General features: G+C 47.2%; 55 protein-coding genes and 2 pseudogenes (2 of these 57 cut by a window edge). 14 read left to right on the top strand and 43 right to left on the bottom strand.

All coding sequences use genetic code 11. The features are described 5' to 3' along the window. Nucleotides 1–483: the beginning of a thiourocanate hydratase gene (gene ertB / locus J2S00_RS03150; protein WP_307335301.1), read on the bottom strand. 1,158 nt of this gene lie to the left of the window's left edge; 483 of the gene's 1,641 nt are visible here — the first part of the coding sequence; its start codon is at nt 481–483; the stop codon falls past the left edge of the window. A 351-nt stretch (nt 484–834) separates the two neighbouring features. Between ertB and J2S00_RS03155 the strand changes: the two genes are divergently transcribed. Beyond that, on the top strand, nt 835–1,584 hold the full coding sequence (locus J2S00_RS03155; protein ID WP_307335303.1) for an IclR family transcriptional regulator: 750 nt from the start codon (nt 835–837) through the stop codon (nt 1,582–1,584). Nucleotides 1,585–1,734: 150 nt separating this feature from the next. Here the strand turns inward: J2S00_RS03155 and J2S00_RS03160 are convergent, their stop codons facing one another. The 9 genes from J2S00_RS03160 to J2S00_RS03200 form a co-directional block, all read right to left on the bottom strand. Further along, complete coding sequence (locus J2S00_RS03160) at nt 1,735–2,127, bottom strand: FxsA family protein (protein ID WP_307335305.1); 393 nt, start codon at nt 2,125–2,127, stop codon at nt 1,735–1,737. A gap of 49 nt (nt 2,128–2,176) precedes the next feature. Next, complete coding sequence (locus tag J2S00_RS03165; protein ID WP_307335307.1) at nt 2,177–2,590, bottom strand: acyl-CoA thioesterase; 414 nt, start codon at nt 2,588–2,590, stop codon at nt 2,177–2,179. Nucleotides 2,591–2,603: 13 nt separating this feature from the next. Then, the gene (gene pyk / locus J2S00_RS03170; protein WP_307335309.1) at nt 2,604–4,358 is read right to left on the bottom strand and encodes a pyruvate kinase; all 1,755 of its coding nucleotides are present in this window, start codon (nt 4,356–4,358) and stop codon (nt 2,604–2,606) included. A gap of 58 nt (nt 4,359–4,416) precedes the next feature. Next, nucleotides 4,417–5,376, bottom strand: coding sequence for a 6-phosphofructokinase (pfkA, locus tag J2S00_RS03175; protein ID WP_307335311.1), 960 nt, complete (start codon nt 5,374–5,376; stop codon nt 4,417–4,419). 100 nt (nt 5,377–5,476) lie between these two features. Next, complete coding sequence (gene accA / locus J2S00_RS03180) at nt 5,477–6,448, bottom strand: acetyl-CoA carboxylase carboxyl transferase subunit alpha (RefSeq protein WP_307335313.1); 972 nt, start codon at nt 6,446–6,448, stop codon at nt 5,477–5,479. Next, nucleotides 6,448–7,317, bottom strand: coding sequence for an acetyl-CoA carboxylase, carboxyltransferase subunit beta (gene accD / locus J2S00_RS03185; protein WP_307335315.1), 870 nt, complete (start codon nt 7,315–7,317; stop codon nt 6,448–6,450). The genes accA and accD overlap by 1 nt, the downstream gene beginning before the upstream one ends. 25 nt (nt 7,318–7,342) lie before the next feature. Beyond that, a complete protein-coding gene (locus J2S00_RS03190; RefSeq protein WP_307335317.1) occupies nt 7,343–7,528 on the bottom strand; it encodes a glutamate decarboxylase in 186 nt (61 codons plus the stop codon). Between the two features lie 39 nt (nt 7,529–7,567). Further along, a complete protein-coding gene (gene ystJ / locus J2S00_RS03195; RefSeq protein WP_307335319.1) occupies nt 7,568–8,803 on the bottom strand; it encodes an NADP-dependent malic enzyme in 1,236 nt (411 codons plus the stop codon). A gap of 84 nt (nt 8,804–8,887) precedes the next feature. Continuing rightward, nucleotides 8,888–12,361 carry a DNA polymerase III subunit alpha gene (locus J2S00_RS03200; RefSeq protein WP_307335322.1) on the bottom strand — a complete coding sequence of 1,158 codons (3,474 nt, stop codon included), beginning with the start codon at nt 12,359–12,361 and terminating at the stop codon, nt 8,888–8,890. 154 nt (nt 12,362–12,515) lie between these two features. Between J2S00_RS03200 and J2S00_RS03205 the strand changes: the two genes are divergently transcribed. The 4 genes from J2S00_RS03205 to J2S00_RS03220 all read left to right on the top strand — a co-directional run bounded on the left by J2S00_RS03205 (nt 12,516) and on the right by J2S00_RS03220 (nt 14,630). After that, complete coding sequence (locus J2S00_RS03205; protein ID WP_307335324.1) at nt 12,516–13,322, top strand: Cof-type HAD-IIB family hydrolase; 807 nt, start codon at nt 12,516–12,518, stop codon at nt 13,320–13,322. A 145-nt stretch (nt 13,323–13,467) separates the two neighbouring features. Beyond that, on the top strand, nt 13,468–13,794 hold the full coding sequence (locus J2S00_RS03210; RefSeq protein WP_307335326.1) for a YtrH family sporulation protein: 327 nt from the start codon (nt 13,468–13,470) through the stop codon (nt 13,792–13,794). Further along, on the top strand, nt 13,791–14,297 hold the full coding sequence (locus tag J2S00_RS03215; protein ID WP_307335328.1) for a sporulation membrane protein YtrI: 507 nt from the start codon (nt 13,791–13,793) through the stop codon (nt 14,295–14,297). The genes J2S00_RS03210 and J2S00_RS03215 overlap by 4 nt, the downstream gene beginning before the upstream one ends. Nucleotides 14,298–14,438: 141 nt before the next feature. Beyond that, nucleotides 14,439–14,630: a YtzJ family protein gene (locus tag J2S00_RS03220; RefSeq protein ID WP_307335329.1), complete on the top strand. Its 192-nt coding sequence runs from the start codon at nt 14,439–14,441 to the stop codon at nt 14,628–14,630. A gap of 161 nt (nt 14,631–14,791) precedes the next feature. On the opposite strand, the gene J2S00_RS03225 is transcribed toward J2S00_RS03220, so the two are convergent. The 16 genes from J2S00_RS03225 to J2S00_RS03300 form a co-directional block, all read right to left on the bottom strand. Beyond that, nucleotides 14,792–15,724 carry a DUF6612 family protein gene (locus J2S00_RS03225; protein WP_307335331.1) on the bottom strand — a complete coding sequence of 311 codons (933 nt, stop codon included), beginning with the start codon at nt 15,722–15,724 and terminating at the stop codon, nt 14,792–14,794. A 100-nt stretch (nt 15,725–15,824) separates the two neighbouring features. After that, on the bottom strand, nt 15,825–17,210 hold the full coding sequence (locus tag J2S00_RS03230) for a VWA domain-containing protein (RefSeq protein WP_307335333.1): 1,386 nt from the start codon (nt 17,208–17,210) through the stop codon (nt 15,825–15,827). Between the two features lie 524 nt (nt 17,211–17,734). Further along, on the bottom strand, nt 17,735–18,073 hold the full coding sequence (locus J2S00_RS03235; RefSeq protein WP_307335335.1) for a hypothetical protein: 339 nt from the start codon (nt 18,071–18,073) through the stop codon (nt 17,735–17,737). 93 nt (nt 18,074–18,166) lie between these two features. Beyond that, the gene (locus J2S00_RS03240) at nt 18,167–18,469 is read right to left on the bottom strand and encodes a hypothetical protein (RefSeq protein WP_307335337.1); all 303 of its coding nucleotides are present in this window, start codon (nt 18,467–18,469) and stop codon (nt 18,167–18,169) included. A 50-nt stretch (nt 18,470–18,519) separates the two neighbouring features. Further along, a complete protein-coding gene (locus J2S00_RS03245) occupies nt 18,520–20,130 on the bottom strand; it encodes a hypothetical protein (RefSeq protein WP_307335338.1) in 1,611 nt (536 codons plus the stop codon). A gap of 72 nt (nt 20,131–20,202) precedes the next feature. Continuing rightward, on the bottom strand, nt 20,203–20,922 hold the full coding sequence (locus J2S00_RS03250) for a hypothetical protein (protein ID WP_307335339.1): 720 nt from the start codon (nt 20,920–20,922) through the stop codon (nt 20,203–20,205). Between the two features lie 15 nt (nt 20,923–20,937). Next, nucleotides 20,938–21,336, bottom strand: coding sequence for a TadE/TadG family type IV pilus assembly protein (locus J2S00_RS03255; protein WP_307335340.1), 399 nt, complete (start codon nt 21,334–21,336; stop codon nt 20,938–20,940). Nucleotides 21,337–21,364: 28 nt separating this feature from the next. Then, complete coding sequence (locus J2S00_RS03260) at nt 21,365–21,577, bottom strand: hypothetical protein (RefSeq protein WP_307335341.1); 213 nt, start codon at nt 21,575–21,577, stop codon at nt 21,365–21,367. A gap of 47 nt (nt 21,578–21,624) precedes the next feature. Continuing rightward, nucleotides 21,625–22,569 carry a type II secretion system F family protein gene (locus J2S00_RS03265; protein WP_307335343.1) on the bottom strand — a complete coding sequence of 315 codons (945 nt, stop codon included), beginning with the start codon at nt 22,567–22,569 and terminating at the stop codon, nt 21,625–21,627. A 3-nt stretch (nt 22,570–22,572) separates the two neighbouring features. Continuing rightward, complete coding sequence (locus J2S00_RS03270) at nt 22,573–23,502, bottom strand: type II secretion system F family protein (RefSeq protein ID WP_307335344.1); 930 nt, start codon at nt 23,500–23,502, stop codon at nt 22,573–22,575. Next, a complete protein-coding gene (locus tag J2S00_RS03275; protein WP_307335346.1) occupies nt 23,493–24,833 on the bottom strand; it encodes a TadA family conjugal transfer-associated ATPase in 1,341 nt (446 codons plus the stop codon). The genes J2S00_RS03270 and J2S00_RS03275 overlap by 10 nt, the downstream gene beginning before the upstream one ends. Next, nucleotides 24,793–25,962 (bottom strand): CpaE/TadZ family protein, encoded by a 1,170-nt coding sequence (locus J2S00_RS03280; RefSeq protein WP_307335348.1) that lies wholly within the window; start codon nt 25,960–25,962, stop codon nt 24,793–24,795. Before J2S00_RS03280 ends, J2S00_RS03275 begins: the two co-directional genes overlap by 41 nt. 21 nt (nt 25,963–25,983) lie before the next feature. Then, nucleotides 25,984–26,844, bottom strand: coding sequence for a CpaB family protein (locus J2S00_RS03285; protein ID WP_307335350.1), 861 nt, complete (start codon nt 26,842–26,844; stop codon nt 25,984–25,986). Between the two features lie 27 nt (nt 26,845–26,871). Then, on the bottom strand, nt 26,872–27,702 hold the full coding sequence (locus tag J2S00_RS03290; RefSeq protein ID WP_307335353.1) for a hypothetical protein: 831 nt from the start codon (nt 27,700–27,702) through the stop codon (nt 26,872–26,874). Nucleotides 27,703–27,888: 186 nt separating this feature from the next. Beyond that, nucleotides 27,889–29,082 (bottom strand): ABC transporter permease subunit, encoded by a 1,194-nt coding sequence (locus tag J2S00_RS03295; protein ID WP_307335356.1) that lies wholly within the window; start codon nt 29,080–29,082, stop codon nt 27,889–27,891. Then, complete coding sequence (locus tag J2S00_RS03300) at nt 29,075–29,806, bottom strand: ABC transporter ATP-binding protein (RefSeq protein ID WP_307335359.1); 732 nt, start codon at nt 29,804–29,806, stop codon at nt 29,075–29,077. Before J2S00_RS03300 ends, J2S00_RS03295 begins: the two co-directional genes overlap by 8 nt. A 140-nt stretch (nt 29,807–29,946) precedes the next feature. Here J2S00_RS03300 and J2S00_RS03305 point away from each other — a divergent pair, with 140 nt between their 5' ends. Next, complete coding sequence (locus tag J2S00_RS03305; RefSeq protein ID WP_307336022.1) at nt 29,947–30,321, top strand: YtpI family protein; 375 nt, start codon at nt 29,947–29,949, stop codon at nt 30,319–30,321. Here J2S00_RS03305 and J2S00_RS03310 read toward each other — a convergent pair. Next, nucleotides 30,318–31,043 carry an FAD binding domain-containing protein gene (locus J2S00_RS03310; RefSeq protein WP_307335361.1) on the bottom strand — a complete coding sequence of 242 codons (726 nt, stop codon included), beginning with the start codon at nt 31,041–31,043 and terminating at the stop codon, nt 30,318–30,320. The genes J2S00_RS03305 and J2S00_RS03310 overlap by 4 nt on opposite strands. Further along, nucleotides 31,040–33,357 (bottom strand): annotated as a pseudogene (locus J2S00_RS03315) (xanthine dehydrogenase family protein molybdopterin-binding subunit). The gene J2S00_RS03310 and the pseudogene J2S00_RS03315 overlap by 4 nt, the downstream one beginning before the upstream one ends. Before the next feature lie 269 nt (nt 33,358–33,626). Here J2S00_RS03315 and J2S00_RS03320 point away from each other — a divergent pair. Both J2S00_RS03320 and J2S00_RS03325 read left to right on the top strand, forming a co-directional pair. Then, on the top strand, nt 33,627–34,541 hold the full coding sequence (locus tag J2S00_RS03320; RefSeq protein WP_307335365.1) for a YIEGIA domain-containing protein: 915 nt from the start codon (nt 33,627–33,629) through the stop codon (nt 34,539–34,541). Then, nucleotides 34,542–34,742: a capping complex subunit for YIEGIA gene (locus tag J2S00_RS03325; RefSeq protein WP_307335368.1), complete on the top strand. Its 201-nt coding sequence runs from the start codon at nt 34,542–34,544 to the stop codon at nt 34,740–34,742. Nucleotides 34,743–34,903: 161 nt separating this feature from the next. Here the strand turns inward: J2S00_RS03325 and J2S00_RS03330 are convergent, their stop codons facing one another. The 9 genes from J2S00_RS03330 to J2S00_RS03370 form a co-directional block, all read right to left on the bottom strand. Further along, nucleotides 34,904–35,677, bottom strand: a complete 774-nt coding sequence (locus J2S00_RS03330; RefSeq protein ID WP_307335370.1) for an SDR family NAD(P)-dependent oxidoreductase — start codon at nt 35,675–35,677, stop codon at nt 34,904–34,906. Between the two features lie 117 nt (nt 35,678–35,794). After that, nucleotides 35,795–36,850, bottom strand: a complete 1,056-nt coding sequence (locus tag J2S00_RS03335) for a sodium:calcium antiporter (RefSeq protein WP_307335372.1) — start codon at nt 36,848–36,850, stop codon at nt 35,795–35,797. A gap of 332 nt (nt 36,851–37,182) precedes the next feature. After that, on the bottom strand, nt 37,183–38,496 hold the full coding sequence (locus J2S00_RS03340) for a DRTGG domain-containing protein (RefSeq protein WP_307335375.1): 1,314 nt from the start codon (nt 38,494–38,496) through the stop codon (nt 37,183–37,185). Between the two features lie 84 nt (nt 38,497–38,580). Next, complete coding sequence (locus J2S00_RS03345) at nt 38,581–38,862, bottom strand: hypothetical protein (RefSeq protein WP_307335378.1); 282 nt, start codon at nt 38,860–38,862, stop codon at nt 38,581–38,583. Nucleotides 38,863–39,125: 263 nt separating this feature from the next. Then, nucleotides 39,126–39,815 carry a metal-dependent hydrolase gene (locus J2S00_RS03350; RefSeq protein ID WP_307335380.1) on the bottom strand — a complete coding sequence of 230 codons (690 nt, stop codon included), beginning with the start codon at nt 39,813–39,815 and terminating at the stop codon, nt 39,126–39,128. A gap of 123 nt (nt 39,816–39,938) precedes the next feature. Further along, nucleotides 39,939–41,282, bottom strand: coding sequence for a glucose-6-phosphate isomerase (locus J2S00_RS03355; RefSeq protein ID WP_307335383.1), 1,344 nt, complete (start codon nt 41,280–41,282; stop codon nt 39,939–39,941). 100 nt (nt 41,283–41,382) lie between these two features. Beyond that, complete coding sequence (locus J2S00_RS03360; protein WP_307335386.1) at nt 41,383–42,417, bottom strand: PQQ-dependent sugar dehydrogenase; 1,035 nt, start codon at nt 42,415–42,417, stop codon at nt 41,383–41,385. A 32-nt stretch (nt 42,418–42,449) separates the two neighbouring features. Continuing rightward, nucleotides 42,450–45,029 (bottom strand): ATP-binding protein, encoded by a 2,580-nt coding sequence (locus J2S00_RS03365; RefSeq protein ID WP_307335390.1) that lies wholly within the window; start codon nt 45,027–45,029, stop codon nt 42,450–42,452. Continuing rightward, nucleotides 45,026–46,291, bottom strand: coding sequence for a metallophosphoesterase family protein (locus tag J2S00_RS03370; RefSeq protein WP_307335394.1), 1,266 nt, complete (start codon nt 46,289–46,291; stop codon nt 45,026–45,028). The genes J2S00_RS03365 and J2S00_RS03370 overlap by 4 nt, the downstream gene beginning before the upstream one ends. 118 nt (nt 46,292–46,409) lie before the next feature. Here J2S00_RS03370 and J2S00_RS03375 point away from each other — a divergent pair, with 118 nt between their 5' ends. From J2S00_RS03375 to J2S00_RS03395, 5 genes are all read left to right on the top strand, one after another. After that, nucleotides 46,410–46,613, top strand: a complete 204-nt coding sequence (locus tag J2S00_RS03375; RefSeq protein WP_307335397.1) for a hypothetical protein — start codon at nt 46,410–46,412, stop codon at nt 46,611–46,613. Between the two features lie 86 nt (nt 46,614–46,699). After that, nucleotides 46,700–47,803: a GerAB/ArcD/ProY family transporter gene (locus J2S00_RS03380; protein ID WP_307335400.1), complete on the top strand. Its 1,104-nt coding sequence runs from the start codon at nt 46,700–46,702 to the stop codon at nt 47,801–47,803. A 17-nt stretch (nt 47,804–47,820) separates the two neighbouring features. Continuing rightward, entirely contained in the window at nt 47,821–49,029 is a 1,209-nt protein-coding gene (locus J2S00_RS03385) for a Ger(x)C family spore germination protein (RefSeq protein ID WP_307335401.1), read from the top strand. 30 nt (nt 49,030–49,059) lie between these two features. Next, nucleotides 49,060–50,589 (top strand): spore germination protein, encoded by a 1,530-nt coding sequence (locus J2S00_RS03390; protein WP_307335403.1) that lies wholly within the window; start codon nt 49,060–49,062, stop codon nt 50,587–50,589. 20 nt (nt 50,590–50,609) lie between these two features. Continuing rightward, complete coding sequence (locus tag J2S00_RS03395; protein ID WP_307335406.1) at nt 50,610–51,158, top strand: CBO0543 family protein; 549 nt, start codon at nt 50,610–50,612, stop codon at nt 51,156–51,158. A 72-nt stretch (nt 51,159–51,230) separates the two neighbouring features. Here the strand turns inward: J2S00_RS03395 and J2S00_RS03400 are convergent, their stop codons facing one another. The 3 genes from J2S00_RS03400 to J2S00_RS03410 all read right to left on the bottom strand — a co-directional run bounded on the left by J2S00_RS03400 (nt 51,231) and on the right by J2S00_RS03410 (nt 52,891). Continuing rightward, nucleotides 51,231–51,818 (bottom strand): YhcN/YlaJ family sporulation lipoprotein, encoded by a 588-nt coding sequence (locus J2S00_RS03400; protein WP_307335408.1) that lies wholly within the window; start codon nt 51,816–51,818, stop codon nt 51,231–51,233. Nucleotides 51,819–51,869: 51 nt separating this feature from the next. Continuing rightward, nucleotides 51,870–52,067, bottom strand: coding sequence for a hypothetical protein (locus tag J2S00_RS03405; protein ID WP_307335410.1), 198 nt, complete (start codon nt 52,065–52,067; stop codon nt 51,870–51,872). Nucleotides 52,068–52,153: 86 nt separating this feature from the next. Further along, nucleotides 52,154–52,891 carry an IclR family transcriptional regulator gene (locus tag J2S00_RS03410; RefSeq protein ID WP_307335412.1) on the bottom strand — a complete coding sequence of 246 codons (738 nt, stop codon included), beginning with the start codon at nt 52,889–52,891 and terminating at the stop codon, nt 52,154–52,156. 287 nt (nt 52,892–53,178) lie between these two features. On the opposite strand from J2S00_RS03410, the gene acnA reads away from it, so the two are divergent. Next, nucleotides 53,179–55,890, top strand: coding sequence for an aconitate hydratase AcnA (acnA, locus tag J2S00_RS03415; protein ID WP_307335415.1), 2,712 nt, complete (start codon nt 53,179–53,181; stop codon nt 55,888–55,890). 243 nt (nt 55,891–56,133) lie between these two features. On the opposite strand, the gene J2S00_RS19870 is transcribed toward acnA, so the two are convergent. From J2S00_RS19870 to J2S00_RS03425, 3 genes and pseudogenes are all read right to left on the bottom strand, one after another. Then, a complete protein-coding gene (locus tag J2S00_RS19870; RefSeq protein WP_370875819.1) occupies nt 56,134–56,226 on the bottom strand; it encodes a YjcZ family sporulation protein in 93 nt (30 codons plus the stop codon). A 143-nt stretch (nt 56,227–56,369) separates the two neighbouring features. Then, nucleotides 56,370–57,281 (bottom strand): phosphatase PAP2 family protein, encoded by a 912-nt coding sequence (locus tag J2S00_RS03420; RefSeq protein ID WP_307335418.1) that lies wholly within the window; start codon nt 57,279–57,281, stop codon nt 56,370–56,372. A 105-nt stretch (nt 57,282–57,386) separates the two neighbouring features. Further along, a pseudogene (locus J2S00_RS03425) lies at nt 57,387–57,671 on the bottom strand (iron-containing alcohol dehydrogenase); it runs 902 nt beyond the window's last position.

Below are 57,671 nucleotides of genomic sequence, written 5' to 3' on the forward strand. Positions count from 1 at the left end.
CAGAATAAAACGACCCGTCAAATCACCATCAAAATATTTACGGGCAATAGCAGAAAAAATTTCATAGGTACCCTGAATGACACCCTGTGAGCCAATATATTGCCAAGCTCCTGCCGTCAGACCTCCCCACATAATGAGGCCTTTCTGCTCCAACTCATAAAAATTGTCGCTAGTGGCCCACTTTCCGACCAGATTACAATTGGCCATAATGACAATGGGGGCAAAACGATGAGTTTTAAAGACACCGATCGGCTTACCCGATTGGATGACCAAGGTCTCATCTTCATCTAGTGTTTTCAAAGCATCCACGATGGCCCGGTAAGATGGCCAGTTGCGAGCGGCTTTTCCTAAAGCGGCATAGACAACAAGCTCTTTTTGATTCTCTCCGTTTTCCAGTACGTTTTCCAACATGCGCAGCAATGCTTCCTGCCTCCATCCCTTACAACGCAGGGTTGAACCTCGTGCCGCTTTTATTTGTTCCATGGAAGCCTGATCCTCCTTTTATTATCAATATATGATAATATATTATCATTATTTAATGTCTATTTAACAAAATCTTAAATAAAAAGTCAATATTATTAGACTAAAAAAAATATCTTAATCCGCAAGCATTGATTAAATTCTAAAGATTTGCTGCTCTCGTTAGATATACCCGGGTGATAAAATATGTGTACTAAAACAGATATAGAAAAAACACAGGACAAATGATTAAAGCATTTGCTGGTTGATAGTAAGGAATAATAACTTCCCCTGGCCAATCTGTCATATTGATTTGTCGTTAAAGCTTTAATATACTGTGGAAATGGAGATGACAATAAAATGAGGTGTCGGCCGATGAACGGATCACAGACCCTAATACGGGCGTTAGATATTTTATTTGTGCTTGCTGAAGCTGATTCGACTCTCTCAGTCAGTGAGATTGCAGAAAAAGTATCTATACCCGAAAGCACAGCTTACCGCTTGTTGCATACACTAGAACAAAATGGGATTGTTGAGCGGAAAGGGAAAGGGAAAATAGGACTTGGATTGCGCATATTAGATCTGGCCCGGGGACTTCAACAGCAAATTGACCGGGAACTGTATGTGATTGCCCGTCCTTTTATGGAACAACTAACGAAAGTGATCAATGAAACTTCGATTTTAGCCGTCCGTACCGGTTTCCGGGCGATTTGTATTCAAAACGTTGAAAGTCAACGTTTAATCCGTTTGGCCATAGAGAACGGAAGAACGCTTCCCTTACATCAAGGTGCCTCAGGAAAAGCGATTCTGGCCTTTGAAAGCAAAAAAGTATTACATAATGTGCTGTCCATGCTTCCTACAAATCAAGAACAAGAAAAATTATTAAAAGATTTAGATGATATCAGGGCCAAGGGGTATTGTATCACTCTAGGTGAGGTTGACAAAGATGTATTCGGCATTGCAGCCCCGATATTTGATTATTATAAACGTGTGATAGCCAGTTTAACCATCGCCGGACCAGCCAATAGACTGGCTAAAGAGGAGATGGGCACTTTAATTAATCAGGTGACAACTACCGCCCAACAGATATCAGAAAAAATCAGCCGGTTACATCTGGAACAGTGACAGCACGGACATGAGAATATCTCAACCGGCCTTTCGGTTCGAAACAGGTTTTTGCCTAGTTGAAATGGCCTGCTCCTACAGAGCAGGCCATTACTGCCATAATCAAAAGTGCTGGTAAAATAGGAAGCGCTAATTCTAGGATGTAAATGGTTATTTTTTAATAATGATCAACTTTCCGCTCTTGATCCACCTTTCAAATAAACGGCGCAACCAGGCTTTAAAGATGTTGCGGGTGTTGGGCACAAGCAGCAAAAATCCGACGGTGTCTGTAATAAAACCCGGGGTGAGCAGAGTGGCCCCGCCCACCAGGATACAGGCTCCGTCAATAAGAGCGGAACCCGGCATTTGGCCTTGCGATAGTTGGATGCGGATCAGTTGCAGGGTATGGAGGCCCTCCCGCTTAGCCAGCCACGCCCCTATCACGCCGGTTAAAATGACCAGCCCAACCGTATACCAGGCTCCTATCCATTTCCCTACAGATAGGAGCACCCACAGCTCAATAACAGGGACAACGATCATCAGTAAAGCTAAGATACGAAACATAGAGTCAACTCCTTTTATGGGGAACTCCTTTGCTGTGACCGGTATTAGTTTAACCGATGCAGCTGGCAATCAGCTGATGCAACTCCGGCCACGCTTTTTTCAAGTTAACCGGTTTTAACTGGGGGGTTGTCCAACAATGGGCAGTCGTCCCTGTTACTAGCAATTCCTCTCCTCGATACACCTCGTAAGCAAATGTCAGTTTAACTCCCGTATAGTCACTTACAGTAGTGATGATATGAATCTCATCATCATAGAGAGCAGGTTTTTTATATTGACAAGTGACTTCTATGACTGGCAACAACAACCCCTGTTCTTCCACCCTCCGGTAGTCTGTGCCTAATTGACGTAACAATTCGGTTCGTCCGATTTCAAACCATTTGATGTAATTGGCATGATGAACAACACCCATCTGGTCAGTTTCTTGGTACCTGACACGTAAGCAGGCTTTTGAGCGTTTACCCATCATTGACGCCCCTTTATAAAATCTTGGCATGTCCAGTGTAAATATGTCCCCGGACAGCGTCAACCGTGATTTCCATGCCGTCTTTAAAATGTTTTGTTGCCTCTTCCACTCCAACGATGACAGGGATGCCCAGACTGAGTCCCACCACCGCAGCATGGGAGGTGAGTCCACCTTCTTCTGTGACGACGGCGGCCGCTTTCTCAAAAGCAGAGATCATATCCTTATCTGTGGCTGTGGTAACCAGGATGGCACCCTCTTCCATTTTTTGAACGGCTTCCTCTCCGTTTTGGGCCACAATCACTTGGGCTGTAACCACTTTTTTGCCAATACCTTGACCCTTGGCCACAACATCCCCAACCACATGGATCTTCATCAGGTTGGTTGTGCCGGTTTCACGTACAGGAACGCCAGCCGTAATCACCACCAGATCGCCATAATGAATGAGCCCCGCTTTTAAGGCAGCAGCAACAGAGGTCTCCAGCATTTCATCTGTTGTGTGAGCTTCACGGGCCAAAATGGGGTACACCCCCCAGGACAAGGCTAATTTGCGCACCACCTGTTCATGGGGTGTGACGGCGATAATGGGGGCTTTGGGACGGTATTTAGAAATCAGCCGGGCCGTATAGCCACTTTCCGTTGCAGTTAGGATGGCAGAAGCATTCAGGTCCAAAGCCGCATTGGAAACAGCCTGACTGATGGCACCAGCGATGGTTTTTTGCTGGTCAGTGCGGCGGTGATACAGCCATTCCCGGTACTCAATGGCTTCTTCTGTTCGTTTTGCAATGCGGGCCATTGTTTTGACAGACTCCACCGGATATTTCCCTGCTGCTGTTTCCCCGGAAAGCATGATGGCATCGGTTCCGTCAAAAATAGCATTGGCTACATCGGTCACCTCAGCCCGTGTGGGACGAGGATTGCGCTGCATGGAATCGAGCATCTGTGTGGCTGTTATCACCACTTTGCCCATTTGGTTACATTTGGAGATCATCATTTTTTGAATCAGCGGGACCTCTTCAGCAGGTACTTCCACCCCCAAATCACCACGGGCCACCATAATTCCGTCAGCCACCTCTAATATTTCATCCAAATTGTCAATACCTTCCTGATTTTCAATCTTAGCAATGATCTGCACGTCACTGTGTCCGGTAGCCTCCAAAATCTCCCTTATCTCCAGCACATCGCTGGCTTTACGAACGAAAGATGCGGCAATAAAGTCAACCCCTTGTTCCAGTCCGAAACGAATATCATTGGCATCTTTCTCTGTAATACCGGGAAGGTTGATCGAGACTCCCGGCACATTAACTCCTTTGCGGCTTTTTAATTCGCCCCCATTTAAAATGCGGGTTATAATCTCGTGCCCTTCTATCCTTTCCACTTCCACTTCGATCAGGCCGTCATCAATCAAAATTTTACTGCCCGGATGCACATCGTGGGGAAGACCGGCATAGGTGACTGAGATTTTTTGGGCATCTCCTGCAATGTCCTCTGTCGTCAGAACCAAGGTTTCTCCTTCTCTTAATTCGACCGGCTCTTCCTTCAACACGCCAGTGCGGATTTCCGGTCCTTTGGTATCCAGCAGAATAGCCACCGTTTTTCCTGTTTCCTGCATGGCTTGGCGCACATTCTTGATGCGTTGGCCGTGTTCTTCAAAGTTCCCGTGTGAAAAATTAAGACGCACCACATCCAGGCCAGCATTCAAGAGTTGCTTCAGCGTGTCCACAGATTCACTGGCCGGGCCAATGGTAGCCACAATTTTGGTTTTTCTCATCCCCAACACTCCTCTATCTGATTTTTATCCGCTCCATGATTGCAGTACAGATCTATGTTTAGATGGACAATTCTTTGGCCAGTTGATACAAGGACAAGTCAACCGTATGCCTTTGATCCAGAGCCTCACTAATAGGGGTGGCAACCATTTGGTTATGACGAATGCCCACCATTTTACCTTTTTCCCCTTTAAGCAGACATTCCACGGCAAAAGCACCCAGCCGGCTGGCCAGCATACGGTCAAATGCAGTCGGAGATCCGCCACGCTGAATATGCCCCAGTACGGTAACCCGGCATTCCATGCCTGTTTTGACTTCGATTTCTTTGCCGATCTCCACCGCACTGCCTGCCCCTTCAGCCACAACAATAATACTGTGCTTCTTGCCCCGCTCTTGTCCCCGTTTCAAACGGTCGACCACTTCATCGATGGTAAACTCGGCTTCCGGTATCAGGATGGTTTCCGCCCCGTCAGCCAGTCCGGCCCACAAGGCAATATCTCCTGCGTTGCGCCCCATTACTTCGATTAAAAAAGTACGTTCGTGACTGGTGGCGGTATCCCGGATCTTGTCAATGGCTTCGATCACCGTATTTAGGGCGGTGTCAAAGCCGATGGTGAAATCCGTGCCAGGAATATCGTTGTCGATCGTTCCCGGCACACCAATCGCCGCAATGCCCTTCTGACTTAGCTTTTCTGCCCCGCGGAAAGATCCGTCACCACCAATAACAACCAGTCCTTCAACGCCATGCTGGCGCAGTACCTCTACAGCCTTGTATTGTCCTTCTTCCGTTTTAAACTCTTCACTGCGGGCCGTTCCCAAAATGGTGCCGCCGCGGTGAATAATATCGCCCACAGAGCCTAGATCCAATTTCTTGATGGTGCCGTTCATTAAGCCGTGATAACCTTGATAAATCCCGTATACCTCCACATTGTGATAAATCGCCTTACGCACAACAGCACGCACCGCAGCATTCATACCCGGAGAGTCTCCTCCGCTTGTCAGCACTCCGATTCGTTTCATCTCTTTCACCTTCCTCTTCCTTTTGCTGTTTCATATAGCTTTTTTTTGGTCAAGCATCCATATAAAAAGTGCTTCTGCGCAAAAACAGAAGCACACACAACTAGCTGTTGGAACCGGTTACAAAGCCATATTCCCCGATAGCTTTGTACTTTTCATAACGCTGCTCAACCAGTGCGGCTCCATCCAAGCTGTTCAGCTCTTCTAATCCTTTCAACAGAAACGCTTTAATTCTCTTGGCTTGCTCATGCATATTGTGATGAGCGCCTCCCCGCGGCTCAGGAATAATCTGATCGATAATCTTCAACTGGTATAAATCCTGGGCCGTAATTTTCATGGTTTCTGCAGCCCGCTTGGCCAGCCCGGCATCCTTCCATAACAGTGCCGCTGCCCCTTCGGGAGATATCACAGAGTAGATGGCATTCTCCAGCATGTAGATATGATTACCCACACCCAGGGCCAGTGCCCCGCCGCTGCCCCCTTCTCCTGTGACCACACAGATGATGGGCACTTCAAAGCGGGCCATTTCTCTTAAATTGCGGGCGATCGCTTCACTTTGCCCCCGCTCTTCAGCCGCTTTGCCCGGATAGGCTCCGGGAGTGTCAATAAAACAGATAATCGGCCGGGAAAATTTGTGCGCTTGCTCCATGGCCCGCAAAGCCTTCCGATAACCTTCAGGATGGGGCATGCCAAAATTGCGGGCGATGTTTTCTTTCGTATCTTTTCCCTTTTGATGGCCGACAATAGTCACCGGTTGACCGTCCAGCTTGGCGATCCCGGCCACGATAGCCGGGTCATCTCCATACAGGCGGTCACCGTGAATTTCCACAAAGGTGTCAAAGATCAGATTTATGTAATCCAAAGTGGTTGGCCGGTCAGGATGGCGGGCAATTTGGACCCGCTGCCAAGGTGTTAAATTGCTGTAGATCTCCTCTTCCAGGCGTCTTGCTTTTTCCTCCAGACGATTGATTTCCTCTGAGAAATCAATCCCCTTTTCTTTGGTAAAGTGCTTCAACTCATCAATTTTGTGACGCAATTCAGTAAGAGGGCGCTCAAAAGGCAACTGTCCTGCCATTATTTCCCCCTCCGTTCTGAATGGATGTGGGCATGAATAGCCAAAATATCAGCCAGACGGTCTCTCATGTCCTGGCGATGGACAACCATATCCAGCTGTCCGTGGGAGAGCAGAAATTCAGCCGTTTGAAAGTCTTCCGGCAATTCCTGACGGATCGTCTGCTCGATAATCCGCCGCCCGGCAAAACCAATCAGGGCTTTGGGCTCAGCAATGTTGTAATCCCCCAAAGAGGCAAAGCTGGCTGATACACCACCGGTGGTCGGATTGGTCAACACGGAAATAAACAGAATCCCAGCTTTATCCAATTGTGTTAACGCAGCGCTGGTTTTAGCCATTTGCATCAGGCTGAGCACTCCTTCTTGCATGCGCGCTCCGCCGGATGCAGAAAACAAGATAAACGGGAAACGTTTTTGGATAGCCCGTTCGATCGCCCGGGTGATTTTTTCTCCTACAACGGAACCCATACTGGCCATGCGAAAACGGGCATCCATAACGCCAATGACAACCGGGTACCCGCAAATTGTGCCCTCACCCGTGATCACCGCTTCGTTAAGGCCTGTTTTCTCCATGTCTTTTTTCAATTTCTGCGGATAATCCGGGAAACCAAGCGGATCTTTGGAGACCATATCGCTATCATATTCGAAAAACTGGCCTTCATCAAGTGTCATCTCAATCCGCTCACGGGCGGAAACAGGAAAGTGATAGCCGCAGCCCGCGCAAACCATAAGCTGCTTCTTCAGTTCTTTGGTGTAGGTGATCGTTCCACACTGTTTACACTTGGTCATTAACCCTTCCGGAATCTCTTTTTTGGCTTGTTCAGATGGAATTGTAGCGTACTTGCGGCGTTTGGAAAACAGATCCTTTAACACATGAACACCTCACATGTTATCCATGTTATGATTGTAAGATGTAGCTCAATGCTTCACGCACATCATCCAGTTCACTTTCGGGAACCAGAACTTCATATTGTTTACCGTGCTGGCTTGCTCTCACTTTCACCAAAAATCCTTCTTTGGTCAGACGATCTTGAATTTTTTCGGCAATCTTTGCACTAGGTGCAATATAGATGACCGTCCACATTGTCCCGATTGTCCTCCTTATTTTCATCAACCTAGATCATTAGTCTTTAATCGAAGCCAGCTCCCGGGTCTTTTTGGCCACCTCGGAGGGATCCACCCGGCGTCTGGCCACGCCTGTTTCCATGGCGGCTTTAGCCACTGCCGCCGCAACGGCGGGAGCTACCCGTGGGTCAAAAGGAGCTGGAATCACATAATCGGCTGACAATTCGTTGTCACTGATTAAGTCAGCAATGGCATAGACCGCTGCTTCCTTCATCTCCTCGTTAATATGTGTGGCGTAGACATCAAGCGCTCCCCGGAAAATGCCGGGAAAGGCCAAGACGTTATTAACCTGATTGGGGTAATCTGAACGGCCGGTACCCATCACTTTGGCCCCAGCCTCAAAGGCTTCCTCCGGCATAATCTCAGGCACCGGGTTGGCCATGGCAAATATAATCGGATCATCATTCATGCTTTGAATCATGTCCTTTGTCAAAGCACCGGCTACGGAAACCCCGATAAACACATCCGCTTCCCGGATGGCATCGTCCAAGTCTCCCTGGACAAAGTGGCGGTTGGTCAGTTTGGCCACTTCTTCCTTAATCGGATTCATGCCATAGGGGCGTCCTTCATAAATAGCGCCTTTAGAATCACATAATATCATATCCCGTACACCCATGCGGTATAACAGTTTGATAATGGCAATTCCAGCCGCACCGGCCCCATTGATGACAACCTTGATGCGGGACAGCTCCTTGCCAACGACTTTCAGGGCATTGACCAGCCCAGCCAGGGTGACGATCGCTGTACCATGCTGATCATCATGGAAGATGGGAATATTAGTTTCCCGTTTTAACCGTTCTTCAATTTCAAAACAGTTCGGAGCAGCAATATCTTCCAGATTAACCCCTCCAAAGGTGGGTTCCAGCAATTTCACCGTCTCTACAATTTTATCCACTTCAGTCGTATCTAAACAAATGGGGAAGGCATCAACCCCCGCAAATGCCTTGAACAACACCGCTTTTCCTTCCATGACAGGCAACGCCGCCTCTGGACCAATATTTCCCAACCCCAGCACAGCTGTTCCATCGGACACAACGGCAACCATATTCCCTTTCATGGTGTATTCAAAAACCGTTTCCGGATTGTCGAAAATCTCTTTACATGGTTCAGCAACTCCCGGGGAATAAGCTAAGCTTAAATCTTTGGCGTTACGCACAGGCACCTTTGATTTTACTGCCAGTTTCCCCCTGTTTTGACGATGCAAATGCAAAGACTCTTCCCTTGTGGTGGCCATTTCTTCACTCTCCTTCGTGACTTATAACTTGCTTTTCATTATATCAAATGGAGTACGGGTGTAAACAGCTAACAAAAGCTATTTTTAACACCTGCTCCTAAATGACGCAGCGTCAGATCTTTTTGTGACTTTCACTGCATGTGGGTCATTTAAAAGCGTTTTTAAGCGTTTGAGCAGTGTATCGTTAATCTGGACCTGGTAACTGTCCCCCAAGCGAATCGTTTTGCGCCGGCTTTCGTAGTAGAGATAAACCGGTGTCTCGCCCCTGTACTGACGGAGCACAACTTCCATTTCTTTCAATTTGCCACTCTGCTCCGCAACCGGGGTAATCTTGATAAAAAGCTGGCAGTCATCACTCTGCTGTGGAGCAGCTTGTACCCCCTCTTGCGCCTTGAGCTGGGTTAAATCCAAGGCCCGGTTAATGACCAACTGTTTCCGGTCTTCTCGCTCCTCCAGCTTGCCCTCCACCAAAAGCAGGTTGTCTTCCCTGTACAGACCTGGATGCCCGCCAAACACCTGGGGAAAAACAACGGTATCCAATTCTACCCCCTGATCTTCTAATTGGACAAAAGCCATTGCATCTCCTTTTTTTGTTGTAATCCGTTTCACCCGGTGCACATAGCCCATAGTACGCACCTGCTCACCTGCCTTTGTCTGAAGAAGCTGGGGAATGGGGATTATCCCGTAACGTTTAACCTGCTCACGGTACGCATCCAATGGATGTCCGGACAGGTAGAAACCCAGCACTTCTTTTTCATATTTTAACTGTTCTAGAGGTGAGAAAGGTGTCGTATCGTGCCATTTGTAATCATCGGGCAGTTCGTCGGCAAAAAAGAACAGTTGGTCACTTGCTTTTAATCCCTGGGCCCGCTCGGCCATGTCCAACATATCATCCAAATTGGCCAGCACCTGCGCCCGGTGCATGCCCAGTTCGTCTAAAGCACCGGCCATAATTAATGATTCAATCACCCGGCGGTTGCAAATACGCAAATCAATCCGTTGACAAAAGTCGAGCACATTTTTAAATGGTCCCTCCTGCCTGGCCCGCTTAATTTCCCGGATTGCCGCTGCCCCCACATGCTTGATTACGCTTAAGCCCAAGCGGATATGGCCGCTTTCCACGGTGACCCCTGCCTCACTGTGGAGCACGGAGGGAGGCAGCACCTTGATGTTGCGTTTGGCCGCTTGATGCAAATAATCTCCCACTTTTTCAGCCGAGCCAATGTTCATCGAAATCAGTGAAGCCAGAAAAGCCACTGGATAATGGGCTTTCAGGTAGGCCAATTGATAGGCAATCACCGCATAAGCAGCCGAGTGGGAGCGGTTAAAGCCATAATCGGCAAAACGGACGATCAAATCATAGACGTGTTCGGCCACCTGTCGCTCGTATCCCTGGGCCAGACAGCCTTCGACAAAATGTTCCCTCTCTTTTTCTAAAATGTCCCGTTTCTTTTTCCCCACAGCCCGGCGTAACAGATCGGCCTCACCCAGGCTGAAACCAGCCATTTTAGAGGCGATTTGCATGATTTGCTCCTGGTAAACGATGATGCCGTACGTATCTTTTAAAATGGGCTCCAGATCAGGATGGGGATATTGGATCTTTGTCTCTCCGTGCTTGGCTTTGATAAACAAGGAAATGTTTTCCATCGGACCGGGCCGGTATAAGGCCAAAACAGCAATGATATCTTCAAACGTCGTGGGTTTGAGCCGTTTCAGCACGCTACGCATCCCGTCCGACTCCAGCTGGAAAACACCTGCCGTGTCCCCCTCGCTTAACAAGCGGAAGGTGGCTTCATCATCAAAGGGAATGTCATCAAGGGTTAAGCGTTCATCTTCTGTACGTCCGTGGTTGATGATGCGCAAAATTTCTTCCATCAAGGACAGGTTGCGCAAACCCAGCAAATCCATTTTTAACAGGCCCAGTGCTTCCAAATCTTCCATGGGGTACTGAGTGAGCGGAATGCCATCCTGCCCTTCCTGTAAGGGAACGTAGTGGGTGAGTGGCTTTTCACTAATCACGACCCCCGCAGCATGAATGGAGGTATGACGGGCCAACCCCTCCAGTGGCCTGGCCATGGCGATCAACTGACGTACTTGTTCATCTTGTTCGGACATCTCCCGCAGCTCTGCGGAAGAAGCCAGCGCCTTGTCCAGTGTCATGCCTGGGCCGGCAGGGATGCACTTGGCCACGCGGTCAACCAGGGGCACGGGCAGCCCCAGCACACGCCCCACGTCACGGATACACGCTCTGGCCCCCAGCGTTCCAAAGGTAATAATCTGTGCCACCCGGTCTTTGCCATATTTTTCAGCCACATAATGGAGCACTTCGTCTCGCCGCTGATCGGAGAAATCAATATCAATATCGGGCATCGTCACCCGTTCAGGGTTGAGAAAGCGTTCAAACAACAAGTTGTATTTGATGGGGTCCACATTGGTGATTTTTAACACATAAGCCACCAGGCTACCCGCAGCTGACCCGCGGCCAGGACCGGTGATAATCCCCCGTTCATGGGCAAAGCGCATGAAATCCCACACAATGAGAAAGTAATCGGCATACCCCATCTGGCCAATCACTTCCAGCTCATAATCAAGCCGCTGGCGGATCTCATCCGTAATAACCTCATAGCGCTCTTTAAGTCCTTCTTCGCATTTTTGGCGCAGGAAATCCATGGCCGTCATTCCCTGGGGAACCGGAAAGGAGGGCAAGATCTCCTGGCCCAGGGGAATCTCCACCTGACAGCGCTCAGCAATACGCAGCGTATTTGCATAGGCTTGGGGAAGATGAGGAAACAACCTGGCCATTTCTCCTGGACTTTTAAGATAAAACTGGGCAGAATCAAATTTAAGACGCTCTTCATCCTGCATCTTTTTGCCCGTGCCGATACACAGCAGGCAATCGTGGGGCACAGCGTCTTCCGCCCGGGTATAGTGCACATCATTGGTGACCACTAAGGGGATATTCAGTTCCTCGGCTAGACGAATGAGCCGGGGATTCACCTTTTTTTCTTCCGCTATCCCGTGATCCTGCAGCTCAATAAAGTAATTGTTTGCTCCGAAGATGTCCAAATGCTCCTCAGCGATCGCTCTCGCCCTCTGCCAGTCATCAGCCAAGAGCGCCTGCGCCAATTCACCACCCAAACAACCGCTGAGACAAATCAATCCCCGGTGATGTTCCCTGAGCCACTCTTTTGTCACCCGCGGTTTATAGTAGAAGCCGTCCAGATGGGCTTTGGTGGTCAACTTCATCAAATTCTGATAACCTTCGTATGTTTCAGCAAGAAGCACCAGGTGATAGAGGTGCTGTTCCCCTTTTTTCACCTTCTCCTCCAAAGGCTTATTAGTCACATAAGCTTCCACACCGATAATCGGCTTGATGCCTTCAGCCCGGCAAGCCTGATAAAACGGAATGGTGCCGTACATCACCCCGTGATCAGTCAGGGCCACAGCCTTCATCCCCAGGCGCTTTGTTTCTTGAACCAACTCAGTAATGCGGCTGGCCCCGTCCAGCAGACTGTATTCACTATGTACATGCAGATGAACAAAATCCGTTTGTTGCATCTTCCATCCCCTCTCAGCCACGACACTGCTTGACACTTTCTATTCCGAGCCAAAATCTGGTATAATACATGAATACACGCCATACACTCCAAACATAACGTAACTCTAAAGGAATTAACTATCTTAATCATATCAAAAAAGGGTTGGAGTCACTATGACAAAACAGCGTCTTTTAATTGCCGTTGATCTGGACGGCACACTCTTGACTGACAAAAAAGACATTTCACCCAAAACCAAACAAGCCCTGCAACAAGCCACCAGTCAGGGCCATTATGTGGTTATCTCAACCGGTCGTCCGTTTAGGTCCAGCAAAAACTATTATGACCAATTGAACCTGAACACACCCATTGTCAATTTTAACGGGGCCCTTGTTCACCATCCGCAGAAGCCTGAGTGGGGATTCTTTCACACGCCTCTTGATCTTGATGTGGCCCAAAACGTGGTTAGTACCGCAGAAAAATTTAGAGTCAAAAATATTATGATTGAAGTGATGGACGAAGTCTATCTGAAGAAGCACGATAAGTTGATCATGCAAACCTTCTTTGATCCTCCCGTTAACGTCAACACCATGCCCCAGGTGATCCATACCAAGCCCACCTCCGTGCTGATACACCCGTACGAACACCATGTTGACCGGTTGCGCCAGTATTTAAGCGAGTACCATGCCGAGGTGGTGGACCATCGCAAATGGGCGGCGCCATGGCATGTGATTGAAGTGATCAAGGCTGGCATCAATAAGGCGGTTGGATTGGAAAAAGTGTGCCGCTCCCTGAACATCCCCCGCGAAAACATCATTGCTTTCGGCGATGAAGACAACGATGTGGAAATGCTTCAATTTGCCGGCTGCGGCGTGGCCATGGGCAACGCCATCAAACCGCTTAAAGAGGTGGCAGATTGGGTTACGCTGGACAATGAGCAGGACGGCATTGCCCATTTCCTGGCCAAACATGTCCTAGTCTAATCTGTAGGCCAAATACGGCCCTTCCCGCATTCCCATGCCTGTCATATCTTCCTTTTTCCGTCCATACATATGAGATAAGGCACAGTGTGCATGGAGCACGGCACAAAAGGGACGGAAAGAGGGAGTGAGACGAGTGGACGCAGAAATGAGAAGCTTGGTCTCCATGATGATTATTGACTATTTCGTGGCCTTTGGCGTCTTGCTGGGCGGATGTCTGATCGGCGGGCTGGGTGCTTTCCTCGTAGGTGAACCCCCTATGACCTGGGTGCAAAATCACGTGGATAAGTTGAAAATCTGGGCCCTTGTCGCTGCCATCGGGGGCACCTTTGATACCATCACCGCTATTGAAAAAGGATTTTTCAATGAATACTATGGTGAGATGGTTAAACATCTCCTCTATATCGGCAGTGCCTTTTTCGGGGCCCACACGGCCAGCCTGCTTATTCACTGGATGATTGGAGATATCCAATGAAGCCTCCCCATCCAGCCCAAACACGCAACTGGGGCCGTTTGCTCGTCTCCTTTATCCTAGGCATGCTGCTAGGAGCCCTTATTTTTCACTATCTTCACGCCCACACCTTGGACAAAATCCTGTTTGAAAACCGCCGCCTGGTACTGGAAATTACGGATTTGCGGGACGAAGTGGACTATTTGGAGAAGAAAGCAGAAGATCTCAACAAACTCAATCAGGAAGAAATTACGGTTAAAAAAGTGGAGATCGTGATTGTCAACGAGGAGGAGATCGATGGATTTACGGCTACTGATATTATTGAGCGCTTAAGAGAAGAGTTAAAGTATCTGGTCAAAGAAGACTACTCCGTACAGTCCGTGGCCGAAACAGCGGAGACCCATGCCAGGCTGATTGATGGTAAAACGATCAAATTTGAGAACAATGACGAATATGAAGTGAAACTCCACTCTATGATCATTCATACGACCATCACTATTAAGATTCACGTGCATAAAATAAGTTAGTGCTTTCATGAGAGTGAACAGGCATGAACGCGACCAATATGCATAAATATGAACATTGTGTAGCTTTTTATCCAAACGCCTCGCTTTGCACACTTTTTTTAGTGTACAATATTAATGAAATGAAAAGAAAGGAGGGGAAATGTGTTGGTTATAAATCGCAAACATCTGGCAAAAGCAAAGCTTGAACAACTCAAAAACGGTTACTCTGCTTTTGCCGACTCCTCAGAGGTGGCCGGCCATCTGGAGCGGGAGATTAAGAAACATAACCTTCGCGTCCATATAGACCGTACGCCTCTAGGATCATGGTTTATACCAATCAAAGACGATGAATAAGGTAGCGATGAACATGGCTCCATCTCGCGTCGGTTATGAAGCCCAAGGCGAGGGAGGCGCTCAACCTCCGTAAAAAGACCGGTCTTACTGCCACAGTCAGAAAAGGCCGGTCTTTTTGCCTACACTTTTCACTTGTAAAAATTAGTTATCTGTTGATTCTTCTAATCTTCAAGATCCAAATCTTCTAAGTCCTCAAGCTCCAACCCTTCCAACCCGTCCAAGTCCTCTAAATCAAAATTGAAGTCCAGCACTTCAGCGTTTGCTTTCACTTCCTCTGGCACTTCGATGGCTTCCACTGCGTTAATATCACGATACCGCATGTACATCTCCTGCTCCATTTTCAGTTCATGATCCTCAACTGTTATCGTGCCTTCAAGATAGACATTAGTCTCAACAGGCAAAAACGTTTCCTTGCTCACTTTTAACTCATAGGTTAAACGGTCAATTTTAAACAGGTCCTCCATCATCTCAGCCAGAAAAGGATCTTCCCCCATAAACAGATCCTGGGTCATTTCTTCGATCAGAGCCATGTACTTGTCTTCGTTGGCTTGCAGGGTAAGGAGATAGTAGTCTCCCTCTACTTCTAAATTAAAGTCATCCACAAATTCAAACAGCATTTCATATTCTGAACCGAACTGGGCTAGTAATTCTTCTTCCCATTCCAGTATCTCTTCCATCATGTCAAATGGAAACATCATCCATCGATCTGTTTCCGGTTCGTACATATACATTTCGTTGTCAGCCAGATACATTTCAGTGGTGTAGGTTTCCCCTGACTCATCCAGTTCCATCTCCATTTGCATATAATAGCTTAACGGTTCCTGAACATACCCGATGACAGAAGATGAGCTGACATTCATCTCTTCTTGGCCGTCATACATACGCTGATTCAGATTCATGTCCAGTGTCAGGCTCTTAATCTCCTCTGTTGCTGCGTTCATTTTCTCAAGCAAGGTCTTAACATCTATCTCTCCCGCCACCTGCATTTCCCCATCATCCAGCGGTGTCTCTTCCAGAGATGCCGGCTCATTCCCGCCGCAAGCACTTAACACCAGTAACAAACTTAACCCCAATAACAAAGCCAGCTTCCGCACAGTTTCTCCTCCCATCAATATTAGGAAAATCAGCCACTTGTTGCAGTTTAACAAAAATGGAAACTAGACTCAATATTTTTAATGTGACACTATATCTTTCTTATTCAATATTTTCGCTGAAAATGCGTTCAATTTCTCTGACGGTTTCTCCGTAGTTCTGATGGTTGATCATATGTAATTCGGTATGCATGCGGCTGATTTCAATGTTTAAATCGGATGAGAAGTCCAAAATCCTTCCATCCAATTCTTTCTTGGCTTCAAAACTGATATAGCCTTCATTTTCCAATGCCCGAGTCACATTGGACATATTACTATTCATTCGATCAAATCGCTCATACCATTCGTCAGCAAAATCCCAAATCGTGTCACTCATCTTTTCCATTTGTTCTGTCACATCGGCCACAGCGCCCTCTCTCCATTCTTTCCATTTCTGTGCCATCTCTTCAGTTTTCCGGAACTGGTTGTACAGCTCCTCTTCATTGGTGGCCAAATAAAAAGCGCCATTGGCTGCTTGAGCGATTTCCTCTAACTGGGCCTGCACGTCAGCTTCAACGTTAAAACCAATCACATTGATGATCGGTTGAATTTCTGATTCTGCCAATTTCTTGGCGACAGCGACCGGATCTCCGCCACATGTTTCCTCCCCGTCACTGACTAAAAAAATGATATTTGTATTGTCCTCACCCGGATATGCCTGGAAATCATCCATGGCATCTTCCAGTGCCAAGGCGATCGGTGTCCATCCTGTCGGTTCAAACTGGGCCAAAGCACTTTCCAGCTTGCTTGAATCATAAGGCTGCAACTCATAGACGAGCTCTGTTTCCCGGCAGGAAGCTTCCTTCCCGTAAACATGCCCGTAGACCCTTAAACCCACATTGGCTTGTTTAGGCAATGCAGAGCTAAATTTACGAATCGAGTCTTTGGCGATGTCAATCATCCGTTTGCCGTCAATTTCATCGGCCATACTGCCACTCACATCAAGTATAATCTTGACGTTAAAATTTTCTTTAAACTGCAGCCGCTCGTCCGTGTCGCTACTCCCAAACATTTGAAACTGCAGATCCTGAATCAGGTTTTCGGGACTGGGAAAGTTTTCGAAAACAAGGGAAAGAAAAGCATTGAAATAAGCTGTTATCTCCTCTTCTGTGAAGTTATCATCCAATGGTGGCAGCTCTTCTTTATATGTATGCAAAAACAACGCTTCGTGACCGGCAAATATTTTACCTGCCAATGGGCCTGTGGGATAAGCCAAGGCTTCTTCGATTGTTTGCGGAGGGAGAGGAGCCTCTTCTAACCGTGGATAGGATTTGGCTTCTGCTTCGCCTTCCTTATCCGCCGTTTCCTGTTCTTCCTTTTCTGCCGACTCTTCTGAGACGTGTTCTGACTCATCGACTTGACTTTCTGTTTCTCCGGCGCTGCAAGATGATAAAACGAGCACACCTGTAATAAAAACCAGTACAAATAAACGCTTAATGATTTGATTCATCATGACCAGCTCCCTTAAAATCATTTAGTCTATGCGCTATTAAAGGTAGTTATACACAGGCTTAATTCCACAAGACTACGTAATATGATTAGCCAGATCATAACCCTAAAGCCCCAAAAAATCCTTCCACCATTTAAAAAAGCTCCAATCATATCTCAACCAATCCACTACAATAAATATTACTATCATATGTAAAAACGTCTGTAGCACTTTAAGGGGTGTCAGCTTTTTATCCTTACTCAGATGTTTCTGACAATATAACATAATGACAAAAATAGATAATACGCCAACAACAGATATATATATAGAAAGAATCGAATAAATCTGGACGTTTCACCTTGATGCCAAGCGCAATTATTAAATATAAACATGATAAACCTACTAACCACCGCCATGTTTTTTCACTCATGTTTTCAGACCTCTCTTATCACACCTATCCAAATACTTAGGGACTTCCACTATGGCTTATTTAGATTTATCTTTAAATTCTATTGATCCTAGAAATAGTTCATATTCATCAACAACTACCGATTAAACAAAACATTCAACACCGGTTCTAGCATATTTCTTCCGTTGTTGATACTCAACAAAGTCCAAATTAATGCAGTCCAGCCAATCACCTGTGCAATCATCACCGGCTTTACCTTGCGCTCTTTCGTCTGTATCCTTAGCATATTAAGCATTGTAATGAAACCTAAAATAGTCGATATAATTATAAGTGTTATTTGTAACCATCTCCGTTCTGTTATAAATAATGTGACGCTTTTGTTTATATCATATTGATATAATGCACCAAACAGAAAGCCAAAGGCACATAGTGCAAAAAACCCTATCGTACAAAACCACCACATACGTTCGTTCACCATACCATGCTCCTTCAACTAAGGGGCTTTAAGAGGTAAGTCCACACGTCTACAAAAATCTTATCGGACAGATCACAACTCTAGATCATAACCCTAAAGCCCCAAAAAATCCTTCCACCAATTAAAAAGTCTCCAATCATATCTCCAATCCATTACAATAAATATTACTATCATATATAAAAACGTCTGTAGCACTTTAAGGGGTGTCAGCTTTTTATCCTTACTCAGATGTTTCCAACAATATAACATAATGACAAAACCAGATAATAAGCCAACAACAGACATATATATATAGAAAGAATCGAATAAATCTGGACGTTTCACCTTGATACCAAACCCAATTATTAAATATAAACATGATAAACCTACCAGCCACCGCCATGTTTTTTCACTCATGTTTTTGAGACCTCCTTTTTTCTCACCTATTATGATTGCTAAGAACCTCATTAAGGAGCTTTTATATCATATTTATCTTTTATTTTCAGGTGCGTGTTACCCTCCCGACCTGTATTTACCTGGTTCAGTTGCCACTCATGCCATTTTTTCTGTACTTGTTTCATGACATCTTGGCCCAATTCTAATGTTTTAGTTTTCACATAAGTCAAGCCTTGGGTAACAGAGGGAGTAATTTTTTCGCTAACTATTTTAGAAACAAAATTCAAAGTAAATTCCCCTCCAGGGTTGGAAGTAAACGGGCTCAATAATCCAGCCGCGGGAAGCAATACAGCCGTGACTATGGCTCCTGTAATAAAGGTTTCCAAACTTACAGTACCCTGTGTCATATAGACATAGGCGGTATAAGCACTACCACCCGCCATCGAACCGCCCAGCCAATGGGAGAGCCGGACTGCTAAGGTCTTCCCGCTGGCAAAAAGAGCTGTAGCTTGACTGCCAATGAACACACCAGCTAAACCACCAATGACAACATCTACCAGAGCGTCTCGCAAATTAAACTCTCCATTAGGGCTTATAAAATGAAACACCAAAATTGCTGCTGCATTTAATGAAAACTTTAATCCCACACTCTTCCAAAACGCTTTGGAGGTCAGTTTCGTGGCCAGCCATTGGACAGCAGGGCTGGATTTGAAAGCAGCCCATGTCCTTCCGGCCCAGCTGCTGAAGGCCTGCCACCTGGGAGCAACCCAGCGGCCAAAAGCTGAGGCGCGCATTTTGCCAAAGGCAGCGGACAAGATTTGTCCCAGGCGAGAACTCTGCACGGCAGCCCATCCTCTGGACAACAAACCTGTTATTCCCTGCCAGCTGCGGCTGAGCAACCCACGGGCCCCATTAAAGACAGACATAACCCACAGCCGCACTGAAGTCTGTAATGCCGTCCATCTCATAAACGCCTCGGTCACAAACCGCCAGTAAGCCAGTCGCAAAGCGGAAAAAGCGGCACCCAGCAAACTGCTCATCCGGGCTGTTAACAAATAATAGCGGGTGCCCAAACCGAGCAGCAGCCGGCTGAGGCCCTGCATCACAGCCCCGACCAGGCCCAACTTGATGGCGATGGGCAAGAGCATAATGCCCAGGGCCATCAATGCGGCTGTAAAGATGCTGAAGTGATCTCCGCCCACAATGTATCCGTATAAGCCGGCCCCCAAAACAGCCAAACCGGCAAACACACCAAGAACCAGCAAACTGATTCCGGCGATGAGCCCGAACTTCACCAACAGAAGCACGACAACAACCACCACAACGGCAACCACAAGGCCAACCACAATTCCTTTGATTAAACCCTGAATGGGATCAGACAGCTGAGAGAACCAATCTGACAAGCGCTCCCAGACAGAACTAAAAAATTCAACAACAACTTGCCTTGTCCAATCGAAAAAATTGCTCAGGACATCCCAGATGTTAAAGTTCCACCCCGTCCGTCCACCTGAAGAGCTGCTGTTTCCCCCAGACTGTGCTTCGGTTCCTGTCAGCATCGGGGTTTTATCCTCATATTCAAAATATATGTCTTCGTTATTCGCTAATGTGTATGTACAAAACAAACAGATCATGACCAATAATAACAGGAGCGTTAATACAAATGACTTGGAAACAACATGCATACTAACCTCTCCTTTCCCCTCCAGAGGGGGTAAGTCAGGCGGTTTCCACTTTGGTGTGGCTCATCTAAACAGCTACCTGCAGACTTTGGAACGGTAAGTGATCCCCTTGGGCAACAAGACCTGGGCTGCCCCTTCGGCATACATCTCGTTCTGCCCTGCGGCAAAAGCCTGATCAGGAACTGTCAGAAACGAGATTTTTCTTTTGACACGAACATAGACTTCAAAATCGCCATTGTAGGGAAACACAAGATCAACAAGTTCATCAGCCTGGTTCTCCCGGACGTAGTACTGGGCAGCGTCACGGACTTGACTCCACTCAGCCCGGATGCTGTCACACATCATTTTTAAAATCTCGTCGTCTTTGTAGAAATATGTTAAACCTTCAATTGCATCGAGCTGATAATTGGGATTGCTTAATTTTTCTCTAACTGCTTGTGGAATGCCTTTCTTCTCGAAAATTTCTTCCCTTATCTCATCTTCATCCGGAGTTTCGGCATCTTCCTCTTCATCCTGCTGCTCCTCTAACCGCTTGCGGATTTCTTGTTCTATATCATTATGGAGAAGATGCAGTTGGTGACGAAGCTCCTGCCGCAAGGCTTCTTCATAAATGTTCTTCATTTCATGTGAAGCAGCCAGGGCAGCTGCATCGGCGCTTTTCTGACTGATGTTTTTGCTGATATAGGTGGTAAACATATCTACAAAGATAAAACTAATGAAAATGGCACCCACAACCAAACAGATGACAATAATATAGACACCGCCATGCTGGGATTTAAGGAGATGGTGAATCATCTTGGATATGCTCCTTTATGTATCATCGGTTTGCTCATACGGCATGGTGGCCCGCCTTGTGACGGTAAAGTCCAACTCATCAATAAAAGGCACTTTGATGGTGAGTAATTTGACAGCGACCGTCACGGTGACTTCTTCACCGTAACTGTTGGGTCTTGTCATCGCATTTACTTGTTGCACATCTAACCCATAAGCGGCTTTATTGACCGCTTCCCGAATGGCTCCCTGATTCCCCACCCCGACCACGGAGGCAACCCTGGCCCCATCCCGTGCCGCTGCTTCGGCCACCACCACAGTATAAGCGGCCAAGGCCATTTGCCAGATGAATAAACAGGCAAAAATAATAAGGGGGAACAGGGCCACAAACTCCAATGTTTGTGACCCCCGCTCGTTGTATAGGTACTTTTTGATCATGACCATAGCGACATCTGCCCTTTGGGGATTAGCCACCGATTTTATTAATAAAATCAGCTAACTTATTAATGATGGCGGTGGCAATACCATCCGCACTCCGGCCTTCCAGTGCCGTAATAATGGCAGCCACGACAGCCACAGCCAGGAGGCCGATCATGATCCATTCCATGGAGACAGCACCCTTCTCATTGTCCACTGCAGTTCTTACCTTCTCCGTGAAGTGAACATACCACTTTAACATCTTACTCTCTCCCTTTCATAAAATTTTTAGATGTATGTGATCTTCTTCTATTGGAAGAAGATGTTCAGACCAAATACATCTGGATTATAAATAAAGTTGAGAATTAAAAGGCCAATCACCAGCAAAAAGACGGAGGGCAAGATAGTGATGGTTGTCACCAGGGTTATTTTGGGGCTGGCTTTGGCTGCTTTTTCTCTGGCTTTGAATCCCCGCGTTTGCCTCAGGTCTTCTGCTTGAACACGAAATGTCCTGGCCACCGGCACCCCCAGCTGGGTTCCTTGAATCAGGGCCTGAATCAGAATCTCCAGTTCCCGGGCGTTGTTCCGGCTCAACAAGTTTTCATACGCTTTTTCCCGGGAAACCCCCAGGCTGATCTCTCGCAACAAACGCTGAATCTCTTCACTCAAGGGACCTTCCATTTGATCACTCACCTGCCGTAAAGCCCCATCCAGAGAAGCGCCTGCCTGCAGTGAAATGCTGACCGTATCCAGAAAATCGGGCATCATGGCGCTGATTTCTTCCTGGCGCTCCTTGGCCCGGTATTTCAACCACACGTGGGGCAGGAAAAAACCCAGCACCGGTCCGGCCAGAAATATGGGGGTTGCCAAAGGCATGCCGATCATGAAATAGAACCAGCAGCAAAAGAATACGGCAAAAAAGACCACCAGTCTGAACCCGTAAAACAGCTGCAAATCCATTCCGCGGGGATTGCCGGCCAGCATAAGCTTGTAACGGTCTTGTTCGGGTTTGGTAAACATGGGGTATTTGATAGCTGTCGGCCCCACGTAAGCTGCTCCCTTTAAGAGCAGGTTCCAAACTCTGTCCTTGAAGGACACTTTTTGGCGTTTTTTTCGCTTTTGAAAGCCGAGGTAAGTGGTTAAATTTTGCTTCTTGGCAACAAACAACCAGATATAGACAAAACTGATGAGCAGTGATACCAGAATCAGACCAATCAGAAGCACGATCAAACCGCTCAACGCCTGGTCATTCATAGGCTACACCCTTATCGTTGAGATTTTTCTAATCAGCAGGAAGGAGATGAGCTGAATACCGCCCACAACCGCCAGCAGGATCAAACCCAGCGGCGTAAAAAGCGGATTTAAAAAGCCGGGGATCAGCAAGTTGAGCATCAAGGCCATCACAACGGGCAACACAGGCAGGATAAACGCCACATACCTGGATTCGGCCGTAATGGCATCAATTTCTTTATGAATTCTGGCCCTCTCTTCCAGTGTTTCCGCCATCAGGTTGAGCACTTCCGCCAAGTTGCCCCCCACCCGGCGCTGGATCAGAATGGTATTGACAAAGATCTGCAATTCTTTGCTGACAATTCTGCCTTTAAAACGGTTCATCACCTCATCAAAGCTGTCACCCAAGCGCAATTCGTGGGTCATTTTGGCAAATTCAGATCCGGCCGGTTCCTTTAATTCCTTGGCCACCATATCAATGCCTTGCTGCAGGGTCAGTCCCGCTTTCACCGTGTTGGCCATCATCCGGCAGATATCAGGCAGTTGCTGGTTAAACGCCTGGGATCTTTTGTTCTGTCTGGATTTCAAAAAGAGGGTCGAACCGCCCCAAACCAGTACATGGGCCAGGACCATATCGAGGGGAAACAAGAGCGCCAGAATAAAATGATTCACCGCCCACAATACGAGGAAAATCAGCACACAGATCCCGGCATATTCTGATGCTTTCATGTTTATATTGGCCTTGGTTAACTTGTCTCTTAACGATTCGGACAGCTCAGACTGGTCATATTTATCCCCGATGATGAAGATAAAACTTTTCCGTTTGGTTTCTCCATCTTCAAACCAGCAGCGGACTCTCTTACTGGCTTTTTTACTCTGCCTGTATTGGAGAGCATAATAGATACTGACACAAACGATGAGGATACTGGTTGATAAAGCAAGATAGATCAGGCCCATACCAATTCCCCTTTGTGGAAGAGTCCCTCCGGCAGGCGAATCCCCGTGGTTCTGATTTTTTCAAACACTTGGGGCACATAGCCAGTAGCTTCAAAATACCCTTGCACATCCCCTTGGGGGGTAGTGCCGGTTCTGTGAAAGCGAAAAATCTCGTTGATACTCACCTTGCCATCCTCACCCACCACCTCGGCTATGCTCGTAATCTTTCTTGTTCCGTCCGGCAAACGTTGGGTCTGGACAATGATATCGATAGCGCCAACAAAGTATTCCCTGATGACATCCACGGTGATGGACAGGCCGGACATGATCACCATGGCTTCCAGTCTGCCCAACGCATCTTTAGGGCTGTTGGCATGCACCGTGGTCAGCGAACCCTCATGGCCTGTATTCATAGCCTGCAGCATATCCAGTGCTTCAGAACCCCGCACTTCACCCACAATGATGCGGTCGGGTCTCATCCGCAGTGCATTTTTAACCAGGTGGCGAATACTGATCTCACCCTTGCCTTCCATATTTGCCGGACGCGCTTCCATGCGCACGATATTGTCGTAGTTAAACCTGAGCTCAGCCATATCCTCAATCGTAATAATCCGTTCCCCTGGAGGGATGGAAGCCGACAGCACATTCAGGAGGGTGGTCTTGCCGCTGCCTGTCCCCCCTGAAACAAGCATATTGCATTTACTTTGGACAGCCGCACTCAAAAACTCCCCCATCTGCTCTGTGAACGTCCCAAACGAGATCAAATCTTCCATGGTAAACGGATCTTTATTAAATTTGCGGATGCTGATCACAGGTCCGTCGATGCTGACAGGCGGGATAGCCGCATTAACGCGGCTGCCATCAGGAAGCCTGGCATCGACCATGGGCGAGCTTTCATCGATGCGCCGGCCGATGGGAGCAATCATCCGGTCAATAATATGGCGGATATGTTCCTTATCTTTAAACCTGACATTGGTTTTTTCCAGTTTCCCCTGCCGCTCTATATAAACCTCTCTGGGGCCATTGACCATGATTTCAGTGATATCATCCTGTTTTAATAAAGCTTCCAGTGGACCATAGCCAACCGACTCATTAATAATCTGCTCGATGATCTGGTTGATCTGTTGACTGGGCATAATCACCCGTTCTTCTTCGATCATTTGGTAGACCAATCTTTCAATGGTTTGTTTGCGCTCCTGTTCCGGCAAAGCCGTAATCGACTCCAGATTGGCTTCTTTGATGATCCGTTCTTTAAAGTGTCTGACCCACTTGTCCACTTGATAATCTTCAATATCCCATGCTTGCCCGGAGCTAGGCTTTGGCCAATGACCCGCTTTGTGTAACCAGGACATGTTCCCTCACCTTAGCTTCATATTTTTTGACCAGCTTGATCATATCCTTCACTGGCTTCGCTTTAAAATAGTGCCCTTTTTTCTTAAAGAAAGGCACACCCATGTTGAGGTAAGATTGCACGGAGAAATAGTCCGCCCTGATGGAGCCGGCCAGCGGCACATCCACCAGTTTGCCGACATCTCTCTCTGTCAGCTCTTGCTTGGCATGAACCAAATTTAAAATGACGGACAGTTGGCCCTGATTGTTCAGCTGATATTGATCAAACACGGCCAAAGTATGTTTAAAACTTCTTAATGACAAACTGTCAGGCGTTAACACATAGAAAATGTGAGTGGAATCATTTAAAGCAGTAAAGCTGGTTGAATCAAGCACACAAGGCAGGTCAAGCACGACCTCATCATAATGGGACCGGCAAACACGTATTATTTTGGAAACAAGTTCAACGCTTAGCTCTTCCATCCGTTCCGGACTGACGGGACTTAACAACAGATCAATCCCCGTCGTACTCTCGTTTACGGCAATATTGTGAATGTGCTGGATCGACAATTCACTTAAGACTGGCTTTAAATCGACATAAGTCCGAATGGGCTCAAGTCCAAGGATCACTTCCAACCCGCCGGACTGGACATTGAAATCAATGAGCATCACTTTCTTGCCGTACTCAACCGCCAAGCATTGGGCAAACAAACTGGAAAGAAAGGTTTTTCCGCTGCCGCCTTTGCTGCTGTAAAACGAGATCACTTTCCCTTTTCCGCCAAGACTGAAATTTTCTTGGTCACTCTTCTCCAGACGCTCTTTGGTCCGGGTAATGATACGGGCCAAGTTGTCCATTTCATCCGGCCAAACCAGCACCTCATCCACGCCGTACTTCATGAGCTCCCTTACTTTTTCAAATTGCCGTTCAAACACAATACCGATGACAAAACTGCCGGCAGGAACGGTCTGTTTACTGCTTTCATGCATGCTAAACTGATCAATCACATACCAATGAAAGTGAGGTTTGTTGATTTCATTAAATGGGGCTTGTCCTGCCTGGTAGACTTCAACCGCTTCCTGGGCAAGGTGAGTTTTGATTGCTTCGAAAACTTCTTGTTCCCTTGTATCCACCAGAGCTTTTAATCCACCCAAAGTCAGTCCCTCCCTTCTCCGCTACTCTTTTTTGTCTCCGTCCTTTTTATCATCTTTCTTGTGCTGTTCTTTAGTTTGGTTATCTTTCTTTTTGTCTTTGTTATCATTTTCTGTACCGTGATTATCCTTCTCTTCTTCTTTCTTCTTTTCTTCTTCGTTATCTTCTACTTTTTCATTTTCGGAGCCCTGCTCTTCTTGCTCTTCAGTCTGTTCAGCATCATGATCCTCAGGCTGTTGTTCTTTAGTTTTCTGAGAGGGTTGTCCAGAACCTGTTTGCTGAATTTGATTTACCAACAGAACCCGAATATGTTCAGCCGTGTGCTGAAAATGGATGAACCGCTCAGCATCCTCCTGTGACATGGAGATTTTAATCTCGTCCGCACCTTCCTCATGGTCAATCCTCTGCACCACACTGACATTCTTAAACATAGTGGTTGTCTGCAAACCGGAATTTCCTTCTTGATAGGTGATGATGATATCTACGGTGTCCCCCTCAGCGACCGCTTGATCCATCACCACATTATTGGTGGCATTGAGCCAGATCACCCGATGGTTGTCCGGCAAATCCATTTGGGACCTGAGAATATTGCGGGTGATCAAATCTCCTTTGGACAAGTTAACAATGACAATTGCATCTTCCAGGTCGGCTTCCTGTGTGACAAAACTGGACATGTTTTCAGAGTAAGGGATTTCCACCCAATCCACTATGTCCGGGGAGATCAGCGTATAAGTGGGCAGATCCTGCTTGGCAACAGCCACTTTGACCATCACCATATCGGCTTGTATACTTCTTACTTCATTTAAGATCAGAGCCCCGGTAATGACAGCTAAAATAAAGGCTAAAGTTAAAAAAACAAACGCTTTGCGCTTTGCATCAATCATACGCCAACACCGCCAATACTGTTCTGTTCATTTGGAATAAATAGCCACATCAATGACGGGCACATTAACCGGAATTGCTGGCTGCTCAATATGGTATAAAAAATCTGTTCCGCTTATTGCTTTTTCACCATCATCTAAATCTTTGACAACGGCCCAAAGTTCTTTTTGTTCTGACTTAAATGAAAGCACTTTTGGCCACAGGTTTTGCAGCTCATCCACATCAACCAGATTCACTTGACCATCCGCTTTCATGTGTACAAGTTTGAACAATGAGTTTTGTTTGTGTTTATATACATACCTCCATTTGTGAGGTTTAAATTGGGCCAGCGGTTTGGGAGACAATAAATAACACGACAAGTCTTGAACTGATTTGTTAATTCCGAAATTCAATTCTGAAAAATTAATATTTTGATGAGATTGCCTTATATAACGGTCTAGAACATACATCATATACAACGCTTTGGCTCTGCTGGCATTGACAGGAATGGGCAACAAAAACACTTCTGGCAGCAGCAGACTTTGAATCTTTCTTATTATTTGGTTATCCGTATAATAGGAGTGATAAAAATAGAATATCCATGTTTGACCACGGCTTTGTTTGGCTGAATTTAAATGAACCACTTGTGTAAAGAAATCAATTTCATCTGACAATGTTTTTCGCTTTAATTTAATGGAAGGTAAAATATTCCGGGGCTTTGTCCTCTCCACTTGTTTTTGTAACCCACGATCTGCTTGGCCTGCTTTTATTAGATTGACAAAATAGAGCGTTTCATCTCCTAAAAATTGAGGCTTTTCATAGAGTCCCAAACACTCATCGACGACTATCATTTTTTTGTCTCCCATTGGAAAATTTTTCATCTGTTTATCATGAAGTATAAAACCAAGTTATTTGTTTGTAAACATATTTTCCTATTTTAGGTCTTCTGTTTCCATAATTGAATCTTAGGTCCCGATTATATCAGCCTGATTTCTGGTGAAGGTCAGTTAAAAAAGCCCGGGACTAAAGACTTAAGTCCCGGGCTATGTTTGGGCCACTTTTAGGTCCTACTTCAAAATGAACTGCTCTTTTTTAAATAGAAAGGCAAACAGCACAATGGCGGCCACCACAAAGAACAGGCTGCTGCCGATGGTGATAAAGAAATGAAGAGGCTGAATAAGTCCGGCAAACACCTCTTTGAAAATAGCCACCACATTAAGAACAGGCAGGGCAAAATAATATATCGGGATTTCTACGGCTGGTGTCATCATCAGCAGGTAGACAGGAAGCATGACGGCAAACACCACAATCGTATTATACGCTTGAGCCTCCTTAAAGCTTTTGGCTACTGTACTGATTGACAATTGCACAGCGGCAATCATGGCTGAGACCAGAACCAGCATAATGACACTGACCAGGAAAAATTCCGGCGTAAAAATGGTGCTGATGATATTTCCTTCAGGTAAGTAGAGAGGAAACAAGACAGGAACCACAGCAAACACAAAAGTGAGACTGAGAAAAGTAAGAATGGTACTGAGAAAACTCATCACCATCACCGTCAGCAGTTTGCCGGCCATAACGGGGCCTCCGCCTACCGGTGTTGTCATCAACGCCTCTAATGTGCCCCGTTCTTTTTCCCCCGCCACAAGATCCGTGGAAGCGGGCAATCCTCCGGAAACACAGCTGATAAGTAAAAACAAAGGTATGATAAACGCCAAAAAGCTGCCGACTTCCTGGCCTTTGGGGGCTACACTCACAACCTCGATCTCCAGCGGCTCAATCGCCGCACCACTAAGACCAAGGGCAGCCAGACGTTTTTCCAACAACTCGGTCGACTTTTGAGCCAGTTTTTCTCTCAAAACCGCATAGGCAATCTCAGATTTAGAATTGGAGGGGTCGTAGTAGATGTTGATGCTGCCGCTCTCCAGATCAGCAAGCTGAGACTCAAAGTGGGGATCCACCTCCACATGAAAGCGGATCTCTCCCTGGCGGATGGCCTGTTCCACATCTTCTCTGGGCGGCAGCAGGCGGAAAGCCTCTTCGTGGGAGAGATGGGCTTCAATGATCCCCGAAGGATCGTCAATGGTCATGGGAATGTCGCTTTGGGCATCTTCCACTGTCGACTGCATGATAAATCCAAGCAAAAACATAATGGCCGGATAAAGCAGCATAGGCAGCAGTATACTGGTCATCCATGTTTTCCGGTCCCGAAACAAATCGGTCATTTCTTTCTTAAATATGGGCCAGCTTAGCTTAAACATGTCTGTCCCTCCCAACCTCTGCCAAAAAGATACGGTCCAGATCATCGTGACCGTGAGCGGTGTACAATGCTTCCAATGTGCCGTCAAAACGCAATGTTCCTTTATGCAGGATGAGCACACGCTGGCATAACTTTTGCACTTCACTCATAATGTGACTGGAAAAAACAACGGTTTTACCCTGCTCACTGAAATGCCGGATCAAGCCTCGCATGTCATTGGCTGCAATAATATCCAATCCCGAGGTAGGCTCATCAAACAGGATCACGTCCGGATCATGAATGATAGAACGGGCAATAGCCACCTTTTGGCACATCCCTTTGGAAAACCCGCCCACCCGCCGGTCAAGATAATCATGCATGTCAAAAATATCGGCCAGCCGTGTAATGCGCTGTTCCGTTTCCAGTTCAGACAGACCATACAGCTGGGCGAAGTAGGCAATGTTTTCCCTTGCCGTTAGCCTGTCATACAGCCCTGTTTCCTCTCCAAATAAAATACCCACTCGCTTTTTCACTTCCCGTGCCTGTTTCACTGTATCAAATCCGGCCACACTAATGCGGCCTGATGTTGGTTTCATCACCGCGGCAATCAGGCGCAAGGTGGTCGTTTTTCCTGCACCATTTTCACCAAGGAGACCTACCACTTCCCCTTTGCCAATCGAAAATGAGAGTTGATTGACAGCCACCGTGGTTTTAAACGCTTTAGTCACCTCTTCAACACCAATCATGTACTAGCTCCTTTCCGTGAACAAAACTATCTCTAGTATACAGGAAGGACGCATTAAGAAGGTAGCATTAATGTGTATAACAAGCTACAATAGTAGGAGATGTCCACACGAAATAAAGAAATGGCCAAGAGGTGATCTACATGATTGATATGCTGCTCATGTTTACAGTTGTGATTGCTGCCAGCTTTTCTGTCTACTACAGCTTCAAAACCCGCTCCTTCCGTAAGCAATACTACGAAATCGCAGCATTTAAAAAATCAAAAGTGAAAACCAAAAAGAAGGAGCAGGAAGCGTTTAACATGATGAAATACTATAACGCCAAAACAAATATAGCCATGGGGACACTGTTGACAGCCATGGCGGTTATACAGTTTATGTTTCCTGAGCCCACTGGTTGGCGTATCGGTGTCGGCGCCGCCTTTTTGGCCCTAGGTTTATTTAACTTGATCATGGGCATTCGCCATTACCGTACTTACGCCACCAAAGTGTACAATGGGGCTGCTAAAAACGTTTAAACTCTGCTGCACAAAAGCCCGTCTCCATACAATTTGAAGACAGGCTTTTTATTCCAAATTCTTTGATCCCGAAAAGGAAATGGACAAACGCCACTCATGGCCACTCTGATGTGATCTTCTTGTTTTAGAGCTGCTACCGTGAGCAGAGGGTAACCAATGTTCCATTGTTTTCTTTTTTTCACACTGACAAACGGCAAGTAAAGATAACGTTGGTCTGTGATCACTTGAACGAGAAGCTCTCCTTTTGTTAACTGGATATTTTCGTCAAAAATTTGGTGAATAGGGACATACTTGATCCCTTGTTCACCTGCAATCCCCACCTGGCTATCTGTTAGTAAAAGGGGTAATATAGCTTCCCGGTAATAAATATTGCCGCAAACATTTCCGCCCAGCGTAATCTTGTTGCGAGCCGTACGATCGGCAATTTCCCCGGCCGTTTGACTTAACAAGGGAAAAAGTTGACTCTCAATCAGCTTTGTCAAAGGGAGTGCCGCTCCCATCACCAGCTGGTTTTGTTCCATCTGTAACACCTGACATTTTGGAATCCCTTTAATGTCTATCACTGCTCCCGTAACCACCCGGTTCACTCTTCCAAGTGTGATGATTTCCGTTCGACCTGAATAATAAACCGGGTTCTTTCCCTGCTTATCTAATGAGTGAAATAAGTGAGTCGCTTCCTCTATTGATCCCGGTCTGTAATACTCAAAGTCATAAGCGATCAAGCTGAACCACTCCCCTTTTTGGCTTTCCAGATGGTCTCGGGCGTAAGCGGAAGATGGTTCACAGGCACCCCGGCTGCTACCGACAAGCTGTTGGCCAGTGCGGCAGGCATGCCGATTAAACCGTGCTCGCCAACACCGCGCGCACCATAGGGGGCGTCAACATGAGGAGTCTCAATAAAGTCAATGACATATTCCGGGTGTTCACCATAATGGAGTGTTTTATAGGTACGCAGCCGCGGGTTTAGAACCCTTCCTTCTGTATCAAATACAAACGTTTCTTTGGCCGCAAAACTGATTCCCATGGCCATCGCCCCCATCACCTGCCCCCGTGCCGCTTTATTGTTGAGTACTTTGCCGATGTCAATAACAGCATAAGCTTTAATAATGTTGTACGTATAGTCTCTTGTATCAAATTCGATCTCTACCCCTTGGGCACTGACCGTCCATTCCGGTCCAGGGTTTCCCATCCCTGTCTCATGATCGATATGGGTCAAATGCCTTAGACTGTAATGGCCGTGTGCCACAATTTGCCCGCCAAGCCCATACCCGTTCGGATATTTAAATCCATAGGCAATATCTTTGATTTGCAAAAACGTGGCCGGATCATCTTTTAGAAAGACCTTTCCATACCCCACCTCTAAATCATCAGGTGAACAGATGAACACACGTGAGGCGATATCTTTTAGTTGCCGGATGGCATCATCAGCCGCTTTTAACACGGCTCGTCCAGCCAGAAAGGTGCCTCGGCTGGCAACCGTTTTCCAATGTTCCGGTGTTGTCTGGTATTCACTTCCATCTGGACATGGATCTGATTCACATCCATTTTCATTTTTTCCGCCAAGATTTGGGCCAGCACGGTTTTCGTTCCCGTTCCGATCTCCACAATTCCTGAAATAAGGTTAATACTGCCGTCTGGGTTAAAAGTCAAAGTAACCCCGGAACCGGCATTCGTATCAATGGTTGACGTTTTCCATATACAACTGATGCCTTTGGCACGAACTTTACGATCACTGATTTCGATACGTTGTCCCTCGTTCCAGTTCATGAGTTCTTTCAATCTTTGGATACATGTCGGTAAATCTCCCACCTTACTGGCATGGAGAGCAGTTTGAGTAGGAGTGCTGTGTCCGGGACGAATCGCATTCCTGTTTCGCAGTTCCAGCGGATCCATCCCCACCTTTTCGGCCAGCATATCCATCGTTCTTTCGAAAGCAAATAAAATCTCAGAATGGCTAAAACCCCTGAAAGCAGTGGCATAGGGATGATTGGTATACACACATAAGGAGTCACACCATATATTTTCAATATGATAAGGTCCGGTACAAGTGACGGCAGCGGCCCGGCTGATGGTTGCACCCTTATCCGAATAAGCCCCGGTATCAAACAAATAAACCATTTCTGCTGCGGTTAATTTTCCCTCTTTTGTACAACCAAGCTTGATAGTCGCCTGAAGTCCAATATGTACTGGTGAGGTGATCATATCTTCTTCTCTTGTGTTCCAAAGCTTGACGGGTCTTCCTCCAACAGCCTGGGAGGCCATATAAGCGATAAATTCCAATTGGACAGGGACCTTACCCCCATATCCGCCTCCGACTAAAGGGGTATTGACGATGATTTTTTCGGCTTCAACACCAAAATCCGCTTCTAGTAACTTTTTGATCATAAAAGGGGACTGGGAAGAAGAAGTAATGATAACCGTCCCATCGGGTCTTATTTCCGCGGTCACGCATCTTGTTTCCATTGCTGCGTGATCAGATGGGGAGAAGGAGAAATCGGCTTGTACGGTCACATCGCTTTCGGCCCAGCCTGTTTGCATGTTCCCCTTACTAATCTTGGTGCGGTCGGCAATGTTTGTATTTGGCTCCGGATAAACATGTTCTATTTTTTGATATGTGGCCAAATTCTCATGCACCAATGGGGCATCAGGGCGAATGGCTTCTGTCGGTGAATTGACAACCGGCAACGGCTCATACGTTACCTTTACCAAATCTGCAGCCCTTTTGGCCAGAACAGGGTTGTCCGCAACCACAACGGCCACCGGTTCACCGTGATAGCGTACTTTGTCAAAAGCGATTGGCGGGCGGTCACGAATTTCTTCACCGGTCAGCAGAAAGGGTTGACCGGTCAGTATCGCTCTAACACCCGGAACTTGCCATGCCTCAGTGGTATCAATGGCCTTTATTTTGGCATGCGCATGCGGGCTGGTAACCAGTTTGGCGTGAAGCATTCCTAGAGAGGGCAAATCGTCGGTGTATTTTGCTGTTCCTGTTACTTTGTCAAGGGATTCTTTTCTATAGACACTTTTTCCAATCATATCAAATAACTCCCCTTACAGAATGTCAGTAAAATTTCATTATTTATGATGTAAATTATGATAGAGTGGTGCCTTCGTTTAAGCTCCAATAACAAGTATTTCCCATTCCAACATGTCTAAACGCCCCCAGAGGGAAGTTTAACAGTCAAGTCAGATGGGCATCATGGTTATTGGATTACTTGATACGCGCAGTAAATACCAATTACTTCGCTATTTCCCCTGAGCCTGATGAAGAGTTCTGCCATAAAATAGGAGGTTTTTAGATTGAGATGGAAAATAACGGTATGATTTCCCCTGAATATTTAGTTATGATTATTACTGCAGTGATTACGGGTACATTAGCGCGCGTTTTAACAATGAAACAAGATTACCGGCAATATCCCAGCTATCCTAACGGGTTTTTAATTCATTTTGTGACAGCAGCCGTGGCCGCTACTTTAGGTGCCTTTGTCATTCCTGCTTTAATGACCAAAAATTTTATAGCTGTTACGTTTCTTACCCTTGCGATTCAACAGTTTCGTGAGGTGCGCAAAACAGAAAAAGAGAGCCTGCAGGACTTGGAAGGCACCGAATATACCCCCCGGGGAGATGCCTACATCGATGGCATTGCCAAAACATTTGAATCTCGCAATTACTTTGCTTTGCTTGTCTCTTTTGTGACGGCTTTGACCATGCAGCTTTTAGACCAAGAGACATGGATTGAAGTTGCCGCAGGCACATTGGCAGGACTTATCTTATTCGTGATACTCAAACATTTTACCAAAGGAAAGAAAGTAAAAGATATTGCCATCGTCAAAAGGGGCAAAATTGAAATCAAAGGCTCTGAACTATACGTGGATGATATCTTTGTTTCAAATTTAGTAGGTTCAGAGCGGGTAAAGAACCTGATCCAAAAAAGCGGTTTGGCCGCTGTCATCTATCCCAAGCATCCCCATTACAGCCTTACCCTTGAGCACCAGGGTCAGCGACAAGCCATGTTAAACGAGGCGACACGGGCCGTAGGATTAAGGAGATACAGTATTAGTTTTCAAAATTTCAAGGATGACCGGATAGTGATGGCGTTAGTACCCATCGAGCATAATTTTGAATTATTAAAAGAATCGATTTTAAACACGCCCTTGCTGGAAAGTGTCAAAAAAGCACCTCAATTAATGGAGACTCAAATGACAGGAGGGAAACAATAAATGGAAAAAGAAGCGGCTGAGGTCAAAGGGATTATAGCCTTTGTAACAACCGATAAAAACAGGTATTTAGGCGGGGATCCGTTAGCTTTGTTGGCTAAAGATGAGGAAGAATTAACCATACTAACCAATGCTTTAGCCAGAGCTTTTATGGCAGATGTCCTGCAGCTTATAACAGGAGATTGTGTGATTATCAAAAAATAAGCCTGTTCATTGGTCACGCATACCGTCACCAATGTTCACGATAAGCCCCGAATCGTTATCATCTTACATGTTGCACATTCTCTGCCTTTTTTATACTTATAAATAAATAAACAAAAACTCCCCCAACTAACCATTGGAGGAGATACTGTTGCACTATTCTTCTATTCTTCATAAATCATTTTCACCGTCATGCCGCCGTCAATGACGAGGTTTTGTCCAGTCATAAAACCGGCATCATCTGAAGCCAAGTAAAAAGCGGCGCTGACAATATCTTCGGGCTCTCCCACCCGCCCCACGGGATGCTGCAGCTTGTCCTGTTCACTGTGCTCCGGTGTGTAGCGCTCACCTGCTTTTTTCCACTGGCCCGTTTCGATCCAGCCCGGACTGATGGCATTAACCCGGATGCCAACCGGACCCAGGCTGACGGCCATGGCGTGGGTTAAAGCGAGGATGCCGCCTTTGGAAGCGGCATAACTTTCACTGTCTGCCTCAGACATGAGAGCCCGGGTAGAGGCGATGTTAATAATGACACCTCTGCCCTGCTCTTTCATCACTTGAGCAACATATTTTGAACATAAGAATGTTCCCCGCAAGTTAACGGCGATGACACGGTCAAAATGCTTCACATCAATGTCAAACAGGGATTCAAAATGGCCGATCCCGGCATTATTGATCAGGATATCCACCTTGCCATACTGCTCCATCGCTTCCTTGACCAGCCGCTCGACATCGTCTTCATCGGCTACATCAGTACGGATAAAGTGCGCTTCTTTCCCGCTCTTTTGGATGGCATCCAGCGTTTCAAAGCCGGCCTCACGGTCGATATCCGCAATGACCACCTTCGCCTCTTCTTCCGCAAAACGGCAGCATAAAGCCCGTCCAATCCCCTGGCCTCCACCAGTCACAATCACAACTTGGTCATGAAAGCGTCCCATCACTTATCCCCCTCATTCCTCTCAAGCTTCTCCGCTCATTCCCATCACTTATGCCCCATCACTAATGAATCATACATGTTCTGCTGACCTGATTGCAAGGGATAGCTTTCCTTCTCTCTACAGCCCGGTAAAAATTAAATAACTTGTAATGAAATAAACCATAATGATCAGGCTGGAGGGGATCACATAACGGATCGTACTGGTTTCTTTTTTTCTCATTAAAGAGTAGAGCACAATCACACTTAACACACCAGCAAAAACTGCAGTCAGCTGATGAACCGGGTCCACACCGGCCAAGAGCGGACCGGGCCGATAAATCACATCTGTGCCGACCAGAATGAGTATGTTAAACAGATTGCTGCCCAGGATAGAACCAATAGCCAAATTATAATTCTTCAGCCGGAACGCGGCATAAGCGGTAATTGCTTCCGGTAAAGAGGTTGAAGCTGCGATCAGAAAACTGCCTACAAAGCTGGCCCCCAGCCCGGTGATGACCGCAATCTTGTCCCCGGTGATGGTCAGCAGCGAACCGAACACCAGGATCAGCATAGCGGACAGACCAAAGCCAACCCAGGCCCGGCGCACAGAGATACTGTTACCCGAATTGTGCCCTGTGGTTATCTTCCCCTGTGTTAAACCGGACTCCATATCCTGCGCAGCTGCCACTTCTGGCAGCGCTCCTTCAGCGGGGGAAAGATCCGGTTGCTTCGCACTGTTGCAGCGGGCAATCAAGAGCATCCCGCCCACATATACCATGCACAATAGCAATGAATCCAATCCCACGCCCAGCAGGGTATATGGCAGATCCAGCCCCATGGCCAGGACCACCAGCATGGACAAGAAAAGCCCCAGGGAGACAGTATAGCGGTGCTCCGCTCGCGCTCTAGACAAGGCCCTTTCTTTACGGAAAAAGAGATCCAAACTGGCCAAAATTAAGAGATTAAACAAATTGCTGCCCAAAACATTACCCACGGCAATATCAGGACTGTTGATCAGCACAGCAGAAACGCTGGTCGTGACCTCGGGTAAAGACGTGGCTCCGGCCAAAAACACGGTACCGATTAATAATCCGCCCAGCACTGTTTTTTCACTTAATACATCCGCATATCTAGATAGTTTCATGGCTACATAAACAGTTACAAACACTGCCACAATAAACCATATAAAACTCATGCACATGCTCCTCCTTTTTTGAACAAAAGGAAAAGACCTTTTTATAAGAGTTTTTGAGACACAAAAACTCTTATAAAAAGGTCTCGCGTACTTTGTGCTGGCACAAAGCTTAATGAACCGAGTGATTGCTCACTGGGATGACGATTCATTAACCCTGCGGTCGCTACTCCCCTTTTTAGGCTTTTCCTTTATTCTATTTTGTGACTTATTCTATCTTCTACTCTACGATTTGTCAATACAAATATTTGTCAAGCGAGTATTGGCCCGGCAAGAGAAACTATTGGTTACTGCTCCTGCCGAGCCAGGGAGAAAAGTCCTCAATTAAAGCCCATTCACTTCCGGTCAATCAGTTGGGCATTCATCATTCCTTTAGCCACCAGCTTTCCTTCATGGAGGACATCAATTTCAACTTTGCCGAATTTGCGGCCCATTTCAAACAGCCTGGGGTAAATCCGGATCTTTTGTTCAATCTGCACCGGCTTCAGAAAATACAGGTTGAGGGTATCCGCCACCAAATCCCCTTTTTGGTAACGGCGCAACAAACGGTCACCGGCGTTAACCATCAAGGTAGTTAACACACCGGTCGAGATCATACCCAGATGATTGGTCATTTGGGGAGTGATTTCAACCTGTACGTAATAGCGGTCTCCTTCTTCAACTTCTTCTAAGGGGGTGGTAATCAGGTCGTCAAATGTTTCTCCCACTTGCGGCTGCTTCTGGATATACTGCATCGCCTTAAGGACATCCTGCCGGCTGATAATGCCCAGCAAATGAGTGTTTTCATCAACAACCGGCAACAGTTCAATCCCTTCCCAAATCATCACGTGTGCGGCTGAGGCCACAGACATTTTGGGGGAGGCAGTTATCGGATGATGGGTCATCACTTGGCCAATCGTTAACGTAGCTTCCCGTCCGATAATATCTTTGGCGGTTACCACACCACAGATTTTACCGTTTTCCTTGATGACGGGAAAGCGGCTGTGACCGGTTTGGCGGCTTAATTCATGCCAATCACTCAGCTGTTGGTCTGGGCGCAAAGAATGGGTTTGTTCAATGGGAATCAATATATCCTCCACCAGCATAATCTCTTTTTTGATCAACCGGTCGTAGATGGCCCGATTAATCATGGTGGCTACCGTAAACGTGTCATATGCCGTAGAGATAATGGGCAGTTCCAATTCATCAGCCAAACGTTTGGCATTATCCGTGGTATCAAAACCGCCGGTAATCAAAACCGCTGCACCGGCTTCCAGGGCATACTGGTGAGCTTTTACACGGTTGCCCACAATCAACAAGTTGCCATCTTCCACATAGCGCATCATATCTTCCAAACGCATGGCGCCGATGACAAACTTGTTCAACGTTTTATGTAACCCGGCTCGTCCACCAATGACAGTCCCTTCCACCACTTTGACCACTTCAGCAAATGTTAATTTCTCAATATGTTCGTGTTCCTTTTGTTCTATGCGGATGGTGCCCACACGTCCAATGGTGGAGACAAGGCCCTGGGCCTCTGCATCTTTAATGGCCCGGTAAGCAGTGCCCTCACTGACCTGCAGTTCTTTGGCGATGCCCCGTACTGAAATTTTACTGCCCACTTCCAATTGGCGAATATAGTCCAAGATCTGTTCATGTTTGGTGGTCATCTGCCCTCACCACGCTTTCTCACTTAAGTACCTTCATTATACTGATTGTTGGCTGGCAAAAGCAATGACCAGCACAGTCTTTCTTCATCCCATCATCATTCGGCGCCGTTTTTTCCGGGCCCGCTGCAGACGTTTCATCACTTCCCGTTGTTCTTTGTTCAGCGCGTGCCGCTCCACAGCTTCCCCCCGCCCTAATCGCAAAAGGGCATGCAGATTGGCGCCAATCACCAGCAAACAGAAGGCCAGCCACAACACACTGAAGCCAAATTGCAGGTCTGTCCCATACAGCGGAAGGCGGGGAACAGCAAACCACAGCAGCCACAGGGCCACGATGAAAGAAATGATCAAACGATACTTCAACGCCATGTCGACCACATCCTTGTCCCAGTCTGTTTATACATCTATATGGCCAATATGGAGAAAAGATGAAAAAAAAATGGCGGCCTAAGCCGCCGAAGAAAAGATCTATATATAAGGGGGTTTTCAACTAGGTTCATTTCCAATTATATCCCCCTTATATTACAGCTATGTTACAAAGAGTTATCAATTTTGTTACATTAGAGTCCGGTCACATCTTTCTGGTTCTGTTGCAGCTAATCACTGAGTGATAGGGCAGGAAACTGCCAAGATTACAAGGTTAACTGTCCACCGGCATTCAGTACTTCGCCGTCAATGCCTTTTTCTTTTAAGGCGTGGACAAAGGCCTGGGCATCCTGTTCGATCAACGGGAATGTGTTGTAGTGCATGGGCACCACTTTTTTTGCTTGCAGCCACTCGGCAGCAAGCAGGGCATCTTCCGGTCCCATGGTAAAGTTGTCTCCAATAGGCAGGAAGGCCAGGTCAATCTTTTTTTGTTCCCCGATCAGTTTCATGTCACTGAACAGGGCCGTATCCCCAGCATGATAAATGGTTTTGTCATTAATGGTCAGCAACAAACCAGCCGGCATGCCCAAATAGATGATCTGCTGCCCTTCTTCGACCACGTATCCTGAACCGTGAAATGCCGGTGTCCATTTCACCCGTCCGAAATCAAACTGGTGGGCACCACCAATATGCATGGGATGAACATCGCAGCCCTGCCAACCCATATACGTGGCCAGTTCGAAAGGCGCAATAATTTTGGCCTTGTTCTTCTTGGCGATTCTCTCCGCATCCCCCACATGATCTCCGTGTCCGTGGGTTAACAAGACAGCATCCACTTGCACATCATCAGCTGATATTTTGGCTACCGGATTGCCGCTTAAGAAAGGATCAATGATAAGCGATGCGTTGTCGGTCTCCACCTGGACACAGCTGTGGCCATGAAAGGTGATCTTCACGTGCATCTCCTCCTCTTGATAAAGTGATCAATTATGTCCAAACCTCAGCCAAAGGACAAACCCATATTGGTGCTTCTCTTAGCCGAGGCTGACATGCACGCCAAAGGATATCTGCTGTTCAGATTACAAACGTTTTTCTAAGGCTGCTTTTGCCTGCTCAAATCCCGGCTTGCCTAAGAGGGCAAACATGTTTTTCTTGTATGCTTCAACCCCTGGTTGGTCAAAGGGGTTAACCCCCAATAAATAACCGCTAATGCCGCATGCTTTTTCAAAGAAGTAAACCATATGTCCAAATGTAAAAGCGCTTAGCTCCGGCACGCGAATGACCAGATTGGGCACGCCTCCATCGGTATGGGCCAGCAAGGTGCCTTCAAATGCTTTTTGATTCACAAAATCCACTGTTTTCCCGGCCAGGTAGTTAAGTCCGTCCAAATTTTGCTCATCTTCTGGAATGGTTAATGGGTGACGGGGCCGCTCTACCTGGATCACGGTTTCAAATAGTTGGCGCATACCATCTTGTATGTATTGGCCCATGGAATGCAGATCAGTAGAAAAATCGACGGCTGCAGGGTAGATGCCTTTACCGTCCTTGCCTTCACTTTCTCCAAACAGCTGCTTCCACCATTCGGCAAAATAATGCAGGGCCGGCTCATAGTTGACCAGGAGCTCAATCGTTTTGCCTTGGCGGTAAAGATCGTTGCGGATGGCAGCATATTGGTAAGCAGGATTTTGTTCCAGATCGCTTTCAGCGTACTGATGCTGGGCTTCCCGGGCCCCGTTCAGCATGGCTTCAATATCAATGCCGGCTACAGCAATAGGCAACAGACCCACCGCTGTCAACACAGAGTACCGTCCGCCGATATCATCCGGGACCACAAAAGTCTCATACCCTTTTTCAGTAGCCAGCTGTTTCAAAGCTCCCTTGGCTTTGTCAGTTGTGGCAAAAACACGCTCCTTGGCCCCTGCTTCCCCATATTTTTTCACCAAGAGATCATGGAACAGCCGGAAAGCAATGGCAGGCTCGGTGGTGGTGCCAGACTTGGAAATGACATTGATTGAAAAATCCTTATCTTCCAGAATCTGCATCAATTCAACCATATAAGTGGAGCTGATATGGTGACCCACAAAATAGATTTCCGGTGTTTGCCGCTTCTGTTTGGGCAACTGATTATAAAAGTGATGAGTCAGCATCTCGATGGCTGCTCTGGCACCCAGATAAGAGCCACCAATCCCTATCACAACTAACGCATCGGAGTTGGCTTGAATTTTCTTCGCTGCTAATTGGATGCGTTTAAACTCGTCACGGTCATAATTGGAAGGCCAGTCTACCCAGCCCAGAAACTCATGCCCTGCTCCGTTTTTTTCATGCAGCAAACGGTGGGCGGCTTCAACCAATGGCTGGTAGCAGGCTAGTGTATTCTCAGTTAAAAACGGCTTGGCTTTGCTGTAATCAAAGCTTAAAGTCATGGTGGTCGACTCCTTCTTAGATTAGAGTGTCTATCTTTACTTTAGCGAAAAACAGCATAGAGTTCAATGCACAACAAAGGGTGGATAAGCCATTAACGCGCTAATTCACCGCTTCTCGGAAACTTAACCTCAACAGGCGGTCATCCCCAGGCTGCGGCTGCCCCCGGCCATCAGTATTATTGGTCAGCACATAAATGGTATGGCCGTCAATCAGGATATCCCGCAAGCGTCCCTCTCCGCTGAACATAACCTCAGTATGGACATGCTCAATTTGAAACCAACGCACCTGTTCCCCCCTTAACCCAGCCATGAATAACCCTCTTTCATGAACTGCGAGCCCGGAAGGCGCCCAGGTGTTCTCACCGGAATGAAACAGCGGAGCCACCATGCCTTCTTGCTGCTTATCTCCTGTGATTTCCGGCCAGCCATAATTATTTCCGGATTCGATTAGATTAATTTCATCATGCCCGCCCGGACCATGTTCCGAACTGTACAAGCGCTCACGTTCGTCCCAGGCCAGGCCTTGGGGGTTGCGATGTCCATAAGAGAAAACATAGGAATCAGGAAAAGGATTATCTTCCGGAACCGAGCCGTCCAGTTCCATGCGCAAAATTTTTCCGGCCAGATTGTTGAGGTCTTGAGCCCATTCAGGAACGGCAGCATCACCGGTGGTCACATACAACTTCTCGTCCGGGCCAATCTTCATCCGGCCCCCGTTATGAATCGCCTCACCTGGGATCCCTTCCAGAAGCACCCGGCTCTCCACCCAGCGTGCCTTCTGTTGCTGAACTTCAATCACCCTGTTGAATAACGCCTCCCCCTCCCTGTAGGTATGGTAGACATAGGCAATCCTGCTCTTTTCAAAATCAGGGGCAAGGGCCAGTCCCAGCAGCCCGCCTTCCCCTTCATGGGCCACTTCCTTAGTGGTTTCCAGTGGCCAACGGCTCACTTCCCCCTGATTGATCTCAACGATAGTCCCCGGCCGTTCGGTTATATAAAAACGGCCACCCCTGGTTTCCAAGGCCCAGGGAATGTTGAGATCGGTGGTCAACACCTCTTCCATTTCCAAGTGCAGGGAGGGTGCTCCATTCTCTTTTTCTTCGTGAAGATCAAATCCGCCAAAAAGTCTGGTCACAGTTACAATACTGATCACGAGTACAAGGCTGATCACGAGTAAGAGGGACAATCGGTTTTTAATTGGAGAACACCTCCTGCATCTTGAAACGATGCTTGCACACGCTGAAGAATGTGATCATGGCAGGTAAACAAAATCACCTGATGGGTGTCACAGAGTTCCTTCACCCCTTGCAAAATGGCTTCAAGCCGCCGGTCATCACAGTTGACAAATGGATCATCCATGATCACCGGCAATTGCACATGACGGCCAAACTCCCGAATAAAGGCGAAGCGTAAAGCCAGATAAAGCTGTTCTTGGGTCCCTTGACTCAAGTGCGTAACCGGCAGCCGTTCGTCATCTTGGCGCACGGCGATCAGCTCGCGCTGTCCCAGGGGTGCAATGATGCGGGTGTATCGTCCCAGTGTCATCTGGCTGAAAAAACGGCTGGCTTCTTTTAGCACCGCAGGCTGTCGCTCTTGTTCATACTGGTATCTAGCCTCGCGGCATAAATGCCCAGCCATGGCCAAAATGGCCCACTCTCTGGCCATCTGGTTTAAACGCGCCTTTTTTTCCTCAAATACTTGCACTTTGCGGGTCAATGTTTCCTCAGATTCAAGCTCTCTCAGTTTGGACTGCATTTGACCCATTTTTGTTGCCAAAGCTTCAATATGTTTCAGGTTGGCCTCCAGTTTCATTTTTGTAGCAGACAGCCGCTCTTCTATCTGCTGCTCAGAAAGTGCCTGCAGCCGTTCGTCCAGTTGTGACACAGAGATATTTAAGCTTAACGCCACTTGTTCATATTGCCTTTGCGATTGTTCCAAGTTTATTAACAACTTCTCCTTTGCCTGCTCTTTCTCCTTTTCTTGTTCTATCTTTTCAGCTATCATGTCCAACCACATGACAGGGGTGATGTCTTCAATGCTGTGATCCACGGCTCGGGCCAACTCCCGCACCTTCTCTTCCCAGTCGGCCACCTCCTCCTGAATCTGCTGAAGCCGCTCTTTAATCCGTTCCATTTGTCTCTGTTCCTGTTGAATCTCTTCTAATTTTTTCAGTAAATCGGGCACTCTTTCGGCGGAGAGGGAGTGGGGCCAGCCTAACCGCACCAGCCATGCCGTCCACTCTTGATGACTTTGTTGCGCCTGGCGCTCAAGTCGAGCTTTTTTTTCTTCCAGATAAGCAAGCTGATCTTGGGCCACGGCCAACTCATGGCCCATTTGTTTCAGATAACGGTCCGAATTCCTATAGATGTGTTCCAGTTGATCCTCTACTGCAGACACGACACGCTTGGTGAGAGCGTACCGCTTCCTTTGCTGTTGATAGCCCAGGAAAAGCATGGCTACAAGCCCGGACAAGGTGAGCACCGCCACAGCCGGTGAGTCAAAAACAACCCATATCGCAACCGGTAGCGCTAACGTGATCAAGCATCCGATCAGCCATTCTCTTGGTGAGCTTGACCGATGCTGGGCTTTGTTTTGTTCCCAGCGCTGTTGCAGCTGTTCTTCCAGCGCCTCCTTTTCTTGCTGCCAGACGGCCGTCAGGCGGTTCACCTTCTGCTCTTCTTCCTCCCTGCGACTCTCCACTCGCCTGTATTCATTCTCTATTTCTTCCAACCTGGCGGCCTGTTCCAACAGCTGATCTTGAACCCTTAGCGATAAGTCAAGTTCCATGATGCGTTCCAAACGCCACTCCGGCCCCAGTAGCCGTACTCGCTGATCGATGCGGTCTGCTTTGTCTGCCAGCTGTGCCTTTAACTGCCTCTCCTCTTCTACTTTTTCTGCCACAATTGTCTTTTGCATGAGCAACGTCTGAAAACGTTCCTCATGGGGAAGAAAGCAAAAGGGAGGCATACGCTCAATCTGCCGTTCAAGGTGATGCATATCCTCTTTTACCTGTTGAGCCTTTTCTAATGCCTCCAGCTCTCGTTGCTCTCGCTCTAATCGTTTCCGTTCTTGGCGTAGCCCTTCCAAGTCCGTTTCCATCTGCTTTACATCTTCTCTTAAGGGGGTATAAGCTTTCATTCTGTTTTTCAAGGTTTGAATCTCTTTCTCTTCTTGGGCCAATGAAAGCAGCAATTGGTTTATTTTTGGCTTAGTTGCCCGGGGGCGAAACCACTCGTCCCGTCTTTTATTTAACTCTTGTTCAAGCCGAAAAAGGTCAATTCCCCTTGTACCCATCGCAGCTGAATAAAGATAGCTGTTGATTTCGTCGGTCTGCAAATTCTCCAGCCGTCCCAAATCTTGATGGGAAAAAGCAAAAATCGCTTCAAACAACACCGGAGAGATGTGGCCCAATAGAGCCCGCAACTCATGTTCAGATGCTTGCCGCCCATCGATTTGAACGGCAATTTGTCCTTTTTTGGGAGGGGTGTGCCTGGATATACGAACGGGCCGCCCTTCATGCACAAAGTGAAGCGTCCCCCCCATATGGCCACCCTGTAAAGGTTGATAAGGATCAATTCCTCTTTCCACAAACCCGAACAGGACGGAGCGGATAAAGGAATGGAGGGTTGATTTGCCCGTTTCGTTGGGGCCATAGATGACGGTCAAAGGATGGCTGAAAGCTTCTTTGGTTATACTTAGTTGCTCATAGTGACCATAGTGGTCAATATGGATCCCTGTTAGTTTCATTGAGCTGTTCCTCCCCGTCCACGAGCAAAAATGAGCTGTTCAGCCTCACTTAGTAATGCCTTCTTCTCCTCCCTGCTTAAGGGATCTAAGTACTTTTTGGCCTTATGGTGTCCAAACAAGTCTTTCAACTGTTCCTCCATCACGGCCTGCAAACGTAACTCATCCCCTACATATTGATCAACAATCTCTAAAAGATCGGCATAAATGGTTTCACTTTGCTTCCAATCCTTCCTGTCATAGGAAGGTTGCCCCCTAAACTGAAACGACTCAGGCCATACCACCTTCTCCTGAATAAGCTCTTGTTCCCGCCACACTTCCAATAATTCCTCCCTCACTTCCGCCACGGATAACTCCTTGGCTAAGGGAGTCATCCCTGTACCGATCAGCCGGCACATACACATGTCAACGTCTTCCCGGTGACGCAAATGATCACGCAGCTCTGCCGTACGTTCCACGACATCATCCAGGTGCTGGGCTCCAGAGAGATCCAGCTCATGTTCCTCCCAGCGGACGGCGCTGGCTGTATGGAAGTGAAGCTGTACACGCTTGTTATCATCCACCTCCACTACATAAAACCCTTTTTTTCCTTGCTCCCTGATATGCCGGCCTTGCAGGTTGCCTGGATAGACAATGTATGGATCCTCGTGGATGATTTGCCGCGTATGCACATGGCCCAGTGCCCAGTAATCCATTCCCGCCCGGAGCAAATCCTGTTTGGAGCAGGGGGCATAAGGTTCATGCTCCTCTCTCCCGTCACAGTTGGTATGTAAAAGTCCGATGGCAAACGGCTCCTCTGCCCTGCGCTCAAAGTGCTGAGCCAGGTTGTCTGTCACTCTTGCTGTTTTGTAACTGATGCCATAGATAGAGGCCACCAGCTGTCCGCCCTTGTTGTATGATACTCGTTCCACCTGATCAGCTGAAAAAACGTGCACATTGAGAGGCCAGTTGAAAGCCTGATACCGGCCGTCAAGGGGATCGTGATTACCGTGGACGACAAAGACACGTATGTTTTCAGCAGCCAGTTTTTCCAAGCCCTGTCTAAAACGGTGCTGAGCCTGCACACTCGGATTGGAAGAATCAAAAATATCTCCGGCGATAAGAATAAAGTCCACTTTTTCTCTCATTGCCACATTGACCAATCTGTCAAATGCAAGATAGGTTGAGTCCTTTATCTTAAGATAAATCTCTTGTGGTAAATGGGACAGCCCCTTGAAAGGACTGCCCAGATGCAAATCAGCTGAATGGATAAATTTAAGTGTCATCACTATCACCCGTGTTGTGAATAATGAACTGTCCAGATACCTCTCCCGATGCATATTCGGCTCTTTTTGTGCAATAACTAAACTAATCGTTCAACCAATAAATTGTCGGAGGAGAGCCATGTTAGAAGAGTTAAGCAACCGCATTCTGGGGTTTATGCCCGAACGATCCGTTTTATGGTCAGCACTAGGAACATTTCTCATCTCCGTTACCGTTCAATATACCACCAAATGGTTAAAGAACAAAGCCATTTTGCCTTGGATGAGAGAAGATAATCTAAAAAGAAGGGAGGAAATTATACAAGAGTTTCACGAGCACAGATAAACTAGGCGCTTGGACCATCTCACCATTTCCCGATTTTGAGGAGTTACCTGGTCCGTTTATTCAAAGAAAGAATGGGTGTTTCAATCATGAGTAACCAGTTCAACTACAAAATCAGTTCCCTTGAGATGTCCATCTCAATCATGGCCATGTGTCTCGGTATAGCTGTATTTGTGCTGCCCCGCGCATTAGCCGAGACAATGAATTCTCCCGACGGCTGGATGTCGATTATGATTAGCGGTTTGACTGTGGCTGGCCTGGTGACACTTTATACCCGCTTACAGCGTCACTTTCCTGGACAAACGCTAATGGGATATTTGCGTCAGGGAACCCTTGGAAAGTGGTGGGCCATGTTGATGGGTATGGCCTATGTCCTTTATTTTTTATCTAATGCTGCATATGTCGTGCGTACCTTGGTCTTTATGGTGCGGATGTATGCCCTGGACCGAACGCCCTCTGAAGCCATCGCCAGTCTGTTTTTGTTATCCACAACCTATGCCGTATCCAAAGGATTACAAGGCATTATCCACTTAAATCTTTTGTTTCTTCCCATCACACTCTTCATTGGACTGGGTATTCTTTGCTTTAATATTCCTTCGATGGAGCTTTCCAACCTCCTTCCTGTTTTAGGTGAAGGAGTATCACCGATCCTTAACGGAGTAAAGGAAACGATTGTTGCTTTTTTGGGCATTGAAATTATTTTCTTTTTCATGGCACATATGACCTCCAACCATCTGCGTGCCACTCCCTTAAATAGCGGCGTCTTCCTGCTTACTTTGGTATATGTGATGGTCACGGTGATGAGCTACGCTGTATTTTCTTTGGAGACTGTGAAAGTGATTACCTTCCCTACTATCGAATTAGCAAAAGAAGTAGAGGTACCGGGCGGCTTTTTTGAACGTCTGGAATCGTTAATGATCACCATATGGATCATGACCATTTTTAACACTGTGACCATGGCCAAGTTCTTGACGGTCACCATCATAAATGATCAATTCTTGCCACATACTAAAGTGGCCTGGCTTCCGTCCCTGATCGCCTTTGTTATATTCATCATCGCTTTTATTCCTGATTCTATTACTGAACTGTTTACTTTTAGCGAATGGGTGGGCTGGATGGGAGCAGCTCTCTATTTCTTGGGGCTGGGAAGTGGTTATGTGAGCGTATGGATGCGTAAAAAAACAGCAACATGACAGAGGGATCAAGACAAATGAGAAAAGGACTTGTGGTAGTACTGTTAATCTGCCTGGTGTTAAGCGGGTGCTGGGATCGAAGGGAAATTGAAGAGATCGGATTTGTGATGGCTGTTGCCTTTGATCCCAGTCGCGATCAGGAGCGGTTGGCACGTGAGGCAGAGCAGGAAACGAGAACGCCTGTCCATGAACACGATAGGCGTTTTAGCGCCACTTTTCAAGTGGCCATCCCCAGCCAGTTGACGCAGTCAACTGAAGGGCCTCGCAATGGCCTTCAACCTTTTTTTAACATCACCGCTTCTGATCTGACCAACTTTAAAATAGGGCGTAATCTTGCCTCAAGACGAAGCCGTATCATGAACTATGAGCATCTAAAAGTCATCCTTATTAATGAGGAGCTGGCGCGCCAAGGCTTGTTGGAACACTTGATTGATTTTTATATACGTGATCATGAAATGCGGCGCAGAACACACATTTTAATTACCAAAGGAGAGGCCCGGAGCATTTTGGAAGACAAGCTGCCTTTGGAAGATATGCCTGCTCTCTCCATCGAGATGACCGACGAAAATTATACGAGGGTCCTCGAATCCATCGAACCCACCGAAATCGGGGATGTGTCCGCCAGAGTGCTTGGACAGGAAAGTTATCTTATTTCCCGCATCACCAAAGGGGAAAAGGGGGACTTGAAAGTTGCAGGAGCAGCGGTGTTCCTGGGAAAAACAAACCAGATGGTGGGCTGGCTGGGCGAAGAAGATGTAAAAGGATATAACTGGATCATGGGCAACGCGAAGAACGGTGTATTAGAGACGGAATATGAACAAGGTCATATGATTGTTTTTGAGACCGATAAGATGAGTACCAAAGTGACCTACGAACGCCATCAAGAGATAAACCGGTTTCACGTCGAGATCAGGGCTGAAGGTTCCCTGGGTGAAAGCTGGTTGCATCAGATTGAGATTAATGATGAACAAAACATAAGAAAACTTGAACAGTCTGTGGCCAAGAAAATTGAAGAACAAGCCAGTCGTGTCCTCCACAAAATGCAAACAGAGTTTTATACAGATATCTTTCAATTAGGACAAAAAATAAAGCAAAACGATTATGCTTACTGGAAACATATTAAGGAGAACTGGGACGGAGAGAACGGAGAATTCCGCAAGGCTGAAGTGGATATCACAGCCAAAGTGCGAATCCGGCATTATATGCTTAATGAGCGTCTGGATTAACGGACATAAACGGAGCAGGGAGGTGATTAAATGTTTGGCCGTTTATTGAGACGTCTTAACAAAGACAATGTGCGTAAAAGAGCGGAATATGATATGACACTCTCCACTGACCTGAAACAAACAGTGGCCTCCATTGAAAACATTGTAGGGGAAAGCAGCGATGTTTCCAAACGGGATATTTATATAGCAAAAACCATCTCCGCTACTCTCTTTTTTATTGACGGGTTAACAGATGAAGATTGCATAGAGGAAGATGTGATCAAACCCTTGATTCAACTGTCCCCTTCTGAAGCCCAAAAGATTCAGCATTCTCAAAACCTGAAGAGCTCGCTGCAAGAAGTGCTAACGCTCTCATCGGTTAAGGTTTTGGACTCCTTTGATCAGGCCATCCTCCCCTTTTTAGGAGGGGAATCAATCCTTGTGATTGATGGGGTCAAGCGATTGATCGTGTTGGGGACCAAAGCATTTAATGAGCGGGCCATTGAGGAGCCAGAGAGCGAAGTAGTGGTTCGTGGACCTAGGGACGGGTTTAATGAAACCTTACGGACCAACATTTCCCTTATTCGCCGCAGGCTCAGAGATCCTAATCTGGTCATTCAAACCGGTCAACTGGGGCGGCGTTCCAAGCGGGATTTTGCCTTGCTGTATATTAAAGGGATTGCTAACCATGATCTGATTGAAGAAGTACGCTACCGTGTCGCCTGTGCCGATATTGATGATATAGCGGAAAGCGGCACTCTGGAACAGCTGATTGAAGACAATGTCTTGTCCCCTTTCCCCCAGGTGCAACAAACGGAACGGCCGGACAAAGCAACCGCCGCCCTAACCAATGGCCAAGTGGTGATCTTGGTGGATGGAACCCCGTATGTCTTAATGCTGCCTGTCACCTTTCATCAATTGCTGAAATCCCCTGAGGATTATTACGAGCGCTGGCAGATTGGATCTGTGATCCGCCTCCTCCGTTATGGGGCTGCTTTTATCGCGTTGTTTCTCCCCTCTCTCTATGTCGCCATGGTCTCCTACCACCAGGGGATGATCCCGACCCCCTTGGCTTTATCCATAGCCGGTTCACGGGAGGGCGTGCCTTTCCCAGCCTTTGTAGAAGCGCTGCTGATGGAATTTTCGCTGGAGTTATTAAGGGAAGCGGGGGTCCGCTTGCCTAGCCCCATCGGCCAAACCATTGGCATTGTGGGCGGTCTGGTCATCGGCGATGCAGCCGTCAGAGCCGGAATCGTCAGCCCCATCATGGTCATCGTGGTGGCCCTGACCGCCATTGCTTCCTTTTCCATTCCCGCTTACAATGTTGGCATTACCTTCCGGCTGCTCCGCTTTGTGCTCATGGTGGCGGCTGCCACCATGGGTTTGTACGGCATTATCATTGTCTATATCTTGATTAACATTCATTTGGTCGGCTTGCGCAGTTTCGGAAGTTATTATCTGTCTCCGTTTGCACCCTACCGTTTCCTGGATTGGCTGGACCTTATCCTGCGGGCCCCAGTCCCCCTCATGCGGCTGCGGACCGATGAACCACGCACACTGGATAATAAAAGACAAAACTGAAAGCGACGGAAGTGATTTTCATGACACAAGAGGTTATTCGTCAAATTGAACAAGCCTACACTCTCGTAGAACAAGCCAACCAACGGCTGCATCACATTTGGGGTGAACACATCATCTTCCGCTGGGAATGGTGGCTGGCCCTCGCCTTGACCATTTTGCCCTGGCTCATATGGTACATCTGGCGTAAAAAGGAAAGCACCGACCGCCTGCTGTACGCCGGCTTTTTTGTGATCCTGGTCAGTTCTTGGCTTGATTTTTTGGGCACGACTCTGGGCATTTGGCGTTATCATATTGATGTCATCCCCACCATCCCCTCGTTTATTCCCTGGGACTTTTCCTTGCTGCCCGTCGCTGCGATGCTGGTCATTCAAGTGAAACCGCAACTTCATCCCTGGTTAAAAGCCCTCTTGTTTGCCGGGCTGGCCGCTTATATTGGTGAGCCCCTGTTTGACTGGCTTGGCCATTATCACCCTAAGGAATGGAAACACATTTATTCCTTGCCGATTTATGCACTGATTTATTTGGCTGCCCACTACCTCAGTAAACGTAACCATCACGCACCTCTTTAAGATCCGAACAGAAGATTGGCCCGTCTTCATACAAAAGAGCGTGTGGCGACCAACACGCTCTTACAATTCGCTTTAGCCTTTCATATCTTCATTTATCTTTTGCAGGCGTTTTTTCTCAGCCTCCGTTTGCTGCTGGTACGTTTTTTCCTCCAGTTTTTTTAACTCCTGCAGAATTTTGCGGTCCGTGCTGACATGCACCTTATAATCAGGGTAGGCCTTGCGCAATTGATGGAATATTTCCTTGCGAATCGCTTTGAGTTGAAAACGTTTCATCTGGGCCACATCAACCGCGACAGAAAGGTCCTGATCAATGGCGACCACCGCTGCATCTGTGACCCCATCCACTGATTTGGCGATCAGTTTAGAACGATTGGCAGTATCATGATCCACTTTAATTTTTTTAGGTTTGCCTTGCTTTTGGCCGGAGGATTGGCCTGATGACTGGGCTTGTTTTTGCTTCGCCTTGGCAGGAGGAGCTTGTTTTTGTGTTTGACGCTCCTGCTCTTCTTTCTTGTGCATTTGCTGCTCTAGGTTGTGATCGGCTTGAAACCGCTGTTCTTGGTTATCCATGGCACAACCACCGTTAAGAAGCAGCACTATACAACAGGCAACAAGGATACCGCTTCTCAGTATCCGGCTTAAACAGATCAATTTTTCCACAAGTATTGCCTCCTTCATCCATGGACTTACCGGTGTTTTCTGGAGTCTTGTCTATGTTTTTTGCCGGATCAGGGCCCGGCCGATGGCCCGAATGATCAGCAAGCCAAAGGCCCATACCAGCGTGGCCATTAACGTCACACTAAGCCAGTTGGGCGTTCCCAGAAGGAAATACAGGAGGCCATGAAAGATGAACGCACCGCTGATCCACACCAGTAAATTAATCTCTGCCATACGCTGCCAAAAAGACATGGGTCATCACTCCTTAAGAGTAGGATGACCCATGCCCAAGATGAATATGAGATGACCTTTTTAGGAAAATAATACAAAGCAGTGGCCTAACCCACCATTTTGCTCATTCGGGAGGCAAAATCAATCACAATCGGCGCAAACTCCTCCATTTTATCCGGGGTAAGCCGCCCGGACGGTCCCGAAACGGCCAAAGCAGCCACACATTTACCCTGCCGGTTTAAAATGGGCGCAGCAATGGCGGAGGTGCCTGCTTCCCGCTCCTCTACACTGGTGGCATATCCCAGCTGCCTGATTTTTAATAACTGCAACATAAATACCTCTTTGTCGATGTGCTCAGGCCAGTCAGGATCATTGAGGATCATTTCCTGGACATCAGGCTCCGCATAAGCCACCAGAATTTTACCTGAAGCCCCGACATTTAGGGGCATGCGCACGCCGATAGGTGCCACCCGGCGGATGGTTTGCTTGCTCTCAACAGCTTGAACCCTTACCCGTTCCTTGCCATCCCGCACATACAAGGTGACTGTTTCATCTAAAATATCCCGTAAACGTTCCATTTCAGGCAACAGCATCACGGCCGGATCGTCCACCCTCTCCAAATGGGCGGACAGTTCCCACACGCGGAAGCCCAAGCGGTATTTTTCCGTGGCTTCATCTTTAGTCACAAATCCTTTTTTCTCCAATGAGGCCAGCAAGCGGTAAACAGTGCTCTTATTTAAACCTACCTGGTGACTGATTTCTGTTAGTGTGAGTTCGTTTTGAGTTGTAAAACATAATAAAATATCTAGTGCCCGTTCAACGGATCGCACCGTCTTTTTTTCCATCCTTATTCACCCTTATGGTTTCATTGTGTGAAACAAAGTGTTTTAATTTTTAATTATACCTTGTTGTCCACTAAAGGTAAACTGTCTTTGCGAGCGCTTACCTCTTACCACAAATCATATTCTCAAGGCAGGATGTGTCTTTTCTTGGTTTAAAGGGCTTATTATCATTATTTTTTTATGTACATTGCCTTATATTTAAGCTATAATAGGGGCGTAAAGAGAAACCATGTTTCAAAGGGTAAAACTAGGGTGGGACAGCTTTGCACTCATGAGAAGGAGGTTTTTTGATGACGTATCGTGATCCTTTTTCTGTCAAATCCTCACTGCAGGTCGGGGATAAAACGTATACCTATTTCTCCCTCCCCAAACTGGAAGAACAAGGGGTAGGTGCCGTCTCCAAGTTGCCCTTTTCCATTAAAGTGCTTCTGGAGGCAGCCTTACGCCAAGTGGACGGGGTAGGCATTACGGAAGATCATGTCAAACACATTGCCAATTGGGCTGAAACGGAAGATAAAGACCGTGAAATTCCGTTTAAGCCGGCTCGGATTGTCTTGCAAGACTTTACTGGTGTTCCTGCTGTTGTTGACCTTGCGGCCATGCGTTCTAAAGTGGCCAAAGACGGCGGTGATCCGAAGCAAATTAACCCACTCGTTCCTGTGGATCTGGTTATCGACCATTCTGTCATGGTAGATAAATTTGGAAGCAAGGACGCCCTGGAGTACAACATGAACGTGGAATTTGAGCGTAACCAGGAGCGCTATCGCTTCTTGCGCTGGGCACAAACGGCCTTTGACAACTTTAGAATCGTGCCCCCGGCCACTGGTATTGTACACCAGGTGAACCTGGAGTATCTGGCCAGTGTAGCAGCAACCAAAGAGGTGGACGGCGAACAGCAGGTCTTCCCGGATTCCCTGGTTGGTACTGACTCCCACACCACCATGATCAACGGGATCGGTGTTGTCGGCTGGGGTGTCGGTGGTATCGAAGCTGAAGCCGGTATGCTGGGACAACCCTTGTATTTCGTCACTCCTGAGGTCGTTGGTTTCAAATTAACCGGCCGTCTGCCTGAAGGCGCAACAGCAACAGACTTGGCCTTAACTGTAACTGAAATCTTGCGCAAAAAAGGCGTTGTTGGCAAGTTTGTTGAGTTCTACGGTGACGGATTGTCCAACATCAGCGTAGCTGACCGTGCCACCGTAGCCAACATGGCTCCTGAGTACGGTGCCACCATGGGCTTCTTCCCTGTTGATGAACAAACCCTGGACTATCTCCGTCTCACTGGACGCAGCGAAGAGCAAGTGCAGCTGGTTAAAGCTTATTATCAAGCACAAGGCTTGTTTAGAACCGACGACAGTGCTGAACCTGTCTTTTCCGACACAGTGACATTAGACTTAAGCTCCATTGAACCCACACTGGCTGGACCGAGACGTCCTCAAGACCGCATTGTGTTGTCTAAAATGAAGGAGAGCTTCAACAACACCTTGCATGCGCCTATTGATGAGGGCGGCTTCGGCCTGTCTGACGATGATCTGCAGAAAAAAGTGAAAGTGGAGCATCCTAATGGGGAAACATCTGAATTGACCAATGGTTCCGTGGTGATTGCTGCCATTACCAGCTGTACCAACACATCCAACCCGAGCGTCATGCTGGGAGCGGGTCTCGTCGCCAAAAAAGCGGTTGAAAAGGGACTGACCAAACCGGGCTATGTGAAAACCAGCTTAACCCCGGGATCCAAAGTGGTCACCCAGTACCTGATCGATGCCGGTTTAATGGAGCCGCTTGAAGCATTAGGCTTCCACGTGGCTGGTTATGGCTGTGCCACCTGTATCGGTAACTCCGGTCCCTTGCCGGATGAGGTCTCCAAAGCCATTGCCGAAAATGACTTAACTGTCTGCTCTGTGCTGAGTGGTAACCGCAACTTTGAAGGACGCATTCACGCCCAAGTAAAAGCCAACTACCTGGCTTCGCCGCCCCTTGTCGTGGCTTACGCTATTGCCGGCACAATGAACATCGACTTGCAAAATGAACCGCTCGGCTATGATCAGGATGGCAATCCTGTTTACTTGAAAGATATCTGGCCAACACCGGAAGAGTTGCAGGCTGCCTTGCAAACCGTCAACTCTGACTTGTTCAAGAAAGAATATGAAAACGTCTTTGAATCTAACCCGCGCTTTAACGAAATCGATGCCCCGCAAGGCGATCTGTACGAGTTTGATCCGAAATCCACTTACATTCAGGAGCCTCCGTTCTTTGAAAATCTTGAGGCCCAAGTGGGTGACATCGAAGAGATCAAAGGGGCCAAAGCACTGGCCTTGCTTGGTGATTCTGTCACCACCGACCACATTTCACCGGCCGGTAACATCGCGCCTGACAGCCCGGCAGGCAAATACCTCCTGGAACGTGGCGTAGAGCGCAAAGACTTCAACTCCTATGGTTCCCGCCGTGGTAACCATGAAGTGATGATGCGCGGTACCTTTGCCAACATCCGCATCCGCAACCAGATGGCACCCGGCACCGAAGGCGGTTATACACCTTATCTGCCTACTGGTGACATCATGCCCATCTACGATGCTGCCATGAAATATCAGCAAGACGGCACACCGCTCGTCGTCTTGGCCGGTAAAGAGTATGGAACCGGAAGCTCCCGTGACTGGGCTGCCAAAGGGACCAATCTGCTGGGGATTAAAGCTGTGATTGCGGAAAGCTTTGAGCGCATCCACCGCACCAACCTGGTCTGCATGGGTGTTCTGCCGCTGCAGTTTGAAGAGGGCCAAGGTTGGAAACAGCTGGGGATTACTGGTCAGGAAACTTTCGATATTCTTGGCTTGGACAATGATCTGAAACCGGGTCAAACCTTAACCGTGCGGGCCACACGCGAAGACGGATCCAGCTTTGAATTTAACGTGATTGTCCGTCTGGACAGCGTGGTTGATATTGAGTACTACAAGAACGGCGGTATCTTGCAAAAAGTGTTGCGCCAAATGGTCCAAAGTGCCTGATGATGCAGGCTTTCAGATAAACACCTCATCAAACCCATCAGAAAAGGCTGTGGAGCAGATCCACAGCCTATTTTCAGTGGCTACAGTTTCTAAATCAAAAGCTCTAAAAACAATGATATAAGGTTTTCCAGAGTTCTCGGGCTTTTACTCAGTGTAGCGGCTGGGCACCCATGCCGGGCGTACAAAAATTCTATCCCTATTTGGATAGGGATAGAAGAAAGGAGAAAGGGATTAACGCTTTAATTACCATCTAGGAACTTTAACAAAGCAGGCGCAGCCAACAATGATTAACAGAACAAACAACACTACGATTAAGGTAAAGTCGTCAAAAATCATTACAAGCACCTCCCCAACATTAATTCGTGAGGCCTCACAGTACCAGCATATGCTTTGTACCAGACCTTTGAATAGGACGAGTATATGAGGACAATAGTGGAATTATCGAACCTGCGAGAGCTGGCTCCCAGTATCCTTATTATTTAAGCTTCTGCTGTTTTATGTCCAGGAGGGGTGCCCAAGTCTAGGTCCGTAGGGTACAAACCCACCTTGACAAATACCCAGGGTGCCAGACCAATCCCCCATATGCCCACTACGGCATAACGGAGAAAGTCACTCATCAGGTAAGTTGGCAAGATAATTTTGAGACCCGTTTGTAAAGCGATGATCCCGTCCATGCCAATCAAAAAGGCAATTGCTTTTTTCCACACCGCTGTACGCAAGTTCATCTGAACATAGCGAAGCTCCAACAAATAAGCTACGCCCGCCCCAAACAAAAAGCCGGAATACTTCACCCCTTCAGACTCCCTGAACAGAACCAGAAGAAGCAAGGGGAACCCGAAAGCCAATAACCACTGCAACCAGGATGGTACCTGGCTCACTGCCTGAGAGATCCTTATCCCAACAACCAGGACAATAATCCCTATTAGAATGCCGGCCACCACATCCAGGGGCCAGTGCAATCCAGCATATAAACGGGTATAAGAGATACAAAAAATCAATACCACGGAAACAACCCAAAACCAGGGTTTGTTAACGACATAGGCCAGATAGCCCCATAATGTTGTGGAGCCTTGGGCATGGCCACTAGGGAAGGAATCATAAGGATAATGACTGCCAACCTCTGCCGAAGAGACAAAAATAGAGTTAATTCCCTCTACTCCCACCGGGCGTGGGAGACCGGTATTAATTTTAACAAAAGCATTGACATAAATAGAAACAAGAAAAATATAAGCAAGACGAAAACCGATTGCTTTTGAAAAACACCAGTATACAAAAGGCAAAACAAGAAAATAAAATTCCTCATCCCCCATAAACGTAAACACAGCAGCCAAAGCATTTAAAATTGGATTTTGCCATGAGGTAACCCAGATTAAAAAATCAATTTGAGTCACGGGTTTTCACTTCCTTATTCACTTATCTTCCTCAAAAAACATATGTCCAAACAAGCATGTAAAGGCGCTGATGTAACAACACCAACGCCCATGCAACCTAATCCGCTAATAATCATAATCATAACAATACTCATACAGTTTGACAATCTCTTCATGGGTTGGAACCCGTGGGTTGTTGGCCGGGCTGCCGCTAGCCAGGGCATCCCGGGCCATTTTATCCAAGACCTTCCTAAGCCGGCTCTCATCAATGCCCCATGTTTTCATATTGGGAATGTTAAGATCCCGACACAATTGTTTAATTTCCTGTACCGCTGCCTGTGCGGCCTTTTGATCATCTTGCCCTTCCAGCTCCGGCTTAATGACACGGCCGATCACTGCCATGCGATCAAT

The organism is Caldalkalibacillus uzonensis (assembly GCF_030814135.1).
Lineage (GTDB): Bacteria > Bacillota > Bacilli > Caldalkalibacillales > Caldalkalibacillaceae > Caldalkalibacillus > Caldalkalibacillus uzonensis.

Excerpts from the sequence above, each read along its gene's own strand:
- J2S00_RS03355 (WP_307335383.1), bottom strand. The coding sequence starts at position 41,282 with ATGACTTTAAGCTTTGATTACAGCAAAGCCAAGCCGTTTTTAACTGAG.
- J2S00_RS03365 (WP_307335390.1), bottom strand. The coding sequence starts at position 45,029 with ATGAAACTAACAGGGATCCATATTGACCACTATGGTCACTATGAGCAA.
- J2S00_RS03160 (WP_307335305.1), bottom strand. The coding sequence starts at position 2,127 with ATGTTTCGTATCTTAGCTTTACTGATGATCGTTGTCCCTGTTATTGAG.
- J2S00_RS03245 (WP_307335338.1), bottom strand. The coding sequence starts at position 20,130 with ATGCATGTTGTTTCCAAGTCATTTGTATTAACGCTCCTGTTATTATTG.
- J2S00_RS03300 (WP_307335359.1), bottom strand. The coding sequence starts at position 29,806 with ATGATTGGTGTTGAAGAGGTGACTAAAGCGTTTAAAACCACGGTGGCT.
- J2S00_RS19870 (WP_370875819.1), bottom strand. The coding sequence starts at position 56,226 with ATGATTTTTGACGACTTTACCTTAATCGTAGTGTTGTTTGTTCTGTTA.
- J2S00_RS03255 (WP_307335340.1), bottom strand. The coding sequence starts at position 21,336 with ATGATCAAAAAGTACCTATACAACGAGCGGGGGTCACAAACATTGGAG.
- J2S00_RS03285 (WP_307335350.1), bottom strand. The coding sequence starts at position 26,844 with ATGATTGATGCAAAGCGCAAAGCGTTTGTTTTTTTAACTTTAGCCTTT.
- J2S00_RS03325 (WP_307335368.1), top strand. The coding sequence starts at position 34,542 with ATGGAAAAAGAAGCGGCTGAGGTCAAAGGGATTATAGCCTTTGTAACA.
- J2S00_RS03395 (WP_307335406.1), top strand. The coding sequence starts at position 50,610 with ATGACACAAGAGGTTATTCGTCAAATTGAACAAGCCTACACTCTCGTA.
- J2S00_RS03295 (WP_307335356.1), bottom strand. The coding sequence starts at position 29,082 with ATGTTTAAGCTAAGCTGGCCCATATTTAAGAAAGAAATGACCGATTTG.
- J2S00_RS03265 (WP_307335343.1), bottom strand. The coding sequence starts at position 22,569 with ATGAATGACCAGGCGTTGAGCGGTTTGATCGTGCTTCTGATTGGTCTG.
- J2S00_RS03205 (WP_307335324.1), top strand. The coding sequence starts at position 12,516 with ATGACAAAACAGCGTCTTTTAATTGCCGTTGATCTGGACGGCACACTC.
- J2S00_RS03410 (WP_307335412.1), bottom strand. The coding sequence starts at position 52,891 with ATGGAAAAAAAGACGGTGCGATCCGTTGAACGGGCACTAGATATTTTA.
- J2S00_RS03340 (WP_307335375.1), bottom strand. The coding sequence starts at position 38,496 with ATGACCACCAAACATGAACAGATCTTGGACTATATTCGCCAATTGGAA.
- J2S00_RS03330 (WP_307335370.1), bottom strand. The coding sequence starts at position 35,677 with ATGGGACGCTTTCATGACCAAGTTGTGATTGTGACTGGTGGAGGCCAG.
- ystJ (WP_307335319.1), bottom strand. The coding sequence starts at position 8,803 with ATGGCCACCACAAGGGAAGAGTCTTTGCATTTGCATCGTCAAAACAGG.
- J2S00_RS03260 (WP_307335341.1), bottom strand. The coding sequence starts at position 21,577 with ATGTTAAAGTGGTATGTTCACTTCACGGAGAAGGTAAGAACTGCAGTG.
- J2S00_RS03165 (WP_307335307.1), bottom strand. The coding sequence starts at position 2,590 with ATGGGTAAACGCTCAAAAGCCTGCTTACGTGTCAGGTACCAAGAAACT.
- J2S00_RS03240 (WP_307335337.1), bottom strand. The coding sequence starts at position 18,469 with ATGAGTGAAAAAACATGGCGGTGGCTGGTAGGTTTATCATGTTTATAT.
- J2S00_RS03190 (WP_307335317.1), bottom strand. The coding sequence starts at position 7,528 with ATGTGGACGGTCATCTATATTGCACCTAGTGCAAAGATTGCCGAAAAA.
- J2S00_RS03210 (WP_307335326.1), top strand. The coding sequence starts at position 13,468 with ATGAGAAGCTTGGTCTCCATGATGATTATTGACTATTTCGTGGCCTTT.
- J2S00_RS03290 (WP_307335353.1), bottom strand. The coding sequence starts at position 27,702 with ATGAAAAATTTTCCAATGGGAGACAAAAAAATGATAGTCGTCGATGAG.
- J2S00_RS03200 (WP_307335322.1), bottom strand. The coding sequence starts at position 12,361 with ATGCAACAAACGGATTTTGTTCATCTGCATGTACATAGTGAATACAGT.
- J2S00_RS03275 (WP_307335346.1), bottom strand. The coding sequence starts at position 24,833 with ATGTCCTGGTTACACAAAGCGGGTCATTGGCCAAAGCCTAGCTCCGGG.
- J2S00_RS03250 (WP_307335339.1), bottom strand. The coding sequence starts at position 20,922 with ATGATTCACCATCTCCTTAAATCCCAGCATGGCGGTGTCTATATTATT.
- J2S00_RS03155 (WP_307335303.1), top strand. The coding sequence starts at position 835 with ATGAACGGATCACAGACCCTAATACGGGCGTTAGATATTTTATTTGTG.
- acnA (WP_307335415.1), top strand. The coding sequence starts at position 53,179 with ATGACGTATCGTGATCCTTTTTCTGTCAAATCCTCACTGCAGGTCGGG.
- J2S00_RS03305 (WP_307336022.1), top strand. The coding sequence starts at position 29,947 with ATGATTGATATGCTGCTCATGTTTACAGTTGTGATTGCTGCCAGCTTT.
- J2S00_RS03380 (WP_307335400.1), top strand. The coding sequence starts at position 46,700 with ATGAGTAACCAGTTCAACTACAAAATCAGTTCCCTTGAGATGTCCATC.
- J2S00_RS03335 (WP_307335372.1), bottom strand. The coding sequence starts at position 36,850 with ATGAGTTTTATATGGTTTATTGTGGCAGTGTTTGTAACTGTTTATGTA.
- pfkA (WP_307335311.1), bottom strand. The coding sequence starts at position 5,376 with ATGAAACGAATCGGAGTGCTGACAAGCGGAGGAGACTCTCCGGGTATG.
- J2S00_RS03405 (WP_307335410.1), bottom strand. The coding sequence starts at position 52,067 with ATGTCTTTTTGGCAGCGTATGGCAGAGATTAATTTACTGGTGTGGATC.
- J2S00_RS03230 (WP_307335333.1), bottom strand. The coding sequence starts at position 17,210 with ATGAATCAAATCATTAAGCGTTTATTTGTACTGGTTTTTATTACAGGT.
- J2S00_RS03320 (WP_307335365.1), top strand. The coding sequence starts at position 33,627 with ATGGAAAATAACGGTATGATTTCCCCTGAATATTTAGTTATGATTATT.
- J2S00_RS03215 (WP_307335328.1), top strand. The coding sequence starts at position 13,791 with ATGAAGCCTCCCCATCCAGCCCAAACACGCAACTGGGGCCGTTTGCTC.
- J2S00_RS03345 (WP_307335378.1), bottom strand. The coding sequence starts at position 38,862 with ATGGCGTTGAAGTATCGTTTGATCATTTCTTTCATCGTGGCCCTGTGG.
- J2S00_RS03370 (WP_307335394.1), bottom strand. The coding sequence starts at position 46,291 with ATGACACTTAAATTTATCCATTCAGCTGATTTGCATCTGGGCAGTCCT.
- J2S00_RS03385 (WP_307335401.1), top strand. The coding sequence starts at position 47,821 with ATGAGAAAAGGACTTGTGGTAGTACTGTTAATCTGCCTGGTGTTAAGC.
- J2S00_RS03390 (WP_307335403.1), top strand. The coding sequence starts at position 49,060 with ATGTTTGGCCGTTTATTGAGACGTCTTAACAAAGACAATGTGCGTAAA.
- J2S00_RS03270 (WP_307335344.1), bottom strand. The coding sequence starts at position 23,502 with ATGGGCCTGATCTATCTTGCTTTATCAACCAGTATCCTCATCGTTTGT.
- accA (WP_307335313.1), bottom strand. The coding sequence starts at position 6,448 with ATGGCAGGACAGTTGCCTTTTGAGCGCCCTCTTACTGAATTGCGTCAC.
- pyk (WP_307335309.1), bottom strand. The coding sequence starts at position 4,358 with ATGAGAAAAACCAAAATTGTGGCTACCATTGGCCCGGCCAGTGAATCT.
- J2S00_RS03375 (WP_307335397.1), top strand. The coding sequence starts at position 46,410 with ATGTTAGAAGAGTTAAGCAACCGCATTCTGGGGTTTATGCCCGAACGA.